Below are 57,671 nucleotides of genomic sequence, written 5' to 3' on the forward strand. Positions count from 1 at the left end.
GTCGCCGCGTGGGCCGCCGCGCCGCTCGGCCGCGCGCAGCTCGACGCGCGCCTCACCGAACTGATCGCGACGCCGGCCGGCACCACCGCGCCGACCGAGGAGCAACTGAAGCGCGCGCTGCGGCAGTTGCGTGCGGAGGCATTCGGCGCGGTCGCGGAGCGCGACCTGCGCGGGCTGGCGGACGTCGCCGAGGTGACGGGCGCGATGACCGATCTCGCCGAAGTGGCCGTGCAGCGCTCGCTCGCGCTGCTGTCGGCCGAGCTCGAGGCGCTGTACGGCGAGCCGCGCGGCGCCGACGGCCAGCGCGTCGTGCTCGGTGTGGTCGGGATGGGCAAGCTCGGCGGCCGCGAACTGAACGTGTCGTCGGACATCGACCTGATCTTCGTCTATGAGGACGACGGCGAGACGACCGGCGGCGCGCGCGCGCCGCTGTCCACGCAGGAATACTTCACGCGGCTCGGCCGGCGCCTGATCGGCGTGCTGTCCGAGGTCACGGCCGACGGCTACGTGTTTCGCGTCGACATGCGGCTGCGCCCGAACGGCGATTCGGGTCCGCTCGTCTGCAGCCTCGGCATGCTCGAGGAATATTTCTACGTGCAGGGGCGCGAGTGGGAGCGCTATGCATGGATCAAGGGGCGGCTCGTGTCGGAAGGCGACAGCGACGCGGCGCGGCGGCTGGAGTCGCAGCTCGAGTCGATCGTCAAGCCGTTCGTGTACCGCCGCTATCTCGATTTCGGCGTGATCGGTGCGATCCGCTCGCTGCACCAGCAGATCCGGCAGGAAGCCGCGCGCCGCGCGTCGATGCGGCCCGACAAGGCCGACGACATCAAGCTCGGGCGCGGCGGGATCCGCGAGATCGAATTCAGCGCGCAGGTGTTCCAGCTGATCCGTGGCGGCCAGGATGCGGAATTCCGCGTGCGGCCGACGCTCGCGGTGCTGCGCCATGCGCAGGCGCGCGGGCTGATCGGCGAGGACGTGCGCGCAGGCCTGACCGACGCCTACAACTTCCTGCGCACGCTCGAGCACCGGCTGCAGTACCGCAACGACGCGCAGACGCACGCGATGCCGGTCGAGCTGGACGAACGCGCGGCGCTGGCCGCGTCGCTGGGCTTTGCCGACTATGCGGCGCTGATGACGGTGCTGGACGGCCACCGCACGTTCGTCGAAGCGCAGTTCGACCAGATTTTTGCGGACAAGGCGAGCGGCGCGCCCAGCGCGAGCGGCGACGACTCGGCGGCCGCGTGGATCTGGAGCGGCGCGCTGGCCGACGACGGCGAGGACGACGCGCTGGTCGCCCGTCTCGACGGTCTCGGCTTTACCGATCCGGCCGCCGTGCTCACCCGGCTGCGCGCGATCTGGCAGTCGTCGCGCTACACGGGCCTGGCGGAGAAGAGCCGGCAGCGCTTCGACAGCGTCGCGCAGCGGGCGCTCGAGGCCGCGCCGACCATCGACGCCGCGCGCCGCGACGACACGATCGTGCGCCTGTTCGACCTGCTCGAGACGGTCAGCCGGCGCGGCGTCTACCTCGCGCTGCTGACCGAATATCCGGCCGCGCTCGACCGCGTGCTGTCGGTGCTCGGTGCGACGCGCTGGGGCGGCGGCTACCTGATCCGCCACCCGCAACTGCTCGACGAGCTGCTCGACGACGAGGCGATCGCGAGCCCGTTCGACTGGCCCGCGTTCAAGGACGCACTGCGTGCGCGCCTCGCCGCGGCCGATGGCCCCGAGCAGCAGATGGACCTGCTGCGGCACGCACAGCACGCGGAAGTGTTCCGGATCCTGCTGATCGATCTGGCCGGGCAACTGTCGGTCGAGCACGTGAGCGACCGCCTGTCCGAACTGGCCGACGCGGTGCTCGACGTGACGATCGAAGTCGTCTGGTCGCAGCTCGCGAAGCGCCATCGCGATGTGCCGAAGTTCGCGGTGATCGCGTACGGCAAGCTGGGCGGCAAGGAACTCGGCTACGCATCGGATCTCGACCTGATCTTCCTGTATGACGATGCGGACGATCGTTCGGCCGATGTCTATACGACCTTCACGCGGCGGCTCATCACGTGGCTCACCACGGCGACCGGCGCGGGCGCGCTGTTCGACATCGACTTGCGGTTGCGGCCGAACGGCGAGGCCGGGCTGCTCGTCACCGATCTCGACGCGTTCCGCCGCTACCAGTTGCGCGAGGGCGATGCCGCGAATACCGCGTGGGTCTGGGAGCATCAGGCGCTGACGCGCGCCCGCTACAGCGCGGGCGACGCGCAGATCGGCGCGGACTTCGAGGCGATCCGCCAGCAGGTGCTGACGACGCCGCGCGACGGCGGCGTACTCGCGAAGGAAATCGTCGACATGCGCGGCAAGGTGTTTGCCGGCCACCCGAACCAGACCGAGCTGTTCGACCTGAAGCACGATCGTGGCGGGATGGTGGACATCGAGTTCATCGTCCAGTACTGGGTGCTGCTGCACGCGTCGAGCGACGCCGAGCTGATCCGCAATACCGGCAACATCGCGCTGCTGCGCGAGGTCGCGCGCTTCGGGCTGATGGGCGAGGACGAGGCCGAGCGCGTCGGGGCGGCGTACCGCAAGTACCGGAAGCTGCAGCACAAGCTGCGGCTCGACGGGATGGAGAAGGCGCGGGTCGATCCGGCCGTGGTGGCCGACGAGCGGGCGGCCGTGACGGCGCTGTGGAACCGTGTGTTCGGGGCGGTTGAAACGGATAGTTGAAACGACCGTTCGATGCGGTGCGGCAGGGCGGACGCGATTGTGCCGCCATGCCTAAGAAAAGACCGGCGCATGCGCCGGTCTTTTTGCATTCGATGAACGGATAACGGATGGCCGGCGTCAGGCCGCCAGCATTTCCTTCGCGTGCTTGCGCGTCGTGGCCGTGATCTCGAGCCCGCCGAGCATGCGCGCGACTTCCTCGATCCGGTTGGTGCGGTCGAGTGCAATGACCGTCGATACCGTGCCGCCGCGCTCGTCGGCGCCCTTCGCGACCTGGAAGTGGTGATCGCCGCGCGCGGCGACCTGCGGCAGGTGCGTCACACACAGCACCTGGCGGTCGCGCCCGAGCTGGTGCAGCAGGCGGCCGACCACTTCGGCGACGCCGCCGCCGATTCCCGTATCGACTTCGTCGAAGATCAGTGTCGGCGTCGGGCTGGCCGCGCTGGCGATCACCGCGAGCGCGAGGCTGATCCGCGCGAGCTCGCCGCCCGACGCAACCTTCGCAAGCGGCCGCAGCGGCACGCCGGGGTGCCCGGCGACCCGGAATTCGACCTGCTCGAGCCCGTGCGGGCCGCCATCGGCGAGCGGGATGAGCGCGACTTCGAAGCTTCCGCCCGCCATCGACAGTTCCTGCATGCCGGCCGTGACGGCCGTGCCGAGCGCCTTGGCGGCCTGTGCGCGCGCCTTGGACAGATGTTTGGCATCGGCGAGATAGCCTTCCCGCGCCTTGGCCTGCACCGCTTCGAGTGCGCCGAGATCGGCCGCCGCATCCAGTGCGGCGAGCTGCGCGCGGCGTGCCGCGTGTTCTTCGTGCAGCGTGTCGGGCGGCAAGCGGAACTTGCGGGCGGTCGAGTGCAGGGCATCGAGGCGGGTTTCGACCTGCGCGAGTCGTTCGGGGTCGAGATCGACGCGCTGCGCATAGTGCGACAGCGAATAGACGGCTTCCTGCAACTGGATCTCGGCCGGTTCGAGCGACGCGAGCGCATCGCCGAGCGTGGTGTCGTAGTCGGCGAGGCTGCGCAGCTTCGACACGATCGCGCCGAGTTGCGCGAGCATCGCGTCGTCGGACTCGGACAGCGCGTTGAGCGCGCCGCGCACGCCTTCGATCAGGTTCGCCGAATGCGACAGGCGCTTGTGCTCGTTGCTGACTTCGTCCCATTCGCCTGGCTGCGGCGCGAGCTTGTCGAGCTCGGCGAGCTGCCAGGCGAGCTTCTCGCGTTCGAGCTGCAGCTCGCGCTCGTGCGCTTTTGCTGCGTCGATCGCCTGCGTCGCGTCGCGCCACACGCGCCATGCGCGCGCGACGTTCGCCGCATCCGCGACGAGTCCCGCGTGGGTATCGAACAGCTCGCGCTGCGCGTCGGGCCGCATCAGCAGCTGATGCGCATGCTGGCCGTGGATGTCGACGAGCATTTCGCCGAGTTCGCGCAGTTGCGCGAGCGTCGCGCTGGTGCCGTTGATGAACGCGCGCGACCGGCCGTTCGCATCGATCACGCGGCGCAGCATCACGGTGTCCTCGGTGTCGAACGCGTGTTCGTCGAGCCAGCGCGCGACGCGGTCGTGCGGCGTGAATTCGGCGGTGATGTCGGCGCGGCCGCAGCCGGTGCGTACGACGCTTGCATCGGAACGTTCGCCGAGCGCGAGGGCGAGGGCGTCGATCAGGATCGATTTACCGGCGCCGGTCTCGCCGGAAAAGACGGAAAAGCCGCTGTCGAATTCGAGATCGAGCGCGGCGACGATGACGAAGTCGCGGATCGAGAGGTGGCGGAGCATGGTGTCGGGCGGGGTGGCGTCAGGACGCCTTGTCGTCTTCGTTCGAGGCGTGTTCGTTCCAGTGCAGCTTCTTGCGCAGCGTCGCGTAGTAGCTGTAGCCGATCGGGTGCAGGAACGGCACCGTGTGCTTCGAGCGGCGCACCTCGATCGTGTCGTTCAGTTCGAGCGCGGTGAACGACTGCATGTCGAAGTTCACGTTGACGTCGCGCCCGCCGACGATCTGGATCGCGATTTTCGAATCGTCGGGCAGCACGATCGGCCGGTTCGACAGCGCGTGCGGCGCGATCGGCACGAGCACGATGCCTTGCAGCTGCGGGTGGAGGATCGGGCCGGCCGACGACAGCGCGTAAGCGGTCGAGCCGGTCGGGGTGGCGACGATCAGGCCGTCCGAACGCTGGTTGTACATGTACCGGCCGTCGACCGATGCGCGCAGCTCGACCATCCCGGAGAAGCCGCTGCGGTTCACGACGACGTCGTTGAAGGCGATCGCATGGTAGATCGGTTCGCCGTCGCGCATGATCCGGGCCTCGAGCAGCGCGCGCTCCTCGCGCTCGAACTTGCCCGACAGGATCACCGGGACGAGCGCCTGCATGTCGGCCGCCGCGATATCGGTGATGAAGCCGAGCCGCCCGTGGTTGATCCCGATCAGCGGTGTCTTGTACGGCGCGAGCTGACGGCCGATGCCGAGCATCGTCCCGTCGCCGCCGAGCACGACCGCGACGTCGGCGCGTGCCCCGATTTCGGCCGGGGTCAGCGCCGGGTAGCCGGTGATGCCGATCTCGCGCGCGGTCTCGGCTTCGAAGACGACCTCGAAGCCCCGCTTGGCGATGCAGGCGGCCAGCGTGGCGAGCGGCTCGGCGATGTTCGGCGTGTTGCTCCGGCCGACGAGCGCGACAGTGTTGAACTGATTACCGGTTTTCATGCCGGCATTACACCATAGCTCGTTGACGAAAAGAACCGGCTGTGCGCAGGCGGGGCCGGATCGGGCCGGCCCGCGCATCGGTGGCTGCGCCACTCGCCGCGGTCGCGCGGTTGCGCTAAAATTTTCCACCATGCTAGATCCTCGCGCACGAACCCTCCTGAAAACCCTGATCGAACGGTATATCGCCGACGGTCAGCCAGTCGGATCGCGCACGTTGTCCCGTTACTCCGGGCTCGAGCTGAGCCCGGCGACGATCCGCAACGTGATGTCCGACCTGGAGGAGCTCGGCCTCGTGTCGAGCCCGCACACGTCGGCCGGCCGCGTGCCGACGCCGCGCGGCTACCGGCTGTTCGTCGACACGATGCTGACGGTCGAGGCGCCGATCGACGCCGAAGCCGTCGCGCGGCAGGTGCAGAACACGCTGCAGGCCGGCGAGCCGCAGCAGCGGGTCGTGGCGGCCGCCGCGAGCGTGCTGTCGAACCTGTCGCAGTTCGCGGGCGTCGTGCTGACGCCGCGCCGCAGCCACGTGTTCAAGCAGATCGAGTTCATGCGCCTGTCGGACAAGCGCATCCTGCTGATCATCGTCACGCCCGAGGGCGACGTGCAGAACCGGATGCTCGCGACGCCGCGCGATTACTCGCCGTCGCAACTGACCGAGGCGTCCAACTACATCAATGCGCATTTCGCCGGACTGTCGTTCGACGAGGTGCGCCGCCGCCTGCGCGACGAGATCGACCAGTTGCGCGGCGACATGACCACGCTGATGCATGCGGCCGTGACGGCCAGCACCGAGGTGCCCGACACCGAGGACACCGTGCTGATTTCCGGTGAGCGCAACCTGCTCGAAGTGGCGGATCTTTCCTCCGACATGGCGCGGCTGCGCAAGCTGTTCGACGTATTCGACCAAAAGACGGGCCTCCTGCAACTGCTCGACGTGTCGAGCCACGCCCAAGGCGTGCAGATCTTCATCGGCGGCGAATCGACGCTCGTGCCGATCGAGGAAATGAGCGTCGTTACCGCGCCTTACGAGGTGAACGGGCAGATCGTCGGCACGCTCGGCGTGATCGGCCCGACCCGCATGGCGTACAACCGCGTGATACCGATCGTCGATATCACGGCGCGCCTGCTGTCGCTCACGCTGAGCCAGCAGTAGCCTGCCTTCGCCAGCCCGATCCTGCCCCGTCATCGTGCCTCGGCGCCGCGTAAGTAGACAGTCGGCCGAACGGCCAGCCGACCGGCCCGGGGCGGCCCGCTATAATTGAGAGCCGTCCGGTCCCGTGCCCCGAGCACGTAATTGCCCATGCGTTTCGATCTTGAGCCGCCTTCGAGCATCGCGGCTGCCCATCGCATCGGCGTGCTGCTGATCAATCTCGGCACGCCTGACGCGCCCACGCCGCGCGCGGTGCGGCGCTACCTGGCCGAATTCCTGTCGGATCCGCGGGTCGTCGAGATTCCGCAGGCCGTCTGGCAGGTGCTGCTGCGCACGCTGATCCTGCCGCTGCGCGGCCGCGCGTCCGCGAAGAAATACGCGGCCGTCTGGATGCCCGAGGGCTCGCCGCTGCGCGTGCACACCGAGCGCCAGACCGACGGCGTGCGGCACTTGCTTGCGTCGAACGGTTATCAGGTGCAGGTCGACTACGCGATGCGCTACGGCAGCCCGAACATTTCGCACGCGCTCGCGCAGTTCAAGCGCGCGGGTGTCGAGCGCGTGCTGCTGATGCCGATGTATCCGCAATACTCGGCGTCGACCACCGCCACCGCATTCGACGCCGCATTCAACGCGCTCGCGCGCATGCGCAACCAGCCGGAGGTGCGCACGGTGCGGCACTATGCCGACCATCCGGCCTATATCCATGCGCTGGCCGAGCAGGTGCACCAGTACTGGGCGCAGCACGGCCGGCCCGACTTCGCGGCTGGCGACAAGCTCGTGCTGAGCTTTCACGGCGTGCCGAAGCGCACGCTCGATCTCGGCGACCCCTATCACGACCAGTGCCAGCAGACGGGCGCGCTGCTGATGGCCGCGCTCGGGCTGTCGACGACCGAATGCCGCATCACGTTCCAGTCGCGCTTCGGCAAGGCCGAATGGCTGCAGCCTTACACCGCGCCGACGCTGCGCGAGTTCGGCGAGGCCGGCGTGCGGCGGGCGGACGTGTTCTGTCCCGGTTTCACAGCCGACTGCCTGGAGACGATCGAGGAGATCGGCATGGAAGTGCGCGACGAGTTCCTCGCCGGCGGCGGCAAGGCGTTCCACCGCATTCCGTGCCTGAACGGCGCGCCCGCGTGGATCGGCGCGCTCGGCGAGATCGTCGCCGAGAATCTGCAGGGCTGGCCGGTCAGGGCCGCGCAGCCTGAAACGGTGATTTGAACGCGATGAATTACAAGATTTCGACCGAACCGGGCGCGAAGCTGCGCATCGACAAATGGCTGTGGGCCGCCCGGTTCTTCAAGACGCGCTCGCTCGCGACCGATGCGGTCGACAAGGGGCACGTGAAGATCGGCGGCGCGGCCGTCAAGCCGGCCAAGGACGTGCGCGTGGGCGACGAGGTCGAGATTGCGATCGACGGCATCGTCTGGCACATTGCCGTGCTTGGTGTGTGCGACGTGCGCGGGCCGGCGAGCGTTGCGCAGACGCTTTACGCGGAAACGGAAGCGGGGCGGGCCGCGCGGCTCGCCGAACTGGAGCGGCGCCGCACGTATCGCGAGCCGGCGGCCGAATTGCACGGCCGGCCGACGAAGCGCGACCGGCGCATTATCGACAGATTTTCTGGTGGGAGCTGAACATCTGGTCGAACGTCGCCCGCGCGCTCCCGTATTCGGTCGTGCGGTCGGTGACGGCTCCCGACAGGCAGATGGTGGTGGTGCCGGCAATGAGTACCAGCGCGACCACCGATATCGCAAAGGTCAGTTTCACGGTACTCCCCTCGAGAAGACGGGTGAAAACGGCGCCAGGTGGATGTCAGGCGGCGGTCAGCTAGGGGTAAACACGCTTTTCCGACGCTTGAGTGGAGTGTAGTGCAGCGGGCCTGTGCCAAGCTAGTACTTGCCAGGTAAGCGTTGTTACAGCCCGTTTCGCCCGATCTGACGGACTATGCGGGCGATGCACCGGTGCGACGCGCGGTTGTTTCGCGGCATTGGAGAATGCCGGCGAATAACCCTCTTGAAATCGTAGTTTTCACCCTTATTTGCACCAGCAATGTGCGGTGCCGCCGGGTATACGGTCCGGCGGTTGCCGATTTGGCTTCAACCTCTAATCGACTTTCAGCGACATGGAAAACACGCAAGAGAACCCGGCTACCCAATCGGCCGAAGATATCGGCAGCGAGAAGCAGGCGGCGCAAGGCGCTGCTCCCGCCGCTGAAGCAGCCGACGCGGCGCTCGCGGAGGCTCAAGCCAAGGTCGCCGAGCTGCAGGAGAGCTTCCTGCGGGCGAAGGCCGAGACCGAGAACGTCCGCCGCCGCGCGCAGGACGACGTCTCGAAGGCGCACAAGTTTGCGATCGAGAGCTTCGCGGAGCACCTGCTGCCGGTGCTGGACAGCCTGGAAGCAGCCGTCAACGATACGTCGGGCGACGTCGCGAAGGTCCGCGAAGGCGTCGAACTGACGCTGCGCCAGCTGACGAGCGCGCTCGAGAAGGGCCGTGTCGTCGCGCTGAACCCGGTCGGCGAGAAGTTCGATCCGCACCAGCACCAGGCGATTTCGATGGTGCCGGCCGAGCAGGAGCCGAACACCGTCGTCGCGGTGCTGCAAAAGGGCTACACGATCGCCGACCGCGTGCTGCGTCCGGCGCTCGTCACCGTCGCCCAGCCGAAGTAAGGCCGTCGCGATGGTGCCCGCCGGCGTCGATCCGGCCGCATTCGACGCGTTCGACATGCAGGCGCTGGACGCCGGCACGTTCGACGCGGCGATCGACGGCGCGGGCGACGCGCTCGCGGTGGTGTTCTTCTGGGGCGTCGACTGCTTCAACTGCGAGATCGCGAAGAAGGCGATGCTCGCCCAGCCCGACGCGATCCGCGCGCTGGGCCTGAAGTGGTTCCATTGCAACGTGTACGAACACCACCAGCTTGGGCGCCGCTTCGGGCTGCACGGCGTGCCGACGTGGTTCTTCTTCCACCGCGGCAAGCGGCTCGGCCGCGCGACGGGCTGGCATGGCCTTGCGCAGTTCCAGGCCGCCGTGTCGGCGGCGTGCGCGAAGATTGCCGCGGCGACGGGCCATCCGCCGGGCGGCGATCCGCTAGCCGGCGGCGATTGAAAAAATTTAATATCCGCATCGCTTGTCGGGTCTTGAAAACGGATCGGACGGACGCATTTCGGGAACAGAGTTGAATTCTGGCGCGCGAAACTGCCCCAAAACGCGGGGTTTTGCGCAGCAAACAAGCATTTCTGGAGATTAGGAAAAAATGGGAAAGATCATCGGTATTGACCTCGGCACCACGAACTCGTGCGTCGCCATCATGGAAGGCAACCAGGTCAAGGTCATCGAGAACTCGGAAGGCACGCGCACCACGCCGTCGATCATCGCCTACATGGACGACAACGAAGTGCTGGTTGGCGCGCCGGCCAAGCGTCAGTCGGTGACCAACCCGAAGAACACGCTGTTCGCAGTGAAGCGCCTGATCGGCCGCCGCTTCGAAGAGAAGGAAGTCCAGAAGGACATCGGCCTGATGCCGTACAGCATCGTCAAGGCCGACAACGGCGATGCATGGGTCGAAGCGCACGGCGAAAAGCTCGCGCCGCCGCAGGTTTCGGCGGAAGTGCTGCGCAAGATGAAGAAGACGGCCGAAGACTACCTCGGCGAGCCGGTCACGGAAGCCGTGATCACGGTGCCGGCGTACTTCAACGACAGCCAGCGCCAGGCAACCAAGGACGCCGGCCGCATCGCGGGCCTCGAAGTCAAGCGGATCATCAACGAGCCGACCGCAGCTGCGCTCGCGTTCGGCCTCGACAAGGTCGAGAAGGGTGACCGCAAGATCGCCGTGTATGACCTCGGCGGCGGTACGTTCGACGTGTCGATCATCGAGATCGCGGACGTCGACGGCGAAATGCAGTTCGAAGTGCTGTCGACCAACGGCGACACGTTCCTCGGCGGTGAAGACTTCGACCAGCGCATCATCGATTACATCATCGGCGAGTTCAAGAAGGAGCAGGGCGTCGACCTGTCGAAGGACGTGCTCGCGCTGCAGCGCCTGAAGGAAGCCGCTGAAAAGGCGAAGATCGAGCTGTCGTCGAGCCAGCAGACCGAAATCAACCTGCCGTACATCACGGCGGACGCGTCGGGCCCGAAGCACTTGAACCTGAAGATCACTCGCGCAAAGCTGGAAGCGCTGGTGGAAGACCTCGTCGAGCGCACGATCGAACCGTGCCGCGTTGCGATCAAGGACGCAGGCGTCAAGGTGTCGGACATCGACGACGTGATCCTGGTTGGCGGCCAGACGCGCATGCCGAAGGTGCTGGAAAAGGTGAAGGAGTTCTTCGGCAAGGATCCGCGCCGTGACGTGAACCCGGACGAAGCCGTCGCAGTCGGCGCGGCGATCCAGGGCCAGGTTCTGTCGGGCGACCGCAAGGACGTGCTGCTGCTCGACGTGACCCCGCTGTCGCTCGGTATCGAGACGCTCGGCGGCGTGATGACGAAGATGATCAGCAAGAACACGACGATCCCGACGAAGCACGCCCAGGTGTACTCGACGGCGGACGACAACCAGGGCGCCGTGACGATCAAGGTGTTCCAGGGCGAACGCGAAATGGCAGCCGGCAACAAGCTGCTCGGCGAGTTCAACCTCGAAGGCATTCCGCCCGCACCGCGCGGCGTGCCGCAGATCGAAGTGAGCTTCGACATCGACGCGAACGGCATCCTGCACGTCGGCGCGAAGGACAAGGCGACCGGCAAGGAAAACAAGATCACGATCAAGGCGAACTCGGGCCTGTCCGACGCTGAAATCGACCAGATGATCAAGGACGCGGAAGCGAACGCAGCGGAAGATCACAAGCTGCGCGAGCTGGCCGATTCGCGCAACCAGGGCGATGCACTCGTCCACAGCACGAAGAAGGCGCTGACCGAGTACGGCGACAAGCTGGACGCGGGCGAGAAGGAAGCGATCGAAGCGTCGCTGAAGTCGCTCGAGGAAGTGCTGAAGGACGCATCGGCCGACAAGGCTGCGATCGACGCGAAGGTCGAGGAACTCGGCAAGGTGTCGCAGAAGCTCGGCGAAAAGATGTACGCCGACATGCAGGCCCAGCAAGCAGGTGCGGCCGGCGCAGCGGGTGCAGCGGAAGGCGCGGCCCATGCGGGCGGCGCGCAACAGGCTGCCGACGATGTCGTCGACGCCGAGTTCAAGGAAGTGAAGAAGGACTAAGCCGGGTTGCCCCGGTGCCGCACGCCGCGCGCGCAACCCGCGCGCGGCGCGGCTGACGGGTTGGCTGACAAGCGGTCTGTCTTTCCTTCCGGATGGCCGGATCGACTCCACGCCTGGCGGGCTTCGCGGCCCTCCGGGCACATTTGTTTTTTGGCGGGCGCTGCGTGACCGTCCCGAACGGGCCGGAGCCAGACGCGTCGAGAGACTTTACTGCGAGCGAAAGGAGCCGCCGCGTGCATGAGGCGCGGACGGCACAGTGAATCGATATGGCGAAACGGGATTACTACGAGGTTCTTGGCGTCGCAAAGAATGCGAGCGACGACGAAATCAAGAAGGCGTATCGCAAGCTTGCGATGAAGTATCACCCTGACCGCAATCCGGACAACAAGGATGCGGAAGAGCATTTCAAGGAGGTGAAGGAAGCCTATGAAATGCTGTCGGACGGCCAGAAGCGGGCAGCGTACGACCAGTACGGCCACGCGGGCGTCGATCCGAACATGGGCGGTGCGGGCGCACAGGGCTTCGGCGGCTTCGCGGACGCGTTCGGCGACATCTTCGGCGACATCTTCGGTCAGGCAGCGGGCGGCGCCGCGCGCGGCGGCCGTGGCGGCCCGCAGGTGTATCGCGGCGCCGACCTGCGCTACAGCATGGAAATCACGCTCGAGCAGGCCGCACACGGCTACGACACGCAGATCCGCGTGCCGAGCTGGGTGTCGTGCGAGGTCTGCCACGGGTCGGGCGCGAAGCCCGGCACGAAGCCGGAAACCTGCCCGACCTGTCACGGCCAGGGCACGGTGCGCATGTCGCAGGGCTTCTTCAGCATCCAGCAGACCTGCCCGAAGTGCCATGGCACGGGCACCTACATCCCCGAGCCGTGCGTGCATTGCCACGGGTCGGGCAAGGTGAAGGAAACCAAGACGCTCGAAGTCAAGATCCCGGCCGGGATCGACGACGGGATGCGGATCCGCTCGGCCGGCAACGGCGAGCCGGGCATCAACGGCGGGCCGCCGGGCGACCTGTACGTCGAGATCCACATCAAGCCGCACTCGGTGTTCGAGCGCGACGGCGACGATCTCCACTGCCAGATGCCGATCCCGTTCACGACCGCCGCACTCGGTGGCGAGATCGAGGTGCCGACGCTGGCCGGTCGTGCGTCGTTCCCGGTGCCGGAAGGCACGCAGTCGGGCAAGACGTTCCGCCTGCGCGGCAAGGGCATCAAGGGGCTGCGTTCGAGCATCGCGGGCGATCTGTACGTTCACGTGCAGGTCGAGACGCCGGTGAAGCTGACCGACAACCAGCGCGACCTGCTCAAGCAGTTCGAGAAATCGCTGGCCGAGGGCGGCGCGCGTCACAGCCCGCAGAGCAAGAGCTGGTTCGATCGTGTGAAGAGCTTCTTCGAGTAACTCGAGTAACAGCATGACTGAAGGCAACGAGAGCGCGTCGTTCGCGCTCTTGGACGATTGCGACTCGACTGCGTCCGCGCGGTCGAGTCGTTTGTATTCGGGGTTCGTGCGCGAACGCGTGTGCACGGATCCGGCTCGGCTCGACGAGGTCGATGCGGCGGTGGCGCAGGATCTGCGCGACGGGCTGCATGCGGTCGTCGTCGGCGATTACGAATTCGGACGCAACCTGCAACGAGCGCAGCCGGGCCATGCCCCGCTGCGCTTTTTGCTGTATGCGCGCTGCGAGCGCCTGTCGCGCGACGAAGTCGACGCGTGGCTCGCGCAGCAGGACGGCGGCGCAACGCCGTCGATCGCGGGCGTCGCGCATGTCGAAAAGAGCGTGTCGCGCGATGCGTTCGACGCGGCGATCGCCGCGGTGCACGACGCGCTGCGCGCAGGCGATTCGTATCAGGTCAACTACACGTACCGGCTGAACTTCGACGTGTTCGGCACGCCGCTTGCGCTGTACCGGCGGCTGCGGGCGCGCCAGCCGGTGCGCTACGGCGCGCTGATCGCGTTGCCCGACGGACCGTGGGTCGTGTCGTGTTCGCCCGAGCTGTTCGTCGAGAAGCACGGCGACGTGCTGGGCGCGCGGCCGATGAAGGGCACGGCACCGCGTTCGGCCGACCCTCGCGACGATGCGGCGGCGGCCGTGTTCCTCGCGAACGATCCGAAGAACCGCGCGGAAAACGTGATGATCGTCGACCTGCTGCGCAACGACGTGTCGCGGATCGCGCGCACCGGGACGGTCCGCGTGCCGGCGCTGTTCTCCGTCGAGCCGTATGCGTCGGTGTGGCAGATGACGTCGACGGTCGAGGCCGGCTGGCGCGACGGGACGACGTTCGCGCAGATGCTGCGTGCGCTGTTTCCGTGCGGATCGATCACGGGCGCGCCGAAGTACAAGACGATGCAGTTGATCGATGCGATCGAGTCGACGCCGCGTGGGCTCTACACGGGCGCGATCGGCTGGCTCGACGCTGCGAAGCAAGGCGCCGATTCCGATGAGCCGGGCGATCGCCTGGCCGGTTGTGGCGATTTCTGCCTGTCGGTGGCGATCCGTACGCTGACGCTCGACGCAGCCGGCAAAGGTGCGGTCGATGCCGACGCACGCAATCCGGCAGCGGCAACCGCCGGCCGGCGCCGCAGCACGATGGGCGTCGGTGCGGGCATCGTGCTCGACAGCGTCGCGGCCGACGAATATGCGGAGTGCGAATTGAAAGCGCGATTCCTGACGGATGCCGATCCCGGCTTCCAGCTGTTCGAAACGACCGCCGCCACGCGTGCGGACGGCATCCGGCATCTCGATCGCCATCTCGCGCGGCTGCAGCGTAGCGCGGATGCGTTCGGTTTCCACTTCGACGCCGATGCATTGCGTCGCGAGATCGACGCGCGCTGCGCGGCGCTCGACGGCGACGGCGCTTACCGGATGAAGCTCGCGCTCGCGAAGGACGGCACGGTCGAGATCGTCTCGGCACCGCTCAAGCCGCTGCCGGCGGGGCCGGTCGGCGTGCTGCTGGCGTCCGCGCACGGCTTCGCACCGACCCGTGCGAGCGATGCGCTGCTGCTGCACAAGACCACACGCCGCGCCGAATACGATCGCGCATGGCAGGCGGCGGAGGCACTTGGCGCGTTCGACATGCTGTTCGTCAACGAGCGAGGCGAAGTGACGGAAGGCGGGCGCTCGAACCTGTTCGTGAAGCTCGACGGCCAGTGGGTGACGCCGCCGCTCGAGTCTGGCGTGCTGCCGGGCGTGATGCGCGGCGTGTTGCTCGAAGATCGCGCGTTCGGTGCGACGGAGCGGGTCGTGACCCGCGACGATCTCGCGCGCGCGGACGCGCTGCTGCTGACCAACGCGCTGCGCGGCGCGCTCGACGCGGTATTGAAGTAACCGGCCGATAATCGACCGTTGTCGGCAGCGCAGGAAAGAAAAAGCGTGGTGCCCCGCAAAGGGCGCCGCGCTTTTTGTCATCAAGGGGCCGGCGAACGCATCGCTGGCCCCGTGAAGGGCGTCAGAACGAGTGCTCGGGGCCGGGGAACGAACCGTCCTTTACCGCGCGCACGTACGCTTCGACGGCCGCCTGGATGTTCGGCTCGCCCTGCATGAAATCCTTCACGAAGCGCGGCCGCTTGCCGGGGAACACGCCGAGCATGTCGTGCAGCACGAGCACCTGGCCCGAGCAGTCGGCGCCGGCGCCGATGCCGATCGTCGGCACGCGCAGCATCTGCGTGACTTCGGAACCGATCAGCGTCGGCACGGCTTCGATCACGACGACCTGCGCACCGGCTGCTTCGACCGCGCGCGCGTCGCGCAGCAACTGCGCGGCACTGGCTTCGGTCTTGCCCTGCACCTTGAAGCCACCGAACGCGTGCACCGACTGCGGCGTAAGGCCCACGTGCGCGCACACGGGCACCGCACGCTCGACGAGGAAGCGGATCGTCTCGGTGAGCCATTCACCGCCTTCGAGCTTGACCATCTGCGCACCGGCGCGCATCAGCTTGACGGAGCTCGCGAACGCCTCGGCCGGCGTGCCGTACGTGCCGAACGGCAGGTCGGCCATGATCAGCGCGCGCGGTTGCGCACGGGCGACACAGGCGGTGTGATACGCGATGTCGTCGAGCGACACGGGCAGCGTGGTCGTATGGCCCTGCAGTACGTTGCCGAGCGAATCGCCGATCAGCAGCACGTCGACGCCCGAACGGTCGAGCAGTGCGGAAAAGCTCGCGTCGTAGCAGGTGAGCATCGCGATCTTCTCGCCGGCGTCGCGCATTGCCTGCAGCTTGGGCACCGTGACGGCAGGCCGGCTCGATTCCTGGAGATAGGTCATGGGAAATCCGGTTCGAATGGGAAAGGAACGACAGGCGAGGACGCGTCAGCGCGTCGTCTCGCCCTTGACGAAGAACTCCTTGCGGCCACGCATCGTCTCGATGCGCTCGACCAGCAGAGCGAGATCTTCGGGGGAGTCCAGCGGGTTCAGGTGTTCCGCGGCGACCGTCAGCACCGGCGTGCGGTCGTAGTGGTAGAAGAATTCGTTGTACGCGTCGACGAGCGAGCGCAGGTACGCATCGCTGATCTGCAGCTCCATCGGCAGCCCGCGCTTCTGGATCCGCGAGAACAGCACTTCGGGGCTCGCCTGCAGATAGACGACGAGGTCGGGCGACGGCGCCTGCGGCACGTCGACGTGCGCCGCGACCGAGCGGTACAGCTGCCATTCGTCTTCCGGCAGGTTCAGCCGCGCGAAGATGTCGTTCTTCTGCGGCATGAAATCGGCGATGACCGGGCGGCCCGTTTCGAGCGCGCCGATCAGCTCGCGCGCCTGCTGCGCGCGCTGCAGCGCGAACGACAGCTGCACGGGCAGCGCGTAGCGCGCGGTGTCGCGATAGAAGCGTTCGAGGAACGGGTTGTCCTGCGGGCGTTCGAGCAGCGTCTGCATCGACCAGCGTTCGGCGAGCAGGCGCGCGAGCGTCGTCTTGCCGACGCCGATCGGGCCTTCGATCACGAGATAGCGGTGCGGGGCGCGCAGGTCGGGCGCGGTGACGGTGAGGGGAGTCGGGGTCATTGGCAGCGGTTCTTGTCGGCGTCTTCGCTGGCAGCGAGCGCCTTCTGCATCAGGCACTGGCAGGTCTGCACCTTCTCGACGCGCTGGTCCGCGACGGCGGCGAGGAAGGCATCGGCACGGCCGCGCGCGGGGATATCGAGTGCCGGCTCGATTTCGACGAGCGGCACGAGCGCGAACGCACGGTCGGTGAGACGCGGGTGCGGGACGATCAGGTCGGGTTCGTCGATCGAGTCGGCGCCGAACAGCAGGATGTCGAGATCGAGCGTGCGCGGCGCGTTGCGATACGGGCGCTCGCGGCCGAAGTGATGTTCGATCTTCTGGCAAAGCGCGAGCAGCTCGCGGGCCGACAGCGTCGTGTCGAGCTTGACGACGCAGTTGTAGTAGTCGTCGCCGCCCGCTTCGAAGGGCGCCGTGCGATACAGGCTCGATTTGCCGAGGATCGAGATGGTGCGCTGCTGTGCGAGGCACACCACCGCGTCCTTCAGGGTCTGGCGCGCATCGCCGAGATTCGCCCCCAGTCCGATATATGCAACCGTCATGGCATCACTTCCTACGTCGTTCGCCGGCAAGCGCGTCAGTCGTCGGAACCGTCCGAGGTGTCCGGTGCCTGCTCGGCGGCACCTTCACCCGGCTTGCGGTTTCGCACACCGCCGCGGCGGCGCCGCTTGCGGGGCGATTTTTCCTTCGAGCCGCCTTGCGTGAGCAATGCCTCGCGAGCGGCCGCGTCGCCTTCGATGAAATCCGTCCACCACTGTCCGACTTCCGCATCGAGCTCGCCGGATTCGCAGCGTAACAGGAGGAAATCATACCCCGCTCTAAACCTTTGGTGTTCCAGCAGCCGCATCGCGCTGCGGCCCGAGCGTTTCTCGAGGCGCAGCTGCAGGCCCCAGATCTCGCGCATGTCGGCCGAATAACGCTTGTGGATCGCGAGCTTCTCGGTCTGCATGTCGAGCACGTCGTCCATCGCGCGATGGAGCGCCGGCACCGGGATTTCGCCTTCGGCCGTGTATTGCTCGAAGCGCTGGCGCATGTCGTGCCACAGCAGCGTCGCGAACAGGAAGCCCGGTGAGACCGGCTTGCCGGCGCGCACGCGTGCATCGGTGTTGTTCAGCGCGAGCGTGATGAACTTCTCGCCCTGCGGCTGTTCGAGCACGACGTCGAGCAACGGCAACAGCCCGTGGTGCAGGCCTTCCTTGCGCAGCTGCTTCAGGCACGCGAGTGCGTGGCCCGACAGCAGCAGCTTCAGCATTTCGTCGAACAGGCGCGCGGCCGGCACGTTGTTGATCAGGTCGGCGAGCCCGCTGATCGGCTCGCGCGTATGCGGCTCGATCTCGAAACCGAGCTTCGCCGCGAAGCGCACGACGCGCAGCATCCGCACCGGATCCTCGCGGAAGCGCGTGGCCGGGTCGCCGATCATCCGCAACAGGCGGGCGCGCATGTCGGCCATCCCGTCGTGGTAGTCGAGCACCGTCTGCGTCGACGGGTCGTAGTACATCGCGTTGATCGTGAAGTCGCGGCGCGCGGCATCTTCGTGCTGCTCGCCCCACACGTTGTCGCGCAGCACACGGCCGCTCGCGTCGACTGCGTGCGTGCGGCGATCGAGTTCGTCGCGCTTCAGGCGCTTCGGCGGCTCCGAGGCGGCCGCCTCGGGTGGCGCATCGACCAGTGCGCGGAACGTCGACACTTCGATCAACTCCTGGCCGAACTGCACGTGGACGATCTGGAAGCGGCGGCCGATCAGGCGTGCGCGGCGGAACAGGCGCTGCACTTCGGTCGGCGTTGCGTCGGTCGCGACGTCGAAGTCCTTCGGCGCGATGCCGAGCAGCAGGTCGCGTACTGCACCGCCGACGATGAACGCACGGAAGCCTGCCTGCTGCAGCGTGTCGGTCACGCGCACGGCATTCTTCGAGATCAGCGCCGGGTTGATGCCGTGCACGCTGGCCGGCACAACGGTCGGTTCATGGTTGCTGCGCGGTTTCTTCGCGCCGCCTCGGGCGCCTTTCGACGCGCGCGGAGCAGGGGCCGCTTCGTCGGCCGGGGCCGCTGCGGGAGATGTTTGCTCGGTTTCGTCCTGACCGAGCAGCTTGCGGATGAATTTTTTGATCACGACGTTCAGAAGAGATCGAGGATGCGCCAGCCGCGGTTGCTTGCATGCGCACGCAGCGTGTCGTCAGGGTTGGTCGCGATCGGGTCGGTGACTTTCTCGAGCAACGGAATGTCGTTGTGCGAGTCGCTGTAGAAATAGGTGTGCGCGAAGTCGCTCCATTGCTTGCCGAGCGACGCGAGCCACGCTTCGGTTCGCACGATCTTGCCTTCGCGATAGCTCGGCGTACCGGTCGGCCGGCCCGTGTACGGCGAATCGGGATGCCCGTCGGTCGTTTCGACCTCGCAGGCGATCAACGTGTCGACGCCGAACGCGGTGGCGATCGGGCGCGTGATGAATTCGTTGGTCGCCGTCACGACGCAGCACAGGTCGCCCGCATCGAGGTGCTTGCGCACGAGCTCGAGCGCGGCGGGTGTCATGGCGGGGCGGATCACCTCGTGCATGTACTGTTCGTGCCATTCGGCGAGCTGCGCGCGCGAATACTTCGCGAGCGGCGTGAGCATCGCCGTGAGGTACGCGTGGATGTCGAGCTTGCCGGCCTTGTAGTCGGCGAAGAACTGATCGTTCTGACGCGAGAAGCTTTCCGCGTCGACGATACCGAGCTTCACCATGAAGCGGCCCCATTCGTGGTCGCTATCGGTCGGGATCAGCGTGTGATCGAGGTCAAAGAGTGCCAGATTAGTCATGGAAGCGCATTTTACTCGAAGCGGTTCGGGCCCGTGCCCGGTGGTGTGATGTCGTCGCCGGGACGCGCCAGCATGCGGCGCAGCAACGGCAGCGTGACGGCGCGTTTTTGCTCGAGCGAAAAGCGGTCGAGCGCGTCGAGCAGCGCCATCAGGCTTGGCATGTCGCGACGGAAATGGGTCAGCAGGTAGGCGGCGATGTCGTCGGTGAGCGCGATCCCGCGCTCCTTCGCCGCGAGCTTGAGCACGGCGATCTTGCCGGCGTCGGACGGCGGCGACAGGTGGAACACGAGCCCCCAGCCGAGGCGCGTGCGGAGATCCTCGCGCACGTCGAGCGCGAGCGGCGCCGTGGGGCCTGCCGCGACGAACGCGCTCGACGGATGCGCGCGCACTTCGTTGAACAGGTTGAACAGCGCGACCTGCTGCGCGTCGCTCATCCGGTCGCAGTCGTCGATCGCGTAGATGCCGATGCGCGGGTCGAACGTGAACGCGCCGAGCGGGCTTTGCGGCGTCAGGTAGCGCGCATAGCCATACGACGCGTCGCTCACGAGCGCCTGCAGCAGATGGGTGCGGCCGCAGCCGGGCTCGCCCCAGATGTAGAACGATCGATCCGGCACGGGGCCCGCCGCGAGCGCGAGGTCGAGCTTCTGCAGGCGCGAGATGAGCTCGTCGTTCTCCTCGTTCATGATGAAGTTGTCGAACGTGGCGGGCGGCGGCGTGCCGAGATCGAGCGTCAGTTGACGGGACACAACAGTCACAATGCGGGTCGGTTGAAAATACGCGTGCCGTACGCCGGGCACGCGCCGGGAACTGCGCCTTCATGGGCTTCACGCGCGCCCGCACGCACGGCGCCACGCCGGTTTCGGCGCGGTTCGCTCGGCGATGAAAACGGGGACGTGTTGACCAAGATGCAATCCCTGACGATTCGGTGCTGGGAATTCCGGCCAACCGGCCGGCTTCGGGTAAAATCGCATTTTACCGACCTTCTCGCATTCCCCCATGAATCCTCCGAAATCCGCTCCTGACGCTCAGGGTCTGTCCTATCGCGACGCAGGTGTCGACATCGACGCGGGCGACGCACTCATCGACAAGATCAAGCCTTTTGCGAAGAAAACCCTGCGCGACGGCGTGCTCGGCGGCATCGGCGGGTTCGGCGCGCTGTTCGAAGTGCCGAAGAAGTACAAGGAGCCCGTGCTCGTGTCGGGCACCGACGGCGTGGGCACCAAGCTCAAGCTGGCGTTTCATCTGAACAAACACGACACCGTCGGCCAGGATCTCGTCGCGATGAGCGTGAACGACATCCTCGTGCAGGGCGCCGAGCCGCTGTTCTTCCTCGACTACTTCGCGTGCGGCAAGCTCGACGTCGACACCGCTGCAACGGTCGTCAAGGGCATCGCGCAGGGTTGCGAACTGTCGGGCTGCGCGCTGATCGGCGGTGAAACGGCCGAAATGCCGGGCATGTACCCGGACGGCGAATACGACCTGGCCGGTTTCGCGGTCGGCGCGGTCGAGAAGAGCAAGATCATCGACGGCAGCACGATCGCCGAAGGCGACGTGGTGCTGGGCCTCGCATCGAGCGGCATCCACTCGAACGGCTTCTCGCTCGTGCGCAAGATCATCGAGCGTGCGAATCCCGACCTGTCGGCCGATTTCCACGGCCGCTCGCTGGCCGACGCGCTGATGGCGCCGACGCGCATCTACGTGAAGCCGCTGCTCGCGCTGATGCAGAAGCTGTCGGTGAAGGGCATGGCGCACATCACGGGCGGTGGTCTCGTCGAGAACATTCCGCGCGTGCTGCGCGAAGGCCTCACCGCCGAGCTGGACCAGAACGCATGGCCGCTGCCGCCGCTGTTCAAGTGGCTGCAGGAGCACGGCGGTGTCGCCGATGCGGAAATGCACCGCGTGTTCAACTGCGGCATTGGCATGGCCGTGATCGTCTCGGCGGCCGATGCCGACGCAGCGATCGCCGACCTGACCGCCGCCGGCGAACAGGTGTGGAAGATCGGCACCGTGCGTGCGACCCGCGAAGGCGAGGCGCAGACGGTCGTGGTCTGACGCACTGCCTGCAGCAGATGCAGCAAGGAAAGCCGCCCGGAGTCGATCCGGGCGGCTTTTTTTTCGGGCGTCGCGCGGCGGACGGACGCCCGCCGACGCTCATGCGGACGGCCGTGTCGCGCCCGCTGGCCGCGCACCGGCCAGCAACGGCGGGACGAGCAGATAGAGCAGCGCCGCCGCGGCCCAGACGAGCCCCGGCCACGTCGCGCGTGTCGCCGCATAGGTTGCGGTGACGACCAGCGGCCCCGCGACGCCGATCAGGCTCGCCACGCTCGCGAGTGCGCCTTGCAGTTCGCCCTGGCGTGCATCGTCGACCTGCCGCGCGAGCATCGCCTGCAACGCCGGCAGCGTCATGCCGCCCGCCGCGAACAGCGGCAGCAGCGCGAACGGCACCCACGCGGCGGTCGCGAACGCGATCGCCGCGAGCCCGAGCGCGTCGCCCGCGAGGCCCAGTGCGAGCGCGCGGCGTTCGCCGAGCCGCGCGATCAGCGGCCCGATTGCGAATGCTTGCGCGAGTGCATGACATGCACCGTAGCCCGCGAGCGACAGCCCCGCGATCGGCGTCGACCAGCCGAAATGTTCCTGGCCGTACAGGATCCATAGCGTCGCGGGTGCCTGCGACACCAGCGCCACGATCACGTAAATGCCGATCAGCGGTACGAGCGCCGGTGCGCCGCTCAGCCTGCGCAGGCTGGCGAACGGGTTGAGCGCGCCGACCGCATGGCCTTCGCGGGCCGAACGCGGCCGCGATTCCGGCAGCGCGCGCCAGACGAGCGCGAGATTGAGCGCATTGAGCACGGCGGCCGCGACGAACGGCGCGCGCACATGCAGCGCGCCGAGCAGGCCGCCGATCAACGGGCCCGCGATGAAGCCGATACCCATCATTGCACCGAGCTGGCCGAAGCGTCGTGCGCGGTCGGGTTCGGCGGTGACGTCGGTCATGTATGCAGTCGCGACCGCGACGTTCGCGCCGGTGATGCCCGCGATCAGCCGCCCGACGTACAGCCACGCGAGCGTCGGCGCGAGCGCCATCAGCAGGTAGTCGAGCGCCGCGCCCGCGAGCGACATGAGCAGGACGGGCCGGCGGCCGAAGCGGTCGCTCAGCGCGCCGAGCAGCGGGGCGCACAGGAACTGCGCGAACGCGTACAGCGCGAGCAGGATCCCGTAGTGGGTGTCGGTGCTGCTCGCGTCGGCAAGCGAGCGCAGCAGCCCGGGCAGGATCGGCATCACGATCCCGACGCCGATCGCGTCGAGCAGGACCGTGGCCAGGATGGCAATCAGGGACGGATTCAAGAGCGTGACTCTATCGGTGATAGAGTGGCGATTATTCCACAGCTTTCCCTATCGGTGATAGAGATGAAGGACACAGGGGCGCGGCTGACGCGCGACACGGTACTGCGCGCGGCGCTCGAACTGCTCGATGAAGTCGGCATCGACGGGCTGTCGACGCGGAAGCTCGCCGAGCGGCTCGGCGTGCAGTCGCCGACGCTTTACTGGCATTTCCGGAACAAGGCCGAACTGCTCGACGCGATGGCCGAGGCGATCATGCTCGAGCGTCACGATGGGTCGCTGCCGCGACCGGGCGACGCGTGGGATGCGTGGCTGGTCGACAACGCGCGCAGTTTCCGTCGCGCGCTGCTGGCGTATCGCGACGGCGCGCGCCTGCATGCCGGCACGCGGCCGCGCGCGCTGCATTTCAGCTCGATCGAACGCAAGGTCGCGCTGCTCGGCAATGCGGGTTTCGCGCCGGACGAAGCAGTCGACGTGATGTATGCGCTGGGCCGCTTCGTGGTGGGCTGGGTGCTGGAAGAGCAGGCGGAACCGGGCGGCGACGCCGATGCGCCGCTGCCGGATGCGGCCGAGTATCCGCTGCTCGCGAAGGGCTGGGCCGCGCTGCGCGAGCGCAGCGGCGACGAGGCGTTCGAGCGTGGGGGCGCGTGGATCGTCGATGGCGCCCGCGCGCGCCTCGCAGCGCGCGAGCGCGGCTGACGCGGTCAGCCCGATGTGCTGCTGTCGAGCACGCGTTCGAGCGCGTCGAGTGCGCGGGCCGTCGAGTCCGGCGCGATGCAGTCGACGACGATCCGTTCCGGCATCGCGCGCAGCCAGGTGATCTGGCGCTTGCAGAGCTGGCGCGTCGCGAAGATGCCCTTGTCGCGCATCGTCCGGTAGTCGGTGTCGCCGTCGAGGAATTCCCACGCCTGCCGGTAGCCGACGCAGCGCATCGACGGCAGGTCGGGATGGAGGTCTTCGCGACGGCGCAGCCGCTCGACTTCGTCGATGAAGCCCGCGTCGAGCATCGCGTCGAAGCGCTGCGCGATCCGTGCGTGCAGTACCGCGCGATCGGACGGTTCGAGCGCGACCGGCACGAAGCGGTACGCGGCGGCCGCATCGTCGGTGCGTCGCGGCGCGGCGAGCAGCACCGACATCGGCTGCCCGCTCAGCGTGAACACTTCGAGCGCCCGCTGGATCCGTTGCGAATCGTTCGGCGCGAGCCGCGCGGCCGTATCGGGATCGACTTGCGCGAGCCGCGCGTGCAGCGCGGGCCAGCCGTCGCGCTCGGCTTCGGCATCGAGGGTCGCGCGCACGTCCGGATCGGCGCCCGGCAGGTCGTTGAGCCCCTGCGTCAGCGCCTTGTAGTACAGCATCGTGCCGCCCGCGAGCAGCGGCGTGCGGCCGCGCGCGGCGATCTCGTCGATCAGGCGCAGCGTGTCCGCGCGGAAACTCGCGGCCGAATACGCGTCGGCCGGATCGATGATGTCGATCAGGTGGTGCGGCACGCTCGCGCGCTCGTCGCGCGACGGCTTCGCGGTGCCGATATCCATGTCGCGGTAGACGAGCGCCGAATCGACGCTGACGATCTCGATCGGGCGGCGCGCGGCGAGCGCCAGCGCCGCGGCCGTCTTGCCCGAAGCGGTGGGGCCGAGCAGGCAGGCGATCGTCGTCGGGCTGGAGTGCGGTGCTGCGCTCATTGGCCGCGCATGAAGAGGCGGTCGAGATCGTTCAGCGTAAGCTGATACCACGTCGGCCGGCCGTGATTGCACTGGTCCGCGCGTTCGGTCGCCTCCATCTGTCGCAACAGCGCGTTCATCTCGTCCAGCGTCAGGCGCCGGTTCGCGCGCACCGCGTGGTGACAGGCGAGCGTGCCGAGCAGTTCGTGCTGACGCTCGGTGAGCACGCGCGAGCCGCCGAACGCATGCAGGTCGGCGAGCACCGCGCGCGCGAGCGACTGCAGGTCGGCATCCTTCAGCAGTGCCGGGACCGCGCGGATCGCGAGCGTCGTCGGCGACAGCACCGCCAGGTCGAAGCCGAGCGATTCGAGCGTGTCGCGTTCTTCCTCGACCGTGCCGATCTCGATCGGCGTGGCCGTCATCGATACCGGCAGCAACAGCGCCTGCACGGCGACCGAGCGGTCGGCAAGCGCGTTCTTGAACTGTTCGTACAGGATCCGCTCGTGGGCCGCGTGCATGTCGACGATCACGAGGCCGTGCGCGTTCTGCGCGAGCACGTAAATGCCGTGGATCTGGCCGAGCGCGAAGCCGAGCGGCTGCTCGTCGTGCGCGGTGGCGGCGATCGGCGAGGCGGTGAAGCCCGGCAAGGGCGCGACGGGTGCGCCGGCCGAATCGCGTGCGATGGTCGTTGTGCCGTCCGGCGTGCCGGCGCCGGTGTCCTTGCGGCCGAACAGCGCGTCATAGAGCGCGAGCGGCTGCGCGACCGGCAGCGTGCCCTGGGTCATCCGCGCCTGGCGCATCCAGGTGTTGCCTGACGATGAGGACGACGACGGCGAGAAGCCGCTGCCACCGCTACCGCCGGTCGCGTGGCCCTGGCTCTGCCCGAGCGGGGTATCCAGGAACGACGACGGCCCGCGCGGTGCCGGTTCGAGATGCGCGGCATGGCCGCCCGCCGTGGTTTCCGGCGACGCACCCGCGTGGCGCGCGAGCGCGCGCTGGACCGCATGGAACACGTACTGGTGGATCGAGCGCGAATCGCGGAAGCGCACCTCGATCTTCGACGGGTGCACGTTGACATCGACGGCTTCGGGCGGCAGGTCGAGGAACAGCACGTACGACGGGTAGCGGTCGCCGTGCAGCACGTCTTCGTAGGCCGCACGCACCGCGTGCGTCAGCAGCTTGTCGCGCACGAAGCGGCCGTTGACGAAGAAGTATTGCTGGTCGGCGCGCCCCCGGCTCGCGGTCGGCAGGCCTGCGCAGCCGTAAACTGCCAGCGGGCCGGCCTGCTCGTCGAGCGGCAGGTGCGCGGTTGCGAAACTGTCGCCGAGGATTTTCGCGACGCGCTGCGCGGGCTCGGTCGCATTCCAGTGCTCGACCGCCTTGCCGTTGTGCAGCACCGAGATCGCGACGTCCGGCCGCGCGAGCGCCGCGCGGCGGATCATTTCCAGGCAGTGGCCGAACTCGGTCTGCTCGCTCTTCAGGAACTTGCGTCGCGCGGGCGTGTTGAAGTACAGCTCGCGGACCTCGATCGTCGTGCCGGTCGCGCCGGCGGCGGGCGACAGCACGCCCGTCTGCGCGTCGATTTTCATCGCATGCGCGGCATCGGCCGTCCGGCTCGTGATCGACATCTCGGCGACCGACGCGATCGACGCGAGCGCTTCGCCGCGGAACCCGAGCGTGGCGACCGCCTCGAGCTCCTCGAGCGAGCGGATCTTGCTGGTGGCATGGCGCATCAGCGCGAGCGCGAGCTCGTCCGGCGGAATGCCGCAGCCGTCGTCGGTGATCGAGATGCGCTTGACGCCGCCTTCTTCCAGCACGATGCGCAGCGCCTGGGCGCCGGCGTCCATCGCGTTCTCGAGCAGCTCCTTGACGACCGACGCCGGGCGTTCGACGACCTCGCCGGCGGCGATCTGGCTGATCAGCTGGTCGGGCAGGGGCTGGATCGCGCGCAGCGGGCGCGGAGCGGGGGCGGGCGCGGCGCCCGCGGCCGTTTCGGTGATATCGGACATGGCCGAATTATAGCGAGGCGGCGAATGCGTGCCGGGGCGACCGGCGGTTACGTTTTTTCACGGAGCCTTAAGGTAGTTTCGGTATCATGGGTTCGTTACACGCACCGCCTTGACCGGCGGGCGCGTCAGCCTTTTTCGGCCGTTCCGGCCCTTTCGCCATCGAGGAATCGCATTTGGATACGCTGCTTCATTTCGTCAACCTGGTCCTGCATATCGACGCCTTCCTCGGCGATTTCATCCGGCAGTACGGCGCATGGGTCTATCTCATGCTGTTCCTGATCGTGTTCTGCGAGACGGGCCTCGTCGTGTTCCCGTTCCTGCCCGGCGATTCGCTGCTGTTCATCGGCGGCGCGTTCGCGGCGACGGGTGAAATGAACGTCGGCGCGCTGATCGTGCTGCTGCTCGTCGCAGCGGTCACCGGCAACACCGTGAACTACCTGATCGGCCGCTGGGTCGGCCCGAAGGTGTTCAATACCCATATCCCGGTGCTCGAGCGCTTCCTCGATCGCGCCGCGCTGCAGAAAACCCACTCGTTCTACGACAAGCACGGCGGCAAGACGATCGTGCTCGCGCGCTTCATTCCGGTCGTGCGGACGTTCGCGCCGTTCGTTGCGGGCGCGTCGTCGATGAGCGTCGCGCGCTTCCAGTTGTTCAACGTGATCGGTGCGCTGGTGTGGGTGCTGCTGCTTGTGCTGCTCGGCTATTTCTTCGGCAATATCCCGTTCATCCGCCAGTATCTGAACGTGATCGTGCTGGCCGGGATCGGTGCGGCGGTCGTGCCGGTCGCGCTCGGCGCGGTCTGGAAGCTCGTGCGCGGGCGGCAGTCGGATAACGCGCAGAAGACGGGCGGGCGTTGAGCGGAAGCTTCGTTTTCAGGGCAATAAAAAAGCGTGGCGGGTGCCACGCTTTTTTTCGTCCGGTGCCGCCGTTACGCGTTGCGATGCGAGATCGGGGTTTCGGGCGTCGGGTATTGCGCGTCGCGGAACGTATCGAGGATCACGCGGTTGGTGTCGCAGTACACCTGCCAGTAGTTTTCCGGTTGCGTGGACGGGCGCACGAACAGCAGCGGGCCTTCCGGCGTGAACTGCAGCACGCCGACGTCCGGTGCCGGGGTGGTCAGCACGTTCGGGATCTGCTGGATCGACGTCTTCAGGCGGTTGATCGCGTCGACCGCATCGACACCGTTCGCGATCTTCGCGGTCAGGTCGACACGACGGTACGACGTCGCGCTGTAGTTCGCGATGTTGTCCGAGAAGATCTTGTTGTTGCCGACGATCGTCACGATGTTGTCGGGCGTGATGATCGTCGTGCCGAACAGGCCGAGTTCCTTCACGGTGCCCGTGACGCCGCCGGCATTGATCACGTCGCCGATCTTGAACGGACGCAGCACCTGCATGAACACGCCTGCGGCAAAATGCGCGAGCAGGCCGCCCCAGGCGGTACCGATCGCGAGGCCGAGGCCGGCGAGCAGGGCGGCGAACGAGGTCGTCTGCACGCCGAAGATCTGCAGGATCGCGAGGATCAGCAGGATCGTCAGCAGCACGCCGACGACGGAGGTCAGGTAGTCGGTCAGGGTCGGGTCGACCTTGCCGCTACGGCGCACGACCTTGCCGAGCAGGCGGGTACCGATGCGGATTGCCCAGCGCCCGACGAACCACAACACGATCGCGGCGAGGAGGTTGAGGCCGAAGTCGAGACCGCGGGTCATCAGGAATTGCTGGGCTGTGGCGAGATCGATCATGCGTTCTCCGAAGTCGAGGGTAGAAAGGGCGGCGCATGCACCGGGTGGGTGGCGCTTTTATAACCTGACCTGTGACGGGCGGGCAACCTGCCTGACATTGCTTGACGTAATGAAAAACGGGCAGGACGCGTGTGCGTGCTGCCCGTTGCGGGTGCCGGTCGTGGCCTGTGGTGGCGCTTGACCGGGAAGGTGGGTTGCTTACGACGCTGCGCGGCCGTAGGTGTCTTCGAAACGGACGATGTCGTCCTCACCGAGATACGCACCCGACTGAACTTCGATCAGTTCGAGCGGGATCTTGCCCGGATTCGTCAGCCGGTGGGTCGCGCCGAGCGGGATGTAGGTCGACTGGTTCTCGGTCAGCATGAGTTCCTTGTCGCCGTTCGTGACCATCGCCGTGCCCTTCACGACAATCCAGTGCTCGGCACGATGGTGGTGCATCTGCAGGCTCAGCTGCGCGCCGGGGTTCACGATGATGCGCTTGACCTGGAATCGGTCGCCCTGGTCGATGCCTTCGTAGGCGCCCCACGGGCGGACGACGCGGCGATGCGTAACCGATTCGTGACGACCGGACGCATTCAGCCACTCGACGATTTTCTTGACGTCCTGCGCTTTGTCGCGATGCGCGACCAGCACGGCGTCGGCGGTTTCCACGATGACGATGTCGTCGAGGCCGATAGCGGCAACCATCCGGTGTTCCGCGCGGATGTACGAGTTCTTCACCGCGTCGGTAAAGATGTCGCCGATGAGCGCATTGCCCTGCTCGTCGGCGTCAGCAATTTCCGCAAGCGCGCTCCACGAGCCGATATCGTTCCAGCCGAGGTCCGCTGCCGCGACAACTGCGGCGCGTTCGGTCTTTTCCATGACCGCATAGTCGATCGAGACGTTGGGGCAGGCTGCGAACACGTCCGCGTCCAGACGGACAAAGTCGTTGTCCCGCTTGGCGGATTCGAAGGCGAGTTCAGCCTGACGGGCGATCTCCGGCGCATGGCGATGCAATTCCTCCATGTACGTGGACGCCTTCAGCATGAACATGCCGCTGTTCCAGTAGTAATTACCGTCGCTCAGGAAGCGCTCGGCCGTCGGCGTGTCGGGCTTCTCGACAAACGCGTCGACCTTGTAAACCTGCTTGCCGTCGGCGACGGCCGGGCCGCGGCGGATATAGCCGAAGCCGGTGTGCGCTTCCGTCGGCGTGATGCCGAACGTGACGAGGCGCTGATCTGCTGCGATGGCCGCTGCCTCACCGGCTGCAGCGATGAATGCCGGCTCGTTGAGGATGACGTGGTCCGACGGCAGCACCAGCAGCAGCGCGTTGGGCGATTCGCGCATGGCGAGCAGCGCCGCGATCGCGATGGCGGGCGCGGTGTTGCGGCCGACCGGTTCGAGCACGATCGACGATGGCGTGATGTTGACCTGACGAAGTTGTTCCGCGACCAGGAAGCGTTGTTCGTTGTTGGTGACGACGATGGGCGCCGCCGCACTGGGAATGTGCTGAAGGCGGATTGCCGTCTGCTGGACGAGCGTCTGGTCGCCCGTCAGCTTCAGGTATTGCTTCGGATAGCCGCCACGCGACATGGGCCACAGGCGGGTGCCACTGCCGCCACACAGGATTACCGGATAAATGTTCATAGAGAGATGTCAGGCAGTGCAAGATCGAACAATTGATTCGCATTCTGCCACGCCGGGCTGTGCGAACGCTTTGTGGGCATCGTATTTTTACGTAATTTTTCCTTCAAATCCTTCATTCTCGTGACCGCAGTGTGACGTTGAAGCAAATACACAAGCTTTCAACGAAACAATATTTTCCATGTGCGGGCCGCTTGCTTTCATGCTGGCCCAAGTGATTTGTCATTTCGGCAAGGTGCCTGAATGCAATGGTGCCTTTGCAGCGGCTACGGACTTACCTGGAAAATCCAGTGGCATGTCCAGCCTTTAGTGGCCGCCCGCCCGGGGCATGCCAGTGTACGGCCCGACGGTGTTTAGCCGGGATTTCTCGATGATCGGCTGACCCATCCAGGTAGTATTTTCCGGAAGGCACGAACAATGAGTTTTTCAGTATCCGAGTCCCCCTCGGTTCAACGTCGATTGGTCTACTTGCCATGAACCGAGCGAAATGTCCGTTGTGGCGTCGTGTTCGGTTGCGTTCGCAATTCAATACTTTTTCGACATTGCCATGCGAGGTACCACAGGCCGTTTCTGCTCCAGCGGATGGCTTTACGCAACAGCCGCAGGCGGTCGCCTTCTATTTTTTCCAGAGGCCGGGACGCTGTACTTGCAAGCTGCCGCACGATTGCCTCCGGCGTGGTGAATAGTCGGAGCGACCAGTCCCAGTAAAGCGGATACCGGAGCAGTACCCCGGCCGTCAGCATGTCAAGCGTCAGCTCGCGGTCGCGCCACGGTTGCTCGAGCGCATCGTGTGTCAACCCCCAGCCGGAATAGAAAGGAAGTCCATACGTATGGACGCGCTTTCCGCGAATCAGGGCCTCAAAGCCGGATAGCGACGAGAGCGTATGCACTTCGTCAGCGATCTCGACCAGGGAAATGAGGTCGGAGTCGCGATCGACGGCATTGGCGAGCGACGCCGCGTCGATCAGGCCGCGTCGATTGCCCGAGAGGACATCGGGATGCGGCTTATAGACGATGAACGCGTCCGGGCAGCGCTGGCGTACTTCGTGCAGCAGATCCTCGGCAGTCGCGATGTGCTGCGTGCCAAGGCGGACAGCCGCGTCGTCGGCGACCTGGCCGGGCACCAGCACGATGCGCTGGTCGCGCGGGGCGCTCCACGTGGGGCGACGACGACCGAGGTTGTATTTGGTGACGCCCAGGTTGGCGATATCGTGACGCAGCTGGCGCGCGCGGGACAGTTCGGCGTCGGTGAAGTGCGCGGTGTTGAGGATGGCGGTCAGATCGCTCGGACGGGTCGCGTCGAAGTAGATGCCGCGCCGGTCGATGATCTGGCTGCACGGCGCAATGTGATCGGAGCCGAGGCCTGTCGAGTGAAAAAATCCGTCTTCGAGTCGGATCATGGGCGTGTCTTTCGGCAGCCCGGTTGCGCTACGTCCGCCCCATACAACCGCGTGTTCATCCTTGCGCGTTTGCTCCGGCCTGTCGATCCAGCGCAGGGAGGCGCCACCGGCTGTCAGGTATGGCGTGGCGTAGGGGCGCTTCCACCATTGGAAACGGATGCCGGCGAGGCGAGGGAAGTCGGCGAGGCGCAGTATCGCCGCACGATGAGCTTCGATCGTGGCGAGAAGCGCGTCGAGCGTGCCTGGATTGCGCGTGACCGGATCGACGTGGCGCGCGAGGCGCAGGAATACGGTGGCGAAGAGGGTATCCAGCGACGCCTGCGTGTTTCTCGCCGGTTGGGGGACATGGTCGTGAGTCAGGCCCCACCCCGCGTAGTACGGGGTTCCGAACACATGCAACGGAATGCCGTGAAGCAAGGCCTGCAGGCCTTCCCCGGCGGAAACCGTGTAGACGTGATCGAAGTGTGCGATGGATGCGCAGAGGGATCCGTTTGCGTCGAGTTGCCGAAGCGTCTTTGCCGGCAGGGAAACATGCGAAGAGAGGTATTCGCCAACGCGTCGGACGCCGTTACGGGCGAGCCAGATTTCCGAGTCGGGATGTTCGCGATGAACGGCGTCGACCATATCGGTGAACTGCCTGATTCGCCCGGGTTTCGAGCGGCTCAAGCTGTCCGGCAGCGGCTCGTCGATCAGGAGCACTCGCGTGGTACCGGTGCGTTCGAGCAGATCGGGGTGAGCGCGCGGCGCAAGGTTGGGCGGATCGAACACGCACGCATCGCGGAAGCGCTCCATCAACGCGCGTACATCCTGAGGGGCGTGAAGTGTGCGGCCTTCGGCCAGAGCGGCGTCGATGCAGGCGATCCAGGCCTGCGGGGTTCGCTCGGCAAGCGGCGCGGCGAACCACGACAAATCGGGACCGGCGCGACGAGGCATGATGCCGTTCGACCAGAGATGCAGGTGCGAGCTGGCGGGGCCGAACGGTGCGACGCTCATTGAGAAAACGTTTCCAGAAATCGATCCACCTGCTCGAAATGCTGGTGCCACGTCGGTGCCTGGAAGTGAGCGATACGAGCCAGTTGAGCGGTGCGCTCGGCACTGTCGCTTTGCGAATAGGCGCGAATCCGTGCAATCCAGCCGGGACCGTCGAGCGGGTCCAGATAATCCGGGATGTCGTCCGCGATCTCGTGAAATACGCCGAGATCGCTGGCCAATACCGGAACGCCCAACGTAAGCGCCTCGACAAGCGGCATGCCGTAACCCTCGACGAACGAAGGGAAGAGCAGCGCACGCGCGTGTTGCAACCAGGCGCGCAGACGTGTGTCGCTGCAACTCGATTCTTCGATGACGACACTTTTGATCGCATCGCAGCGCTCGAGCATGTCCACGACGTTCTCGCATTCCCAGCCGCGGCGCCCGATGACGACGAGCTTGGGTGCACGTTCACCGAGCGTTTCGACGAGGCGGCGCCAAACATGCAGCATGAACCAGTGATTCTTGCGTGGTTCGATCGTACCGAGCATCACGAAGTACGGCTCATCGAGCGGAGGCGGCGCGTTGTCGCGGGAGGTAATGCCTGGTGCGAGCCGGGCCACGACGCTGGGGGGCAGTGGAAGAGCGGCGCGATTGGCCTCGGTCTCGAGCGCGCCCAGCGTGTCCTGGGAGTTTGCGATCAGGCCGTCGGCGTGACGTAGTGCAGTATGGATACGTTGGCGATGCGCCGAGTCGATGCCGGGGCGGCAGTATTCTGCGTGAGTGAGCGGGATCAGGTCATGCACCATGAAGACCGACCGGATATTGCGCTGTCGCATTGCACGGTGGTAGCGGAGGCGCTCCATGCCACTGTGACTCGTATGCAACAGAACCGCATCGTCGAATCGCTCGCGGCGCGGCGCCAGGAGGCCACGCATGACGAGCGTTCGAATCGTGGTGCGGGTGGGGGGCGGACCGAGCAGCAGATCGAAAGCTCGTTCAGAGTCTGCTCGGGAGAGCACTTTCGAATAGCCGAGTTCACTCAAAATCGCGCGGGCACGAGGTCGATAATGCTCAACATATGCGAGGCCGACGCGATCGACGCCAGTTGGCAACAAGCCGTCTGCAAGGCGCGACAGCAATCTGGAAATATCAAGACAGATATTCAACACGGCGGAGTGTAATGTCTTTGTGAGCGACCTGATTGCAGGCCGGGCCGTTCGAATCCCGCCATTCTACGAATTCTGACTAGGAAACGCAAAATTAATCTACCTCGTGAGACAATCCGGGTCGCTATTTGAATGACGAGAACGGACCTCCAAAAATATGTCTAGTGTATATCGCAGTGCGTGGGCGACGCTTATTGCCGGTGGTGTGATAGGACTAAGCGCCTGTTCGAGTATCCCGACTTCGGGGCCGAGCCGCTCGCAGATCAGCGATGCCGGTGCGCAGAATAGTCCTCAGGGAATCCAGATCGTTGACTTGACGGAGCAAGTCGCTCGCCGGCTCTACGCTGAACGTAGCAACGCAGATTTTGCGTCGGTATTGGGTGACGATACGTCATTTCAGCAGCAACTTGGCGTGGGTGACGTCGTTGAGGTGTCGATCTGGGAGGCGCCGCCGGCGACCCTGTTCGGGGGCAGCACGACTGACATGGCCACCGGGAGCGTGCCAACCGGCGCGCGCGTGACCAAGCTGCCGGTTCAGGTCATCGATGGTGATGGGAACATCAACATACCGTTCGTCGGAGCGGTTAAGGCACGAGGTCGTTCGCCGAGCGAATTGCAGGCCTATATCGCCGGTCGTCTGAAACCGATTGCGCACGACCCTCAAGTTCTGGTTCAACTGGCTCGCAACGAAACATCCTATGTCACGGTTGTGGGGGATGTGGTCAGCAGTACCCGTATGCAGCTCAGCGCGCGACGGGAGCGGGTCCTTGATGCGCTTGCATCTGCGGGCGGTGCCAAGCAACCTGTCGACAAGGTGTTGATCCAGGTCACGCGCGGTCAGGCGGTGGCGTCGGAGCCCTTGCAGTCGATCATCCGCAATCCCCGCCAGAACGTGCATCTCCGGGCCGGGGATGTCGTGACTGCGCTCTACGAGCCTTACAGTCTCACGGCCTTTGGGGCAACCGGCAAGAACGCGGAAATCAACTTTGAGGGTCAGGGCATAACCCTGGCGCAGGCGATGGCGCGGGCGGGAGGCTTGCAAGATTCTCGTGCCGACGTCCAGGGTGTATTCGTTTTCCGGCTGGAGGATCAGCGGGCGCTCAACTGGCCGACCGAGCCGGTTCGGACGACTGTTGACGGAAAGGTTCCTGTCATTTATCGCGTTAACTTGAAGGATCCGAATTCCTTCTTTGTGGCGCAAAGCTTCATGATGAACAACAAGGATCTTCTCTACGTCTCGAATGCACCGATCACGGAGCTTCAAAAAGTGCTGAATCTGGTGTTCTCTGTCGCGTATCCGATTGTGTCCGGCGTTCAGACGTTCAAGTAAGCAGGTGTGGTAGGTTGCCGGAAATTGGCTGAAAAGCAGAAAATATTTATCAAAGATCTATCGCGGACTGTTTATGAATTTTTTGCGGCGTATTAATCGGTTGTTTCTCTTTACGGTCGTGATCCCTACTGGAATTTCATTGGTATATTTCGGTCTGATTGCCAGTGACGAATACACGTCCGTAAGCAGTTTTCTCATTCGCAGCCCGGCAACCTCTAATTCACCGACGTTGGGCGGGTTGCTGAAAGGTGTCGGGGGCTTCTCCCGATCGGCGGATGATTCGTATACCGTGCAGAATTACATCCTGTCTCGCGACGCGATGATGCTGTTGAACAAGGAGCAGAACATCAAGTCGGCGTTCCAGCACGGCCCGATCGATCCCTTCAATCGCTTTGCCGGCTTCAGCTGGAGCGATAGCCTCGAAGAGTTTTATCGCTACTACACGGAGAAAATTGTTGACGTACAGGTTGACGCAACCGCTTCAATCGTTACGCTCAACACACACGCCTTCGATGCGAAACTCGCGTGGAACATAAACAAGCGCCTGCTGGATTTGAGCGAGCAAGTCGTCAATCAAATGAATGAGCGCGCCCGCCTCGACCTGATCAGCTCGGCTCAACGAGATGTCGACATTGCCAAAGAAAATGATCGTGTCGCAGCGCTTGCACTGGCGAAATATCGAAATACGGCTGGAGTGATCGATCCGGAACGTCAGTCTTCGATTCCGTTGCAGCAAGTCGGCAAGTTGCAAGATCAATTGATCACGACGCGTGTACAAATTGCCGAAATGGAGCGGTTGTCGCCTGCAAACCCTGGGCTTCCCAATTTGCGGGAACGAGCGATTCTGCTGCAAAAGGCCATCGATCAGGTCAGTCAGCATGTCGCCAGTGAGTCTGGAAATTCCCTCGCGAGCAAGGCTGCGGAATTTCAACGACTGACATTGGAAAAAGAGTTTGCTGATAAAATCCTCGCCAGCGCCATCAGTTCGTTGGAGCAGGCCAGAACTGAAGCCGAGAGAAAGCAACTCTATCTGGAGCGAATTGCGGCCCCCAGTCTGCCGGATTATGCGATGTCCCCGCGCCGTGGCCGCAATATTCTTGCGACCTTCTTGCTTGGGCTAGTGTTTTGGGGCGTGTTGACCATCGTGATTGGTGGGGTAAAAGAGCATTATGACCGCTAATTCCCGTTCGCCTGCATTTCTGACCCAATTACGCATTCAGTGCCGGGTAATTTGGGCGCTGGTCATGCGTGAAATGATCACTCGTTTCGGGCGGGAGGGGATTGGTGTATTGTGGATGATGGCCGAGCCGGCGATGTTTGTCGTCGGCGTCATGTTGATTTTTAGCCACACCGAGAAGATGACGGGGTACTCGGTTGCCGAGTATCTTGCGGTTAGCTATCCAACAATATTGTTTTGGCGAAATACCGCGGCCCGATTATTGAAGGCCATTGAATACAATCGGGCGTTGCTGCATCACAATCCTATCCGGCCGATGGATATTCTCTACGCGCGCATCATTCTGGAGTTTGCGGGCGCGACGGCATCGTTTCTTGTTTTGTATGCGGTGCTGGTCGTAATAGGGATTTGCCATCTTCCGGCGGATTTGCTGGCGATGCTGGTCGGGTATTTTCTGGTAATGTGGTTTTCATTTTGCTTTGTGATAACCATGGCGGCGCTGTCGGAGCTGAGTGAAAGTGTCGAAAGAGTGTCCCACGTAATCTTGTATTTGATGTTGCCGTTTACCGGGGTTTTCGTGCCGACATATCTTCTGCCGCCTCACATCGGCGAGATGATGATTTATTTTCCGCTGGTTGACGCGGTTGAATATTTCCATCACGGATATTATGGGGCACGGATGCCTACGATGTATAACCTCGAATATACGTGTTTCGTATTGTCAATTTTTACGCTATTCGCTTTGTCGATAGCTCATGTTGCCATCCGGCGCGTGCAGTTGCACTAGGAGTGCTCCATGATCGAATTGCGGAACGTCTATAAACGTTATCCTATACATCATGGGAGGGCGGAGCGCGAAGTGCTGAAAGGTATCAATTTTCGCGTTCAGTCCGGAGAAAAATGGGGGATCCTTGGTCGCAATGGCGCCGGCAAGTCAACGCTAATCCGAATCATCAGCGGATCGGACCGGCCGCATTCGGGTGAGATCGTCAAGACCATGTCCGTTTCATGGCCTTTAGCTTTCGGCGGGACATTCCAGGGAAGTCTGACGGGGAAGGACAACATACGTCTGATTTCGCGTGTCTACAATGTAGATTACCGAAAAACCCTCAATATGGTTGAGGATTTTGCCGAGCTTGGCGGATATCTCAACGAGCCGGTCAAGTCATATTCGTCCGGTATGGCTTCCCGTTTGGCATTTGCTATTTCAATGTCGATTGAGTTCGATTGCTTCCTGATTGACGAGGGCATGTCTGTCGGCGATCATCGATTCCATCAGAAATGTAATGTCGAATTATTTGAAAAGCGTGCCGATAGAGCCATGATCATCGTCGCGCACCAAACCGATCTAATTCGCAACCATTGTGACCATGCCGCAGTACTGAATAAGGGCGTACTCGAGGTTTGCGATACGGTTGATGAAGCAATTAAAATTTACGAATCGCTCTAATTTCTCAACAGGGGATTTTGATGGCTGGCAGTTACATTTATCCGCCGATTCCGCACGTGGCGGCAAAGAAGGCACGACACGCATTGATCATCATGCCGTTTTTCGGCCCGGATGCTGCAAGCCTTATTTTTAGTGAATTCTCTCGCGCATTGTATGATTTGGGCTACATTGTGCACGCGCTTACGTATAACGACGCGAGCTATCGGCCAGGTAACCACTATTGGCATCATGTCTATTGCCTGAAAGCCCAGTCCGTCGAGCTTTGGAAAAGGCCGGCCGACGCCACGGCAGATTATTCGAACGGTATCGACGATTGGGCCGGTGAGGAACTGCCATCGTTTGTCGAGCAGCTCGATGCTGAGTTCGATTTTGATATTTGCGTCGTTAACTATATTTTTCTGTCTCGTGCATTTCTGGGGCTGAAAGAGAAGACTAAAAAAATTCTCTGTACTCACGACGTTTTCACTAATAGAAACAAAAAGCTCTCGGATCGGGGTGTAACTAATCTCGATTTCTCGGTTACCCGTGAGTCGGAAGCTGTAGCCTTGAATCGCGCCGACTATGTCGTTGCGCTGCAGCCTGAAGAAGCAGACTTTTTCAGTGAACTCGTGCAAGAGGGAAAGAAGGTTGATACCGTCTATTACCTGCCGCCGAAGCGCTACCTGGACCTGCGTCCAATCGACAAAAAACTGGTGGTCGGTTATATCGGGTCCAGCCACGCGCCTAACGTTGTCGCGGTACTGGATCTGATCTCAAAAATCGATTTTTCGCTGCCAATTAAATTTAAGATTGCGGGATCGATTTGCGCCGCGTTAAAAAACGAAACTCTGCCGCCGGAAGTCGAAATTGTCGGTCGAGTGGATAATCTTGTGGATTTTTATCGGGATTGCAACGTATTTGTCAATCCTGACACCTTGATTTCCGGGATCAAAATCAAATGCATTGAAGCATTTTCGTTTGGCGTCCCGTTTATCTGCACGAAACATGCAAGTACCGGCGTTCCGGTTTCCGCTCCTTATCATCAGGCTGATTCTATCAAGAGCGTTGCTACGTTCATTGAAGACCTGGCGGTGAACAACGGTCAGCTCGAAAGTATGTGGCAAGAAAGTCGCGCTGTCTTTGACAATTTGTCGAAAAAACTTTCCTTTGGAAAGTATGTCGAGCAAATTGCCGATGTGCGACCTTTGATCTCGGTGGTGATGCCGACTTTCAAGGTCGAGAAATATTTCGAGCAATGCATTTCGAGTGTTACCAATCAGACTCTTAGAAATATCGAAATTATCCCGGTCGACGACGGAAGTCCTGATCGTTGCGGTGAAATCATGGATAGGTTTGCGTCGGAAGATTTCCGGGTTAAGCCAATTCATCAACCAAATCGGGGATATGGTGCGGCTGTAAATGCGGGCTTGATGCAGGCGCGTGGCGAATACATCGCGATTGTCGAAACCGACGATTGGGTTGAGCCGGATATGCTCGAGACTCTTTACGAGAAGGCAAAGGAATCCGACGCCAATATCGTGAAAGGGAGTTTCGCAAAGCATCACGATGGTAAGCCGCCTGCGCCTCATAATTTCCGGCACGTCGTTCGACCTGGCGAAAATTCGGTGAAGCCGGTCGAGTCACTTGAATTGATGATCTATGAGTCGTCGATCTGGTCGGCCATCTACAAAAAGAGCTTTCTGGATGAGCATCAGATAAAGATGCTTGAGACCAGTGGCGCGGCATTCCAGGATGTGGTCTGGAAGTTCGTTACCTACGCCAGTGCTGACGAAGTGATCTTGGTTGATCGTCCTTTCTACAACTATCGCGTGTTTGCTGCTGGATCGTCGAGCGCGGCTAACGGAAAGGAAAAAGCGCATTTTGTAAATTACGGAAAAATCAAGGATGAACTCCTGCGGATGGGGTTGTTCGAGAAATTTTCGAATTTCTACTACATTCACCAATTCTTCGATTTCGTCTTTCATTCGAACCGATTGAAGGGTGAGGCGCTTCTTAGTTTTTACGCGAGCGCCAAGGCAATGATTGATGAGGCTGTTTCGAATGGGTGCAATCCAGATGGGCTGAGTCTTCATCCGGATTTGAATGACTATTATCAGAAATTCGTGTTGCCGATCATTCGCGTAATTACGAGTCCCTCGCTTTCTGAAATCCTGGCTGCGGTTACTGCGAACGAATCAAAGCCAAAGGGTACCGAGATTGCGATGCCCGAGATGGCGCCTGTTGAAAATAAGGTGACGTCGCCGGCTACTCCGTCATTAAGCGTGAAGTTCACCGAGTTTCTTAACCTCGATCCACATTTCTTCACGGAAATCGAGTACCTGTCCGGTAGGCGGGAACTTATCCCGGTGGTGAAGTCGGCATACGACGAAAGTGATTTGCAAAATCTGTTGAAGCTTCACGACGCTGATTTTATCCACGCCGTCTATTGGGTACTTCTGCGCAGAGCAGCCGATCCTGATGGGTTGAGGCATTACACGGATCTCTTGCGCGCAGGGATTGCCAAGGCAGATATTCTTGAGAGGCTGCGTATTTCGGGTGAGGCGAAAGGGAATAAAATACCATTTGAGGCATTGGATGCCTATCTTCGGAAAGGCAAGATATTCCGTACGCCTCTCATGCGGCTGCTTATCAGTATTCTTCCGATTCGGAACGAATTTGTCGGAAAGGTTCAATCCAGGGTTACGGAAAATTCACTTTATCTGATCAACAAGAAATTGTATTCATAATTTTTGCGTTTCCAGCCTCGATAGAGGCTGGGTGAAATGTTTGAGTCATTTGAATATTATTTCAGAATATTGAGGTTGTTGACGTGAAAAAAATTTGCGTTATTGGTGCTGGGTTTTCTGGTGCGGTCATCGCTCGTGAGCTGGCTTTGGCAGGCATGACCGTTGATATATTTGAAAGCCGTGATCATCTTGCGGGTAATTGCCATTCGGAAAGGGATCCGGAAACCGGGGTGATGCTCCACGTTTATGGGCCCCACATTTTCCATACCAGTAACGAAAAAGTCTGGAACTATGTCCGGCAATTCGACGAATTTATGCCGTTCACAAACCGGGTAAAGGCAATAACCGGTGGCAAGGTGTATTCGTTGCCGATTAATCTCTTCACGATTAATAATTTCTTCAATAAGACTTTCTCTCCGGACGAGGCGAAGGAGTTTGTCGCCGAGCTCGGTGATAAAACTATCGAAGATCCTCAAACTTTTGAAGAGCAGGCGCTCAGGTTTGTCGGGAAAGAGCTCTACGGAGCATTCTTCAAGGGCTACACGACGAAACAGTGGGGCTTGCATCCTTCAGTTCTGCCTGCGAGCATTCTGAAAAGATTGCCGATTCGTTTCAATTACGACGACAATTATTACGCAAGCAAATTTCAAGGGATGCCGAAGCACGGGTATACGTACATCGTCGAGAAGATGATTGATCACCCAAGCATCAAGGTGCATCTCGGTACGAAAGTCGAAAAAGATACTCTTGAGAGCTACGATCACGTATTTTACAGCGGCCCGTTGGACGCATGGTACGGCTTCGAATACGGTCGCCTGGGCTATCGAACGCTCGATTTTGTTACCGAGCGGCACGAAGGGGACTACCAGGGAAATGCTGTAATCAACTACTGCGAAGAAAATGTGCCTTGGACGCGTATCTCCGAGCACAAGCATTTTTCTCCGTGGGAGGAGCATGAAAAGACGGTGATTTATAAGGAGCACAGTCGGACTTGCGGTCCGGACGACGTCCCTTATTATCCTGTCCGCCTGGTCGACGATAAGGAATTGCTGAATCGCTATGTCGCGTTGGCGCGAAAGGAAGAAAATACGACCTTCGTCGGGAGATTGGGCACCTATCGCTACCTGGATATGCACGTAACGATTGGAGAGGCGCTTGATGTCGCGGAGCAGTATCTGTCCGCGGTTAAATCGGGAGTTCCGATGTCGCCTTTTGTAGTCGACCCGCTCGCGTAACCCATCATTCCAGTCGCCCTGTAAATTTGGAAATTTACAGGGCGGGAACTAGCACGACGAACTGTTTTCTTTGCGATTGGGGCGTCGTGCTTGATCGGGATATTCGACAGATGGTCGAAAGAACAAGCTCGCCAAAGATGCGCGCGTGTTTGTTGAAATGGCAGACAATCTCGAGTTGCTGCGTTTGGATGCTATTTTCACATTATAAATAAAAATACTTTCAGCGAGATCTAGCAGGTACGGTCGCCATCCTTTTGAAATTCTCTTTCTGAAAAGATTATTTCTTATTCCGTAATAGTGCTTTCTGAATTTCTCGGGCGGGGCGCGAAGTAGATCGTCGCTCTCGTTTTTATCCGTCAGGTGCGTAACGACGCTCTTGAATGCGTAAATTCCAAGCATTTCCCCATTCGTAATTCTCTCGGTGTATTCTATATCGTCGCCCCAAATGAACATTTCTTTAAATGGGAGGCCGAATTTTAGAACTGCATCTCTGGAGATGAGGGCCGAAACGAACGAGCAAGAGCGTACCAGTAGGCCATTGTGTTCAAGAAGCTTATTGAATGGTTGGCCCGATGAATGTAGCCGAATCCCTGGAAGATTCATTTCATGTGGGCTATCGTCCTTCCAAACCACATGACTGCAGACGAATCCGATATCGTTGATCGGACCGATGGCGATTTTCATTAGCTCGGAAAGGGCGGCCGGATGGGCTACGCAGTCGTCGTCGAGAAGCCAAAGCCAGTCGTAACCATCCTCGATTGCCTGTCGCATTCCGCGATGAAATCCTCCCGCCCCACCTTCATTGTGAGTTGAATTTATTATTTTGAAGCGAGGATCGGAATTGTACCCGCTGCTGGCCAGGTACTCTGCAGTGCCATCGGTGCTGGCGTTGTTAACGATATAGAGCGAATCAACTTGCTTAATTTGACTTTCGAGCGAATTGATAGCGAGCTTCAAATAGTCGCATCTATTGTACGTCACAAGGATCGCTGCCGTGCGCGGCTTAGGAAGAGAACTGATCCCGCGGGTTTCTGTATGCATCTCGAATTCGTCTGTAAAATTTGACCTGCTTATGCCACCATTTTTTATAAATATAGATGTTTTTGTCTAGGACTGAGGATTTCTTGAGGGCAGCATTATAAGACAAAACGATTGACAGCAGTGGCTCTTGTGCCTCGAATGCGGGAAGGTGAGTCGAAAAAGATTCCGGTCGTTCCGGATCAAATCCACTGAAATGAATAAAAATAAGCTCGCGCCCGTTGGCTGTAAGTTGCCCTTGTGTGAGATCGATATGTCGCTCGTGTAAGTTCCAATATCCTACGTTCATGCCTGGGTGGCGAGAGATTTTGCAACTCGGATATAGTGCCGGGACGAGATCGAGCCAGCGTTGATCGCCGCACATCCCCTTATCCGGATCATTTCTACCGTATCTGATTACCTGACTCGCCCACCAATCAAGGAACGAAATACCCTGAGTGCCTCGCCGAACTCCGATGAATCCGGCGTTGAAAACGCCGCCACGGAGTAGGCTAAGCGCCTTGACTCCAAATGGCGTTTGGTGATTGAACGGTTCGAGGTAATGCGGCGTGAGCAATATATCCGAATCGCAAAAATCGGTAAAAATATCAGCGATTTTTCCTGTAAACCATATGTCGGTGTCGAAATATAGCGCCGATTCGTATTTCTCCAATATTTTCTTAAACATTACCGGTTTGAGTGACCAGCAGAGTTCGGCAGGAGTGTATTGAGTTGAAAGCTTCTCTATAAATTGAGGTGGGGTTACGCTTTCTGCGCGAATGATCTTGTCGCAGAATGACTCGTCAAGCGAAAAATCAGCGGGTGCGCCGACTACAAATAAATATCTGTCGATGTTGCTTCTGTTTTGAGGATCTGCATCGTTCAGGCTGTTGAAAAATACGGATGCTTGCCCGATGTGACTAGGTGTGCAGATCGAAAAAATAGCGCTGTTGGCCATTGAGGTGGGTTCTCTTCACGAAGCGTTACTGCAATAGGATCGCATGTCCGAGGGCATCAAATTTCCGAATGATGGCTTGCGCGGGCATCGCCTCTATCGCGTCCGGATCATCCGGATAAGCGGATGTGCCGCACTCAAGGGGAATTGCCGTTTGCTTTTCATATCAGTCAAGTTCCGATTGTGATGGGCAGCGCGCGGCAGGAACTCTACGAGCTGATCTCAGAAGCAATATCTTCCCGGGACGTCGTGCAAGATCAATTTCCATCTCTTGGGCCATACCAATGCCGAATGTCAGAGTATAGATCATCTCGGTTGCAGGTTCGCGGTTTCTGTACTGTCCATTCTTCAGAGCGCTGTTAGAACCGGAAGGCACATCTGTCGTCTGTGCGTGCTTCGGAAAGGGCGCTTGAAATACCTTGAGCTGCCGAGATAATCGCTTTCGTTCGAAAATACGTGCAGATTATCTGATTGCGTCGGAACGAGTGTATCTAAAGATCACGAAAGAAATTTGATACGGTTATCGGGTTCGTCTAGATGTGGAATTACCCGAAGCAATCTTGATCCTCTCGAGGGCTCGAGAACTATGCAATGAACAGGATTTCTCTCGTAGCCGGCGCAGCCGACTCATGCGGTCTGAGGGCCGCGCTTGCTACCCGTTTGGGACGCACCCACACGGCCCGGATTGCGGAAGCAGCAGCCGGATTCGACCCGAAATCCCGAAGCACCGATGTCGATGCAAATTTGGCTCTTCGGTCGAAGTGATCAACATTCCGATGGCGGATCGATTGACCTTTCCAAGCTTGTCGGCGCCGGGCAGTGGGTCCGGCGCCGCATCAGCATTTCGTGCGCGTCATGGTCAACGAGGCCGTCTTCGGATGTCAGCAAGATCAGCGAACGGCGGAGCGGTACCCCAAGTGATATCCGCTCCGATATTCGTATTGCACTATCTTTCCAGACGCACGAAACGAGCCAATTTTCGTTGAAATTTAGCGTACTTCTCTAAGTGACATTTTTGAAATTTGAATCTCTCCGCTTGGAGCAGAGCAGCGGAATGTGAAACATGCGTTGTCACGTGGGAATGCAGGGTAAACAAAATCAAATGATATCGGAGCCCATATCAGCGGAACAAAATTTTCCATATATATGCCGCCGCCGTTTGGAATAATATTCCCAAATGAATACTCGAGGCGGAGCATCTTCAGATCATTTGTAGCTGAAGTGATGGGGGTGGTGCCTTTGTAAGTCGATCGATCGATAAATTCTCTATTTTCACCGATGGTAGGATCGATTTTATCGGGGTCGACAAAGGCTGGGGGGAAGCAGCGGGCCCAGACCGTCAAACGATAGCGGCGCTCCACCACCGGCCGCTGCAATCGGACTGATTGACCAAGGGCCGTGCCAATATCCAGACGATAGGCCGAATGACCATCGGTTCCGTCCGGGGCCAAGGGCAAATTGACTGCATCAATCGGCTGGATGCGTTCGATTTCCCCCGCGATCGACCAGCCATCAGTCAGATCAAGGCCCGGATTCACCAGCATTTCTCCACCAAACTCCCGGAATACAGGTTTGGCCGGGAGGGATGGCTTACCCAGGCTGCCTCGGTACGAGATTTTGACATCCATTAACTTCCAGGGCGAAGGGCTTTCGATAAGCAAAGAAATGCTGTCATTGCACATGGCATGAGGCAATTCTTTCTTCGAAATATAGATCGGCTCATTTGAAACTCCGATCTCCCTCCATGCACCGTTAACTACCCCGCGTCCTGATTGATACTTTTCCTGGTTGGAAATGAATGAGCCGGCGTCGAGGTGGTCGTGAACAAAAATTCTGACGCCTTGCTCGAAAGTGCTAACTTCGATTTTAACTTCATCTAATGTTCTCGGTGTGCCGGGTAGGGTTGCCTCTATCAGGCCGACATTGGGGAACAAAAGAGATTGCTTACTTTCAAGCAGAAAATATTCGTCTGTCTTTCTCGAGTTGTCACCCACCGACATGTTATCTACACAATCGTAATCTCTCTGTTTCGATCGGTGCAGATGGCTGTGAGTGATTGATATCTCTTTCCACTTGTTCAGCAGGTCGAAGTTGTCGAGATTAATTAGATCTTCGATCTGATAGGTCGTAGTTTGATGACGAGGCCGGTAGAGTTTCAACGACCGGTCCGGTGCCGGCAAGCTGTTGAGTGCGGATGCGATGTTGAACCACAATATCCCATTGGATCGTGTGCCGGTATGAATTTCGTTGGCGCCAAAGAATGGGCTTGGCGTCAATTCTCCAATTTGCTGGTTGTGCGTCATGGAGTCGACGAACATCACGTTATGTTTGTCCGCGATGTATCGAAGTGCTGAGTACTCTGTCGCACTGCCGCGAAATTCCGTGGCGAGGATGGGTTCGATGCCAAAGCAGCGGACGGTGCGAATTAAACGCTCAATGGCGAATTGCCAGTGTCGCATGCCAGCCGCTCGCATCCACTCGTCATTGTCTCTGCTAATGACTACAGCGAATTTCGCGTTAAAATCGCTGAATCTCTTCCCGTCAAAATAAGGCTCGTCATCGATGATTCGTTTCATCATCGTCAAGCAGTCGTTTCCGGCGACGGAGAAATTCTTAACCTGATATTTCGTTAAGGAGGAAAGCAGGCTAATGGCGGATTTGTCTCGCAGGGAGAAATAGCCATCCATGTGGCTGTCGCCGATCACAACGATGGCGTCACTATTTTCAATGGTGACGCTTTCCCAGTTCTGCTGCGCCTCTTCTGCTACTTCACTTGCCTGCTTTTTCTTCAAAAAAGCAATCATTCCATCACCTATCTAATGCGCGAATTAGTATATATAGTCGAGATTGAGCTTTTCCCCGCCCAGCTCTTCTAAAATTCCATTTGATATTACGTCGAGATTAAATAGCGTCATGCAGCCGTCGAAGTGGTTCATTCCGAGTTTGTGTGGAAAGGCATTCACTTGCTTCAGGCCGGTCAGCATTTCAGCATAATACTGCTCCGCAGCATTGAGGCTATCGTAAAATATTTTATGCTTTAAGTTTGCTCGATCGTCGCGATTTAGAATGATATTTCTTATATCGGTTTCGTCGTGGGAGCGTGCGTCATAACAGTCATCCGATATGATCGCGGGCAAATTCTCCTTGATGCTTTCCCGGAGGAATTTTCGATGTTCTGGTGCGTGACCTGTTTGTGGATTAATGGCCAGGCTGACAAAGTTAACAGCCGGGTGTAGTTCGGATAGCTTCTCGGAATAGAATATCCCGGCATAGCCTCCCGAGCTCATTCCGCACATGAATACGTGCTTGTATTTTCCGCTGTTTATTAGGCCGGTTATTGAGTCTAGTATGTATTGGACGTCGTAGAGATACCAGTGGGCGGGGCCGCTTTCTGAAAATCGGACGAAATCCATGCTGAGGGCAATTGGGAGGCCAAAAAATTCCCATCTTGTTCCTCCGGGACCTCTCGACCCAAAAGAGCAACCTGCAGAGTTAAATATAACTAGAAGCGCTTCGGACTCGAAATTCTTCCCGATTTCGATGTTGATTTTACTGACGAGATGGTTCCAGTGGCCGGCCGTCAGTGGCTCAAGAATGCGGATCGATCGACTCTTTTTCTCAAGCGAAAATCCGCTTCCATACATCTGCCACCGTTCAGGGGATTCGAATATGATCGAATCGAATTTGGTGCAGTTTTTTCCTTCTTTGTCAAAAAACAGGAGCGCGCCGTCTTCGGTTTTCCACGAAATTTCGTCGAGTCCGCCTTCAATTTCGCCGCTGCTTCGAAGTATCAGATTGCTTTTTGAAATGCTGCCGTCGCCCAACTTAAATCGAAGCGGATTATCGATTATGCTTTTGATGTCCATTTGCACGCCTCTTTGTTAATTCCGCTTGTAAATAAATTCCAAAATATGTCTCCGTCTTTCTGCCTGGAGTGGATTGATGGCGCTATAAATATTCTATCCTCTGTCGATACCCGGCTCAATGATGGGAGCACTGTAGCGCGAGCCCTCAATTCTCCGGGGGCAAATGTCATCCGAAGCGCGCCGGCGATGGAAGTGGGGTCATGCCGAGAGGGCGCCCGATCGTTGTGGCCTGATGTCGGGGAGAGGGGCACTCATGCTGAGGTTTTCATCAAGTGGCGTTGCATGCGTCAACTCCGGATTCTCAAGTGCGGCTGCCGTTCTGCTGGGGGCGCCGTCCATGTTGTCAACGCCCATCACTTGCTCGCGGCCATATGCTTCTACCAAGTTGTCGGCCGAGCGGGATCCTGACGTCCAGAGTACGCGCCGCTCAGCCGCGGTCAGCGGCTTTCGGCTGTAGGCGTCGTCAGGTCGATAGGCGATCTTCACCGTTGAAGCTGTCGATTGCTGTTCGGGGAGCGACAGGTCGTTGAGGCATTGCGTCTGGACGGCCGGGACGAGGATTTCCCGAGCATGCTGACGGGAGCAACGGCGCTCGAACCAAGACGCCTTTCGTCTTCGTGATAGACCGCCCGCGCGGCGGTTCGACGCGATGTCGACGGTCTGGTGTGTCGCCTTGGCCATAAGATGAGATTCCGTGTGCTGCGAAATTTGATGCGTGCGCTATTTTAACCGGACGGCTCCTGAGCAAGAGACTTGTGACGCACGAGGTTGAAGGGTGCGCATCACGGAATCTTGCACTGAGTCCGTGCATGTCGTCCATGCATCGAATATGTGCGCGGCTTGGCGGTGCCGGCTCGATACGAGCGGAATCGACCTCTCGCAAGTTGAGGGCGCGCGGAGCAAGCCTCCGATCGCGCTGGCGTACCGTTTTCAGCTCGGGTTGCTCCTTCTGAGGATTCTCGGCCGTTGCTGTCGCCGAAGTCGGTCCGCCAAAGGAAGTTGCCGCCAGTCACGGCCCAAAGCGGCGCCGATCACGCTATCAATTGACCGTGTTCATTGCTCAACGATTGGCTTATCGGGCCGGGGAAGACCGATCCAGGCGCGTTGATGCGATCGGTATCGTGTACGGTGGCGACAGAGCTGGAGTCACCGAGAGTTGTCACCCTATGAGCAAGTCAGGCGAGCATCGTAAGAACGATGTCGCTGAAGCGGTTGTACCGTCGACCAGACCGAGAGTATCGCGACGTGCAATCTCTGATCCGGGAGATGAGCGCCTGTTGCGGCCGACAGCTAGCGCCACACTCGTCAGGGTTCGGTGAGCCGTAACCGTGCGCGTGGCTATCTCCTCGAGTTCGACACGGTATAGCTGCAAAAACTGGGCAAAGTGGTCGGGCAACGTCTTAGTCAAGATCAGTGGTTTCGAGAGCATGCCGCTGGGTGTCACATCGTAATATCGCGAATTCCAGTTCGGCTTCGAATTGGGAAAAACGCCAATCTTTATCGTAATTTCTCTTCAAGGTTAGAATCCGATGGCGTAGAGGGTGACGATGGAAAAGATGCACAAGTTCGACGCGAGAATGGTGAAGGGGGAGGGAGGCTTGGTCGTCGTCGGTGATCCAGGCGTCGAGACAGATGTTCAGCGGCGTGGATTGTTTTTAGTAAAATTAAGAAAATTTGACAAATCTATTGATCATGCGACTGTGGCGTATTCCGAAAAAACTGAAAGAAATCCGAGCGAGAAAGCAAATGATGCGAGTTCTGAGGATTGATTTTCGGGATGAAGTGTTACCGTGTACAAGCAGTGGTATATGTTCCGCCGAGTCGTTCGGTCGATGGACCGATGGAACGATCGCCAAGGTTGGCCTGCCGGCCGAAATTGTCTCTACCCGTGCCGTCATGAAGATCGAGGTGAATGTTTCGGCATTCATATCTCCGAGTGTTGGGTGTCAAAGGGCCGATGTTTTGCTAAATGGTGTTAGGGCAAAGACATTGTCTTTTAACGAAGATAATAAGAATAAGACAGAGAGCATCTATTTTAAGGTGCCGAAGGATGGTGGGGTGGGTAGGGTAACCCTCGAATTTATTATCCATCATCCAACCAGGCCGATGGATGTCGATCATTCGCTTGACGATTCTCGCTCACTTGGCCTTGCGCTCAAGTCGCTGGATGTTTATCAAATCGAGGCGGGAGAGCATGTCGATGGTGATGTCCTTGATCTTGGACTCCTAACGGGGGCGTGGTACCCGTCGGGGAACACGAGGATGCGCCCAGATCCAAAATGGATGTTTCCAAGCGAATTGGATTTGGACGAGGGCGAATCAAAACATTTCGCTGTTATCGGAACATGTACGGCGGAAATGCTGACGGATATTGTCCGCAATACTTCGCACAAGGCGGATCATTTTTTAATGAATTCGTGGTTGCCCAATGAAATTCCGGATATTTCAGGGCAACACTACGATGCGGTCCTGGTCCAGTTGACATTGCGTTTTGTCCTGTACCAAGTCATCTCTCGCCACGAGGATGACTTGATGCATGTGAAGATGTCGGAGGAGGAGCAGGCGTCCATATTGAGAGATGCCGGCGAACTCCTGGAGAAACTTGTAAACAAGTTCATGTCGGCCCTTCCGGCGGGTGTACCTGTCTTCTTCACTTCATTTATCGAGCCGATAGCGAGTCACAGGGGGGTGTTCTGGAATAATCGAAAAACATCTTTGTATGTGCTCGTTCGTTCCATGAACGATCGCCTGGCCGAGATTCTGGATCATACTCCTGACGGGTACTATGTTGAGTTAAATGACCTTCGCCAGCATTATGGTGATATGTTCAGCTACGACGGGTATTTCAATCATTTTACTCATGCTGCCAACGATAGCTCGGAGTTTTATCTGGCATTGATTTCACGCGTTGATCAGGCGCTAAGGGTTTTGAAATCAAAAAATCCGATAAAACTGATTGTCACCGATCTTGATAATACCCTGTGGAAAGGGGTTTTGGCCGAGGAGGATGAGATTGTCAGTGCGTCGCTCGTCGAAGGTTGGCCTCTTGGATACGCGGAAGCACTCCTGGAGTGCAAGAGGCGAGGCATTCTATTGGCTATATCAAGTAAGAATGACGAGAAATTTATTCTTGAGAATTTTTCAAGGGTTTGGGGGAGTCGTATATCTCTCGAGGATTTTTGCTCGATTAAGGTGAATTGGGGGGCGAAGTCCGATTCAATCAAGGAGATTCTGCGAGAAGTCAACGTGCTTCCGCAGAATGTGCTATTTATCGATGATAATCCGGCAGAGCTGGACGAGGTCAGGCGGGCGTTCCCGGAGATGCGGATGCTCACGGGCGATCAGCGTCGATGGAGGATGATTCTTCATTATTCGCCAGAAACGCAGGTGTCGGTCGTGACAGATGAGTCGAAGGCGCGTACAGGGCTGATTCGAGCAAAGATCGATCGAGAGCTCAATTCTCGAGGCGTGGATCGTCAGGCCTATTTGCAATCCCTGGAGATCCGGGTAAAGCCAGGAGTAATTAATCGTCGCAGTGATGCAAAATACGTCAGATCATTCGAATTGTTAAATAAGACGAATCAATTCAACACGACCGGAAAGCGTTGGACCGAGCAGGAGTGCGAGGCGCTGTTCGCTGCGGGTGGGGAGTTCCTTGCTTTTGACATGGTGGATAAACATGCGGGGCACGGGATAGTGGCGGTCGCAGTGATTCGCGACAGTATCATTGAGCAAGTGGTAATGTCTTGTCGCGTCTTCGGCTTGGGTGTTGAGGTGGCATTGTTAAACTTTGTGATGACTCGGTTACTCGCTAACCATGACGAAGTGAAAGCTATTCGTAAGGTTACCGAGAGAAATGTGACCTGCCGGAACTATTTCTCGGATGCAGGGTTTCATGACCGTGACGGCGTGTGCCATGGTGGTGCAGTTCCGGAACTTCCGGCATGGATCGCGCTTACATTATCGCCATAATGTTGAATTTTACTTATTTTCAACGTGTGTCAGCAGATTGCACTCGCGGTCTCGGTCGGGATGGTGCAGAATTACGCATCCTCGAATGCGGGCGTGCCACCGACTTCACGAACGACGTGATTCAATGATGTACCCGTTGTCAACGGGTCGCTCGATGCTTTGGGCGAGGCGATTCGAGATAGTGGCTCGTCGGAGTTAAGTCAGCATTTGATGACTTTGTCGAGTTTTGTACCTTAATTTGAAGGGGAATGTGTTATGCGGTCCGATGTTGTTCCGGGGAAAATAAGGCAAACTTTGGTTGCTGATTTTTCCAAAGATCCTGTTTCGATCGCTTGTGAGGGCCTGTCGTTTGCCGAGTCGTTTGGGCGTTGGTCCAAGGAGTCGGTGGTGAGGCTTGTCGTGCCCGGGCACGCGCTTGCTCCGCGAACGCTCATGAGAATTGATATCAACATTTCGGCATTCGTCCCGCCTACCGTGAAAGAGCAGAAGGTTGACCTCTTTGCGAACGGTGTTAGAGCTGCCGGATGGACGTTTGCCGAGAAGAATATGTGGGTGCAGGAGCAAATATTCTTCAGGCCTGCGGAGTCGGACGCGTCGAATGGTATTACATTGGAGTTCCTGATTCATCACGCTACGCGACCGTCGGAGCTTGAAAAGAGCGACGATGAGCGTGCACTTGGGCTGGCGTTCAAATCCCTGGAGGTTTACCAGGTTGAGTCTCTCGGAAAGAGAAAGGCAGATGTTCTTGATTTTTCTCTTTTAAAGAAGCTTGGCATGTCGGTGAAGCGACCTTTTGAATAAATTCGAGGGCTGGAGATCGGCTGAGCGTTGCCAATTTTTGAGATAAAAAACAAAAGATGTGGCAATCGGGCTGATATCCGGTCGGTGACGGGGAAGGTGGTTCGCCGGGTTTGATGGGCCTACTCCTGATTTCCCTCCCTTGTTTGCGTATTCTGAGCTGCGTGAGCGGCGACAAGTTGCGACCTTGTATATTGCGGGATTCGGTGGGATTTCGACGGATCGCCAATTTTCGCGACGCGTCATGATCGATTTGATTCGATTCAGTTTCGCGAACTACCGGCAAGATTGGCGCACTATTTGGATGGTGCGGGATGGTTTGAATCCGTTCCGCCGTTACTCATGTGGCTTCCTTAGTATGCCCGGCAAACGTGTTCCTACCGCTGCCGTTTTTTTTGCCGGCTGCGCAAACGTTTGTCGGTGGGGTCTTCAGATTCCGAATCCGGCTCCGTGCGGACACGCTTCAATTGGTGCAAGCGCTCGCGTCATGTTTTTACTGATGATCGAAGTGGTTTGTATGTAATTGAGTCCGGTCGCGAGCATCAACCCGCATTCCATAGGTCACCAGGTCTCACGATACTTCCGTCGATGAGGCATCTGAATTGCATCTTCTGAACCTGTCGGACATGGCAACGGTCGTGCCCGCTGTCCGGAAATTTGCGCCCGAGGCCTGACCAGGATCCGTTTCTGGCCGGTCTTGGCGGTCGAATCCCGCGTTCGGTATCAGCATCCCAGGTCGTCGGAGATTGAATCGAGTCTGACGATTCATGCCTATACAGGGGCGATTGTGAATTTCGCCCTGCTCATCTTTCATTCCGGTCAATTTGCGCCTGTCAAGGAGTGTGGCGTGCATTTCGTATCGGCGTGGCTTAATTGCAACGTCGGTGCCGGTGTTTGTTTTGTTTTCTTTCTTATTTGTCGAGAAATCTCGATCTGATGTGTCAATATATGCAAATTGTAAGGTTTTCTGTATGGAAAGTATAAGCCTGTAGGCAGCCCGATTCGTCTGACGGTCGAGTTGTGCTGCTGCGGCCGAAAGGGGGGGGTGACCACGAATGTGTCGCTCCAGCCGGCGCGATCGTGGCAATCAAGAGATCATGAGCATCAGCGAAATTTTTCGAGTGGGTGGGACCGATATTACCGAAGCCGGGCAGGCTCCAGTCTCGGTTTTGCGAAAGCCCAAAATATTGAGCATCGGAGGGTGCGTTACCGAGGTTCTTGCTGGAAGAATGAGCCGGTTGGCGGATGTTACCCATCTGTGGCGTGTAAGTGTGCCTTGTTTGATGTCGAATAAAGTTGACGGGCGCACGTACTTCGGATCCTCCGAGCACCAGTTGTCTGAGCGGATCAATTTCGAGCTGACGAAGCAGGCACTCCACAAACTCAAAAAGGGTTCGTACGAGTTTTTGCTTTTCGATCCGACGAGCGATTTCACCAACGATTATTACGAGAAAGACGGCTGCATTATATCCGACATGGAGTCGGGGGCGCTGGGCCCGCATTGGAAATGGCCGGACGGGTTCATGGACGGTAGTTGGACCAGGATTTCTCCAACAAGCCATCAGTATCTGGAGATTTATCTCCATTATCTGAAAGATCTCATTGCTTTATCCGAAGAGATCGGTGTCCCGCTTATTATTATGAAGCGGCGAACTTGCGTCAATAAAATCACTGGCGAAGGCGTAACCGGATTAGGCGATCCGGAATCCTCCGAAATCAATTGGTGGGTTGATCTGCTTTGGAAGAAAATTGATGGTTTGATGGCGAAATTGAACGTTCTTGACTTGAACGGGCGTTTTTCTATCACATCTTTTGATGCCCCGTATGGTGAGGCGAAATTTCACCCGATCGAAGAGTTTTACGATTACGCGGCTTACAAATTAATGGGGCTGATGAGGTTTAGCGATGATCTGATCTCGGAAGTCACATTCAATATATATAGGGAAAGAGCAAGCCGCCGCCTGGCTATTCATTCAGAGCGGGACGGATTGGTTCAGGAGCGGGATGGGCTGATCCATGAGCGAGAGGGGTTGGTTCACGAGCGGGATGGGCTGATCCATGAGCGCGACGGGTTGGTGCACGAGCGGGATGGGTTGATTCATGAGCGAAACGGGCTGATCTACGAGCGTGACGGGCTGGTCCATGAGCGAAACGGGCTGACCCACGAGCGGGATGGGCTGATTCATGAGCGAAACGGGCTGATCTACGAGCGTGACGGGCTGGTCCATGAGCGAAACGGGCTGACCCACGAACGGGATGGGCTGATTCATGAGCGAAACGGGCTGATCCACGAGCGAAGCGGGCTGACCCACGAGCGGGACGGGCTGATTCATGAACGAAATGCGCTGATCCACGAGCGAGACGGGCTGATTCAAGAGCGCCATAGCTTGGTGCATGATCGGGACGCCCTTCATTCGTCTCTCAATAATCTTGTGACCGAGCGGGAATCCATATCGGCTCGCGAGATCGAAAACGCGCGTATTGCAAGCGAATGTCACCGGCAGGAACTGGCGACGATCTCGGAAGCTCGAGACAACGCGCTTGCTGAAAATGCTGCGACCATCCTGGCGCTAGAAGAATTACAAAAATCTTACGCCGATCTCTCGCGCAGACATGATGAATTGAGTTCTCAACGGAACCGTCTTTTTAACGAGTTGCGGTTGGACGAAGGGCCCATGGCCTTGCGCGATGTGCTTCCGCTGGCCAGGGCGTGGCGGCCTGTTATCAAGGGAATCGGGAAGACCAAGCGATTCTGGCGGCGATTGATTGCGGTGTAGCGGTAGGGGGGGCGAGTGTCCTGGCGAGCTGGGCGCATCGGGATTTCATGATCCTGTCAGAGCGTTTTGCGGCGATCACCAGCCCCTGGTCAGTGCGCCTTCAAATGTCATGCGCGATCTCGATCTCGTTGTCGGCCGCACCAGTTGAATAAGCGTTTGCGGAAGGGCGAGGGTGTGCGTCACCACGCCCAAGCCCGCATCGCACGGCGTGGCGTCCACGAGACGACCGCGCGCAACGCCCGCATCTGCCGGGCGATGCGGCCAGTGTGTTGCGTCGACGCTGGAATCTTGCCGCTACGGATATTTCGAGAGGCCGCTCTCGTTCCCGCTGGCTGGCACGGGTCAATGGCTTGCAATCGTCATAAGAACGAGTGTGGAAGCCAATCGGTAGGGGTGTCGATACCCCGGGGCGGCGGCTTCAGTGCCGCCCAATTCTAATGCTGGCCGGTCCTCTGTCATGCACCTGATGAGTCCCTCGCCACTCCGTTTGCGAGTCGGCGTCTGGTAATGCATTCGCCAGGATGTGACGCAAATGAGACAAAGATATCTATTAACCCGACTGCAGGGCGCTCTGCCACGCCCGATGCCCGGTTGCGGTGAGCGATAGTGCGTGCAGCCCTAACGGCTCAGGGGCGGAATAAGGCATACTTCAGGGCGCTGCTTGCCGTCACATCCACAGCCTGGCAGTGGCGCTCCACTTACAGATCCACTACAACTCTCCGAATAAAAATAGCCATCTCTCAATGTGACAATCGATGAACAGCGGCAAGTTGAAAGGTGAGACGCGTCAACTCACTGATCTCCACCAAGATCGACACGACTCGGCAAGATGCCGGTTCACCGAACGCACCCATTGATATTGCCTGGATGGCGATGTTTGCCGGTTTTTCCATTACTGCATAGTTGATCTATGAGTCGTTCTTTCCTTGCCTTGCAAGGCACGGCGTCCCCTTTTTTCAGCCAGCTCGCGCATGTTCTTGGCAGCCGCGGCCACCATGTGACCCGCGTCAATTTTTGTGGCGGCGACCTGGCCTACGCCGGTGGGGGCGCGGCTTGGAATTATTGTGACAAGGCGGAAGGCTTGTCGGCCTGGTACCGTCACATCGTCGAAGCCAACGACTTTACCGATGTCTTCCTGTTTGGCGATTGCCGCGAAATCCATCGACCGATACATGCAGTCGTTCAGGATCTCGGCCTGCGCGTACACGTTTTCGAGGAGGGCTATGTTCGTCCCCACTGGATCACGATGGAGCATCACGGCGTCAATGGTCGCTCGTTGCTGCCGCGCGACCCGGACTGGTATCGCGACCAACGCAAGCATGTCCCGCCCGCGGGCTTTGGCCACCCGACCGGCTATAACCTGAAGGTACGCGTGTACCACGATATCGCCTACCGTCTGGCGAACGCGTTGCATGCCCGCCGGTTTCCGTACTACCGGAGCCATCGCCCCAAAAATGGTTTCCAGGAATACGCTGGTCTGGCCTATCGCGCCGCCCAGTCGCGCGTTCATGCCTGGGAGGCCGATCGGGTCGTCAGGGAATTGCTGGACGAGAAGCGAGAGTATTACCTGTTCCCGCTTCAACTGAACTCCGACGCGCAGATCGTCGCGCATTCCCCATTCGACGGCATTTGCGCTGCCATTTCGGCCGTATTGCGTTCATTTGCCCGCTACGCCCCGTCTCACGCGTGGCTTGTCATCAAGAACCATCCGCTGGACACGGGCCTGATCGCCTACAAGGAATTCACAGCGACACTGGCTCGGGAACTCGGCATCGACCAGCGCCTGCAATTTATCGATGCCGGTCATCTTCCCACCTTGCTTGACCATGCCCGTGGGGTCGTCGTCGTCAATAGCACCGTGGGTTTGTCCGCGTTGCACCACGAGCGACCCTTGATCGCGCTTGGCACGGCGATTTACGCGATACCCGGCTTGACCTGGCAGGGTAGTCTCGACGATTTCTGGACGCAGGCGGACGGCCCGGACATGCATCTCTATCGCGCCTTTCTCGATTACGTGATGCATCACACGCAAATCAACGGTGATTTCTACACGAAGTCCGGTATCGAGATGGCCGTGGCGGGGGTCGTCGCCCGTGTGGAGGAGGTGCATGGGTAGCCTTGCTCAACCACGTCATGTCGTCATCACCGGCGCAAGCGCCGGTATCGGCCGTGCGCTTGCGCTGGCTTACGCCCGGCCGGGTGTCGTGCTCGGTCTCGTCGGCCGCGATATCGAGCGGCTCGACGCAAGTGCCTCGGAATGCCGTACACGCGGCGCGGTCGTTGTTACAGGGCAGTTTGACGTGCGCGACGCCGACAGCGCAAAAGCGTGGCTTGACGGCTTCGACGAGACCTATCCGATCGATCTGCTGATCGCGAACGCAGGTGTGGCGAGTACGCTTGCCACGAAGAACGACTGGGAGGGGCTGGAGCGCACGGCGCGGGTAGTCGACACGAATTTTTACGGCGCCCTGCATGCCGTGTTGCCTGTCATCGACCGGATGCGCGAGCGAGAGCAGGGCCATGTCGCGATGGTCGCGTCGCTGGCCGCGCTGCGCGGGATGGCGATCTCGCCGGCTTATTGTGCGAGCAAGTCTGCGATCAAGGCGTATGCCGATTCCGTCAGGCCGTTGCTCAAGCGCAATGGCATCCGGATGTCGGTGGTCTTGCCCGGATTCGTTGAAACGTCGATGAGCGACGTATTTCCCGGCGACAAGCCATTTCTCTGGACAGCGAACAAGGCAGCGTCATATATCCGTCGCAAACTTGAAGCCGGACGCACCGAAGTTGCGTTTCCCGGCCTGCTGGCGTTCGGAATGCGCTTGTTGCCGCTGTTGCCGCCGTCACTCGCCGACGCCATTCTCGACAAGTTGTCTTATTTTCCCAGGGAGGAGGACGTCAAGTGACTGCGATGCCCT

46 protein-coding genes (1 of these 46 running past the window's edge) are annotated in these 57,671 nt (G+C 60.4%); 25 read left to right on the forward strand and 21 right to left on the reverse strand.

Translation table 11 applies throughout. The annotated features are described in order from the left end of the window. The coding region (glnE, locus tag BDO18943_RS24530) for a bifunctional [glutamate--ammonia ligase]-adenylyl-L-tyrosine phosphorylase/[glutamate--ammonia-ligase] adenylyltransferase (protein ID WP_175024398.1) at positions 1–2,715 on the forward strand (2,715 nt) is incomplete at its 5' end. A 117-nt stretch (positions 2,716–2,832) separates the two neighbouring features. Here glnE and recN read toward each other — a convergent pair. Then, positions 2,833–4,482 carry a DNA repair protein RecN gene (gene recN, locus BDO18943_RS24535; RefSeq protein ID WP_175024399.1) on the reverse strand — a complete coding sequence of 550 codons (1,650 nt, stop codon included), beginning with the start codon at positions 4,480–4,482 and terminating at the stop codon, positions 2,833–2,835. 19 nt (positions 4,483–4,501) lie between these two features. After that, the gene (locus tag BDO18943_RS24540; protein ID WP_043189549.1) at positions 4,502–5,404 is read right to left on the reverse strand and encodes an NAD kinase; all 903 of its coding nucleotides are present in this window, start codon (positions 5,402–5,404) and stop codon (positions 4,502–4,504) included. 130 nt (positions 5,405–5,534) lie between these two features. Between BDO18943_RS24540 and hrcA the strand changes: the two genes are divergently transcribed. The 3 genes from hrcA to BDO18943_RS24555 all read left to right on the forward strand — a co-directional run bounded on the left by hrcA (position 5,535) and on the right by BDO18943_RS24555 (position 8,182). Beyond that, positions 5,535–6,557, forward strand: coding sequence for a heat-inducible transcriptional repressor HrcA (gene hrcA, locus BDO18943_RS24545; protein WP_011544637.1), 1,023 nt, complete (start codon positions 5,535–5,537; stop codon positions 6,555–6,557). Positions 6,558–6,704: 147 nt separating this feature from the next. Then, positions 6,705–7,769, forward strand: coding sequence for a ferrochelatase (gene hemH, locus BDO18943_RS24550; RefSeq protein WP_175024400.1), 1,065 nt, complete (start codon positions 6,705–6,707; stop codon positions 7,767–7,769). 5 nt (positions 7,770–7,774) lie between these two features. Beyond that, positions 7,775–8,182, forward strand: a complete 408-nt coding sequence (locus BDO18943_RS24555; RefSeq protein ID WP_043189537.1) for an RNA-binding S4 domain-containing protein — start codon at positions 7,775–7,777, stop codon at positions 8,180–8,182. Here the strand turns inward: BDO18943_RS24555 and BDO18943_RS24560 are convergent. Continuing rightward, positions 8,154–8,315 carry a hypothetical protein gene (locus tag BDO18943_RS24560; RefSeq protein WP_006476841.1) on the reverse strand — a complete coding sequence of 54 codons (162 nt, stop codon included), beginning with the start codon at positions 8,313–8,315 and terminating at the stop codon, positions 8,154–8,156. The two genes, BDO18943_RS24555 and BDO18943_RS24560, sit on opposite strands and share 29 nt — an antisense overlap. Before the next feature lie 355 nt (positions 8,316–8,670). On the opposite strand from BDO18943_RS24560, the gene grpE reads away from it, so the two are divergent. The 5 genes from grpE to BDO18943_RS24585 all read left to right on the forward strand — a co-directional run bounded on the left by grpE (position 8,671) and on the right by BDO18943_RS24585 (position 15,083). Further along, positions 8,671–9,216, forward strand: a complete 546-nt coding sequence (gene grpE, locus BDO18943_RS24565) for a nucleotide exchange factor GrpE (RefSeq protein WP_043189535.1) — start codon at positions 8,671–8,673, stop codon at positions 9,214–9,216. 10 nt (positions 9,217–9,226) lie between these two features. Next, complete coding sequence (locus BDO18943_RS24570; RefSeq protein ID WP_175024401.1) at positions 9,227–9,652, forward strand: thioredoxin family protein; 426 nt, start codon at positions 9,227–9,229, stop codon at positions 9,650–9,652. Between the two features lie 148 nt (positions 9,653–9,800). Beyond that, positions 9,801–11,753 (forward strand): molecular chaperone DnaK, encoded by a 1,953-nt coding sequence (gene dnaK / locus BDO18943_RS24575; protein WP_175024402.1) that lies wholly within the window; start codon positions 9,801–9,803, stop codon positions 11,751–11,753. A 266-nt stretch (positions 11,754–12,019) separates the two neighbouring features. After that, entirely contained in the window at positions 12,020–13,156 is a 1,137-nt protein-coding gene (gene dnaJ / locus BDO18943_RS24580) for a molecular chaperone DnaJ (protein ID WP_043189531.1), read from the forward strand. A gap of 13 nt (positions 13,157–13,169) precedes the next feature. Beyond that, entirely contained in the window at positions 13,170–15,083 is a 1,914-nt protein-coding gene (locus tag BDO18943_RS24585) for a chorismate-binding protein (protein ID WP_175024403.1), read from the forward strand. 121 nt (positions 15,084–15,204) lie between these two features. Here the strand turns inward: BDO18943_RS24585 and panB are convergent, their stop codons facing one another. From panB to hda, 6 genes are read right to left on the reverse strand one after another with little or no spacing between them, the layout of a single operon-like run. Continuing rightward, on the reverse strand, positions 15,205–16,020 hold the full coding sequence (panB, locus tag BDO18943_RS24590; RefSeq protein ID WP_175024404.1) for a 3-methyl-2-oxobutanoate hydroxymethyltransferase: 816 nt from the start codon (positions 16,018–16,020) through the stop codon (positions 15,205–15,207). Between the two features lie 45 nt (positions 16,021–16,065). Then, positions 16,066–16,752, reverse strand: a complete 687-nt coding sequence (locus tag BDO18943_RS24595) for a deoxynucleoside kinase (RefSeq protein WP_175024405.1) — start codon at positions 16,750–16,752, stop codon at positions 16,066–16,068. Beyond that, positions 16,749–17,291, reverse strand: coding sequence for a 2-amino-4-hydroxy-6-hydroxymethyldihydropteridine diphosphokinase (gene folK, locus BDO18943_RS24600; RefSeq protein WP_175024406.1), 543 nt, complete (start codon positions 17,289–17,291; stop codon positions 16,749–16,751). Before folK ends, BDO18943_RS24595 begins: the two co-directional genes overlap by 4 nt. A 35-nt stretch (positions 17,292–17,326) precedes the next feature. Continuing rightward, entirely contained in the window at positions 17,327–18,859 is a 1,533-nt protein-coding gene (gene pcnB / locus BDO18943_RS24605; RefSeq protein ID WP_175024407.1) for a polynucleotide adenylyltransferase PcnB, read from the reverse strand. Between the two features lie 5 nt (positions 18,860–18,864). Next, on the reverse strand, positions 18,865–19,542 hold the full coding sequence (locus tag BDO18943_RS24610) for a histidinol-phosphatase (protein WP_175024408.1): 678 nt from the start codon (positions 19,540–19,542) through the stop codon (positions 18,865–18,867). Positions 19,543–19,553: 11 nt separating this feature from the next. Then, a complete protein-coding gene (gene hda, locus BDO18943_RS24615; protein ID WP_222106648.1) occupies positions 19,554–20,288 on the reverse strand; it encodes a DnaA regulatory inactivator Hda in 735 nt (244 codons plus the stop codon). Between the two features lie 250 nt (positions 20,289–20,538). Between hda and purM the strand changes: the two genes are divergently transcribed. Continuing rightward, positions 20,539–21,594: a phosphoribosylformylglycinamidine cyclo-ligase gene (gene purM, locus BDO18943_RS24620; protein ID WP_006484927.1), complete on the forward strand. Its 1,056-nt coding sequence runs from the start codon at positions 20,539–20,541 to the stop codon at positions 21,592–21,594. Between the two features lie 99 nt (positions 21,595–21,693). Here purM and tet read toward each other — a convergent pair whose 3' ends face one another. After that, positions 21,694–22,887 (reverse strand): Tet(A)/Tet(B)/Tet(C) family tetracycline efflux MFS transporter, encoded by a 1,194-nt coding sequence (gene tet, locus BDO18943_RS24625; RefSeq protein ID WP_175024410.1) that lies wholly within the window; start codon positions 22,885–22,887, stop codon positions 21,694–21,696. A gap of 63 nt (positions 22,888–22,950) precedes the next feature. Between tet and tetR the strand changes: the two genes are divergently transcribed. After that, positions 22,951–23,583 (forward strand): tetracycline resistance transcriptional repressor TetR, encoded by a 633-nt coding sequence (gene tetR, locus BDO18943_RS24630; RefSeq protein WP_175024411.1) that lies wholly within the window; start codon positions 22,951–22,953, stop codon positions 23,581–23,583. Positions 23,584–23,588: 5 nt separating this feature from the next. Here tetR and miaA read toward each other — a convergent pair whose 3' ends face one another. Then, positions 23,589–24,563, reverse strand: a complete 975-nt coding sequence (gene miaA / locus BDO18943_RS24635; protein WP_175024412.1) for a tRNA (adenosine(37)-N6)-dimethylallyltransferase MiaA — start codon at positions 24,561–24,563, stop codon at positions 23,589–23,591. Beyond that, the gene (gene mutL, locus BDO18943_RS24640; RefSeq protein WP_175024413.1) at positions 24,560–26,551 is read right to left on the reverse strand and encodes a DNA mismatch repair endonuclease MutL; all 1,992 of its coding nucleotides are present in this window, start codon (positions 26,549–26,551) and stop codon (positions 24,560–24,562) included. The genes miaA and mutL overlap by 4 nt, the downstream gene beginning before the upstream one ends. A 173-nt stretch (positions 26,552–26,724) precedes the next feature. Here mutL and BDO18943_RS24645 point away from each other — a divergent pair, with 173 nt between their 5' ends. Then, complete coding sequence (locus BDO18943_RS24645; RefSeq protein ID WP_043189505.1) at positions 26,725–27,408, forward strand: DedA family protein; 684 nt, start codon at positions 26,725–26,727, stop codon at positions 27,406–27,408. 71 nt (positions 27,409–27,479) lie between these two features. Here the strand turns inward: BDO18943_RS24645 and BDO18943_RS24650 are convergent, their stop codons facing one another. The 4 genes from BDO18943_RS24650 to BDO18943_RS24665 all read right to left on the reverse strand — a co-directional run bounded on the left by BDO18943_RS24650 (position 27,480) and on the right by BDO18943_RS24665 (position 33,456). After that, on the reverse strand, positions 27,480–28,292 hold the full coding sequence (locus BDO18943_RS24650) for a mechanosensitive ion channel family protein (protein WP_175024414.1): 813 nt from the start codon (positions 28,290–28,292) through the stop codon (positions 27,480–27,482). Positions 28,293–28,490: 198 nt separating this feature from the next. Further along, entirely contained in the window at positions 28,491–29,918 is a 1,428-nt protein-coding gene (locus BDO18943_RS24655; protein ID WP_175024415.1) for a mannose-1-phosphate guanylyltransferase/mannose-6-phosphate isomerase, read from the reverse strand. A 461-nt stretch (positions 29,919–30,379) separates the two neighbouring features. Then, positions 30,380–32,308 carry a capsular polysaccharide export protein, LipB/KpsS family gene (locus BDO18943_RS24660; protein ID WP_175024416.1) on the reverse strand — a complete coding sequence of 643 codons (1,929 nt, stop codon included), beginning with the start codon at positions 32,306–32,308 and terminating at the stop codon, positions 30,380–30,382. Then, positions 32,305–33,456 carry a glycosyltransferase family 4 protein gene (locus tag BDO18943_RS24665; RefSeq protein ID WP_175024417.1) on the reverse strand — a complete coding sequence of 384 codons (1,152 nt, stop codon included), beginning with the start codon at positions 33,454–33,456 and terminating at the stop codon, positions 32,305–32,307. The genes BDO18943_RS24660 and BDO18943_RS24665 overlap by 4 nt, the downstream gene beginning before the upstream one ends. 154 nt (positions 33,457–33,610) lie before the next feature. On the opposite strand from BDO18943_RS24665, the gene BDO18943_RS24670 reads away from it, so the two are divergent. The 6 genes from BDO18943_RS24670 (at position 33,611) to glf (ending at position 41,371) form a co-directional block, all read left to right on the forward strand. Beyond that, a complete protein-coding gene (locus BDO18943_RS24670) occupies positions 33,611–34,783 on the forward strand; it encodes a polysaccharide biosynthesis/export family protein (protein ID WP_175024418.1) in 1,173 nt (390 codons plus the stop codon). Between the two features lie 73 nt (positions 34,784–34,856). Beyond that, positions 34,857–35,963 carry a hypothetical protein gene (locus BDO18943_RS24675; protein ID WP_006484976.1) on the forward strand — a complete coding sequence of 369 codons (1,107 nt, stop codon included), beginning with the start codon at positions 34,857–34,859 and terminating at the stop codon, positions 35,961–35,963. Further along, positions 35,953–36,747, forward strand: a complete 795-nt coding sequence (locus BDO18943_RS24680) for an ABC transporter permease (protein ID WP_006484915.1) — start codon at positions 35,953–35,955, stop codon at positions 36,745–36,747. Before BDO18943_RS24675 ends, BDO18943_RS24680 begins: the two co-directional genes overlap by 11 nt. Positions 36,748–36,756: 9 nt before the next feature. After that, positions 36,757–37,410: an ABC transporter ATP-binding protein gene (locus BDO18943_RS24685; RefSeq protein WP_006484936.1), complete on the forward strand. Its 654-nt coding sequence runs from the start codon at positions 36,757–36,759 to the stop codon at positions 37,408–37,410. Positions 37,411–37,430: 20 nt separating this feature from the next. Continuing rightward, positions 37,431–40,136, forward strand: a complete 2,706-nt coding sequence (locus tag BDO18943_RS24690; RefSeq protein ID WP_175024419.1) for a glycosyltransferase — start codon at positions 37,431–37,433, stop codon at positions 40,134–40,136. Positions 40,137–40,219: 83 nt separating this feature from the next. Further along, positions 40,220–41,371, forward strand: a complete 1,152-nt coding sequence (gene glf, locus BDO18943_RS24695; RefSeq protein ID WP_006484978.1) for a UDP-galactopyranose mutase — start codon at positions 40,220–40,222, stop codon at positions 41,369–41,371. Positions 41,372–41,419: 48 nt separating this feature from the next. Here the strand turns inward: glf and BDO18943_RS24700 are convergent, their stop codons facing one another. From BDO18943_RS24700 to BDO18943_RS24720, 5 genes are all read right to left on the reverse strand, one after another. Further along, positions 41,420–42,412 carry a glycosyltransferase family 2 protein gene (locus tag BDO18943_RS24700; RefSeq protein WP_175024420.1) on the reverse strand — a complete coding sequence of 331 codons (993 nt, stop codon included), beginning with the start codon at positions 42,410–42,412 and terminating at the stop codon, positions 41,420–41,422. Continuing rightward, positions 42,375–43,346: a hypothetical protein gene (locus BDO18943_RS24705; RefSeq protein WP_175024421.1), complete on the reverse strand. Its 972-nt coding sequence runs from the start codon at positions 43,344–43,346 to the stop codon at positions 42,375–42,377. The genes BDO18943_RS24700 and BDO18943_RS24705 overlap by 38 nt, the downstream gene beginning before the upstream one ends. Before the next feature lie 986 nt (positions 43,347–44,332). Next, positions 44,333–46,147, reverse strand: a complete 1,815-nt coding sequence (locus BDO18943_RS24710; protein ID WP_175024422.1) for a PadR family transcriptional regulator — start codon at positions 46,145–46,147, stop codon at positions 44,333–44,335. A 24-nt stretch (positions 46,148–46,171) separates the two neighbouring features. Next, a complete protein-coding gene (locus BDO18943_RS24715; RefSeq protein WP_235996182.1) occupies positions 46,172–47,209 on the reverse strand; it encodes a hypothetical protein in 1,038 nt (345 codons plus the stop codon). A 198-nt stretch (positions 47,210–47,407) separates the two neighbouring features. After that, positions 47,408–47,890: a hypothetical protein gene (locus BDO18943_RS24720; RefSeq protein ID WP_175024424.1), complete on the reverse strand. Its 483-nt coding sequence runs from the start codon at positions 47,888–47,890 to the stop codon at positions 47,408–47,410. Positions 47,891–48,756: 866 nt separating this feature from the next. Between BDO18943_RS24720 and BDO18943_RS24725 the strand changes: the two genes are divergently transcribed. The 7 genes from BDO18943_RS24725 to BDO18943_RS24755 all read left to right on the forward strand — a co-directional run. Further along, entirely contained in the window at positions 48,757–48,978 is a 222-nt protein-coding gene (locus BDO18943_RS24725; protein ID WP_143282775.1) for a hypothetical protein, read from the forward strand. Further along, positions 48,956–51,181, forward strand: coding sequence for an HAD-IIIC family phosphatase (locus tag BDO18943_RS24730; RefSeq protein WP_175024425.1), 2,226 nt, complete (start codon positions 48,956–48,958; stop codon positions 51,179–51,181). The genes BDO18943_RS24725 and BDO18943_RS24730 overlap by 23 nt, the downstream gene beginning before the upstream one ends. 255 nt (positions 51,182–51,436) lie before the next feature. Then, positions 51,437–51,982 carry a hypothetical protein gene (locus BDO18943_RS24735; protein ID WP_012492935.1) on the forward strand — a complete coding sequence of 182 codons (546 nt, stop codon included), beginning with the start codon at positions 51,437–51,439 and terminating at the stop codon, positions 51,980–51,982. Between the two features lie 1,094 nt (positions 51,983–53,076). Continuing rightward, a complete protein-coding gene (locus BDO18943_RS24740) occupies positions 53,077–54,756 on the forward strand; it encodes a hypothetical protein (protein WP_235996183.1) in 1,680 nt (559 codons plus the stop codon). Positions 54,757–55,666: 910 nt separating this feature from the next. Further along, on the forward strand, positions 55,667–56,872 hold the full coding sequence (locus BDO18943_RS24745) for a capsule biosynthesis protein (RefSeq protein ID WP_175024426.1): 1,206 nt from the start codon (positions 55,667–55,669) through the stop codon (positions 56,870–56,872). After that, a complete protein-coding gene (locus BDO18943_RS24750; RefSeq protein ID WP_175024427.1) occupies positions 56,865–57,659 on the forward strand; it encodes an SDR family NAD(P)-dependent oxidoreductase in 795 nt (264 codons plus the stop codon). The genes BDO18943_RS24745 and BDO18943_RS24750 overlap by 8 nt, the downstream gene beginning before the upstream one ends. A 5-nt stretch (positions 57,660–57,664) precedes the next feature. After that, positions 57,665–57,671: the 5' portion of an LTA synthase family protein gene (locus BDO18943_RS24755; protein ID WP_175024441.1), read on the forward strand. It continues 1,514 nt past the right edge of the window; 7 of the gene's 1,521 nt are visible here — the first part of the coding sequence; the start codon lies at positions 57,665–57,667; its stop codon lies beyond the right edge, outside the window.

The sequence above is a fragment of the Burkholderia aenigmatica genome, assembly GCF_902499175.1.
In the GTDB taxonomy this organism is placed as follows: Bacteria; Pseudomonadota; Gammaproteobacteria; order Burkholderiales; family Burkholderiaceae; genus Burkholderia; species Burkholderia aenigmatica.

Coding starts and splice junctions, on each gene's coding strand:
- recN (WP_175024399.1), bottom strand. CDS start 4,482: ATGCTCCGCCACCTCTCGATCCGCGACTTCGTCATCGTCGCCGCGCTC.
- BDO18943_RS24540 (WP_043189549.1), bottom strand. CDS start 5,404: ATGAAAACCGGTAATCAGTTCAACACTGTCGCGCTCGTCGGCCGGAGC.
- hrcA (WP_011544637.1), top strand. CDS start 5,535: ATGCTAGATCCTCGCGCACGAACCCTCCTGAAAACCCTGATCGAACGG.
- hemH (WP_175024400.1), top strand. CDS start 6,705: ATGCGTTTCGATCTTGAGCCGCCTTCGAGCATCGCGGCTGCCCATCGC.
- BDO18943_RS24555 (WP_043189537.1), top strand. CDS start 7,775: ATGAATTACAAGATTTCGACCGAACCGGGCGCGAAGCTGCGCATCGAC.
- grpE (WP_043189535.1), top strand. CDS start 8,671: ATGGAAAACACGCAAGAGAACCCGGCTACCCAATCGGCCGAAGATATC.
- BDO18943_RS24570 (WP_175024401.1), top strand. CDS start 9,227: ATGGTGCCCGCCGGCGTCGATCCGGCCGCATTCGACGCGTTCGACATG.
- dnaK (WP_175024402.1), top strand. CDS start 9,801: ATGGGAAAGATCATCGGTATTGACCTCGGCACCACGAACTCGTGCGTC.
- dnaJ (WP_043189531.1), top strand. CDS start 12,020: ATGGCGAAACGGGATTACTACGAGGTTCTTGGCGTCGCAAAGAATGCG.
- BDO18943_RS24585 (WP_175024403.1), top strand. CDS start 13,170: ATGACTGAAGGCAACGAGAGCGCGTCGTTCGCGCTCTTGGACGATTGC.
- panB (WP_175024404.1), bottom strand. CDS start 16,020: ATGACCTATCTCCAGGAATCGAGCCGGCCTGCCGTCACGGTGCCCAAG.
- BDO18943_RS24595 (WP_175024405.1), bottom strand. CDS start 16,752: ATGACCCCGACTCCCCTCACCGTCACCGCGCCCGACCTGCGCGCCCCG.
- folK (WP_175024406.1), bottom strand. CDS start 17,291: ATGACGGTTGCATATATCGGACTGGGGGCGAATCTCGGCGATGCGCGC.
- BDO18943_RS24610 (WP_175024408.1), bottom strand. CDS start 19,542: ATGACTAATCTGGCACTCTTTGACCTCGATCACACGCTGATCCCGACC.
- purM (WP_006484927.1), top strand. CDS start 20,539: ATGAATCCTCCGAAATCCGCTCCTGACGCTCAGGGTCTGTCCTATCGC.
- tetR (WP_175024411.1), top strand. CDS start 22,951: ATGAAGGACACAGGGGCGCGGCTGACGCGCGACACGGTACTGCGCGCG.
- miaA (WP_175024412.1), bottom strand. CDS start 24,563: ATGAGCGCAGCACCGCACTCCAGCCCGACGACGATCGCCTGCCTGCTC.
- mutL (WP_175024413.1), bottom strand. CDS start 26,551: ATGTCCGATATCACCGAAACGGCCGCGGGCGCCGCGCCCGCCCCCGCT.
- BDO18943_RS24650 (WP_175024414.1), bottom strand. CDS start 28,292: ATGATCGATCTCGCCACAGCCCAGCAATTCCTGATGACCCGCGGTCTC.
- BDO18943_RS24655 (WP_175024415.1), bottom strand. CDS start 29,918: ATGAACATTTATCCGGTAATCCTGTGTGGCGGCAGTGGCACCCGCCTG.
- BDO18943_RS24660 (WP_175024416.1), bottom strand. CDS start 32,308: ATGAGCGTCGCACCGTTCGGCCCCGCCAGCTCGCACCTGCATCTCTGG.
- BDO18943_RS24670 (WP_175024418.1), top strand. CDS start 33,611: ATGTCTAGTGTATATCGCAGTGCGTGGGCGACGCTTATTGCCGGTGGT.
- BDO18943_RS24675 (WP_006484976.1), top strand. CDS start 34,857: ATGAATTTTTTGCGGCGTATTAATCGGTTGTTTCTCTTTACGGTCGTG.
- BDO18943_RS24680 (WP_006484915.1), top strand. CDS start 35,953: ATGACCGCTAATTCCCGTTCGCCTGCATTTCTGACCCAATTACGCATT.
- BDO18943_RS24685 (WP_006484936.1), top strand. CDS start 36,757: ATGATCGAATTGCGGAACGTCTATAAACGTTATCCTATACATCATGGG.
- BDO18943_RS24690 (WP_175024419.1), top strand. CDS start 37,431: ATGGCTGGCAGTTACATTTATCCGCCGATTCCGCACGTGGCGGCAAAG.
- BDO18943_RS24700 (WP_175024420.1), bottom strand. CDS start 42,412: ATGCATACAGAAACCCGCGGGATCAGTTCTCTTCCTAAGCCGCGCACG.
- BDO18943_RS24705 (WP_175024421.1), bottom strand. CDS start 43,346: ATGGCCAACAGCGCTATTTTTTCGATCTGCACACCTAGTCACATCGGG.
- BDO18943_RS24710 (WP_175024422.1), bottom strand. CDS start 46,147: ATGATTGCTTTTTTGAAGAAAAAGCAGGCAAGTGAAGTAGCAGAAGAG.
- BDO18943_RS24715 (WP_235996182.1), bottom strand. CDS start 47,209: ATGGACATCAAAAGCATAATCGATAATCCGCTTCGATTTAAGTTGGGC.
- BDO18943_RS24720 (WP_175024424.1), bottom strand. CDS start 47,890: ATGGCCAAGGCGACACACCAGACCGTCGACATCGCGTCGAACCGCCGC.
- BDO18943_RS24725 (WP_143282775.1), top strand. CDS start 48,757: ATGGAAAAGATGCACAAGTTCGACGCGAGAATGGTGAAGGGGGAGGGA.
- BDO18943_RS24730 (WP_175024425.1), top strand. CDS start 48,956: ATGATGCGAGTTCTGAGGATTGATTTTCGGGATGAAGTGTTACCGTGT.
- BDO18943_RS24735 (WP_012492935.1), top strand. CDS start 51,437: ATGCGGTCCGATGTTGTTCCGGGGAAAATAAGGCAAACTTTGGTTGCT.
- BDO18943_RS24740 (WP_235996183.1), top strand. CDS start 53,077: ATGAGCATCAGCGAAATTTTTCGAGTGGGTGGGACCGATATTACCGAA.
- BDO18943_RS24745 (WP_175024426.1), top strand. CDS start 55,667: ATGAGTCGTTCTTTCCTTGCCTTGCAAGGCACGGCGTCCCCTTTTTTC.
- BDO18943_RS24750 (WP_175024427.1), top strand. CDS start 56,865: ATGGGTAGCCTTGCTCAACCACGTCATGTCGTCATCACCGGCGCAAGC.